This is a genomic window from Paraburkholderia guartelaensis, from assembly GCF_004353905.1.
Taxonomy (GTDB): Bacteria; Pseudomonadota; Gammaproteobacteria; order Burkholderiales; family Burkholderiaceae; genus Paraburkholderia; species Paraburkholderia guartelaensis.
In genome coordinates this window covers 1-44179 of sequence record NZ_SMOD01000055.1, presented here as the reverse complement: position 1 = coordinate 44179, position 44179 = coordinate 1, and the positions used below count along the sequence as shown (strand labels likewise).

Sequence of the window (44179 nt, the reverse complement as noted above, 5' to 3'; positions counted from 1 at the left end):
CTACCGGTGGCTCGCTCGACACCGGGCCGGCCGCACCGAACACGTCGGCCGCGCGCTCCTGCAACTGCCGCTTCCATTCCGTGATCTGGTTCGGATGCACATCGAACTGCTGCGCCAGTTCGGCGAGCGTGCGCTCGCCCTTGACTGCCGCCAGGGCCACTTTCGCTTTGAACGCCGCTGAGTGCGTGCGTCGGGTTCGTTTCGTCATTTTCTCGGTTCCTTTGCCTGCATTATCGCTGGCTCAGGCCCCGGTCGTTCCACTTATCCCGCTGTCCGATTTTGCGCGGCCACCTCTACCCTCCCGTATAGCCGCGTTCCTCGATCTCCCGCTTGAGCACCGTCGCCGGAATCCAGTCTGGCTTCGCCGCTTCCACGCGGCCCTGCAGATACGTCTTGAACGGCGCAAGTTTGCCCGGTACCGGCTGACGGGCCTTGCGTTGCGGCGGACCCGATTCCAGATACTTCCTGACTGTGTTGACTGCCATGCCGGTCTCGACTGCGATGTCCCGGAGGCTGTTTCCCTGGCGACGCAGAATCTCGATTTCCATGTACTCCTCGTAGCTGATCATGGGCCGCCCAAAATGGGCAACCCTACAACGAGGTGTATCAATTCCTAACTGCGTTGCTGTATCAATTTACAACTGCGCGCGACACTGATGTCGAGTTCTGCTGAGCCTGCGCCATTCGCTGCTGACGGTAACGAGTGATCCACTTGCGAAGCTGATTCGGATTTACGTCGTGCTCCATGGCAGTGCGCGCGATTGACACGCCGGGTCTTAGGCACATCCTGACCAGTTCGTCACGCGCACCTTCGTCGTACTCGCGTCGGCCGTCGCGTTTCTCGCCAATCACAAGACGGCTCTTAAGGTCTTTGTTCTCTGTCATCAGTGTCAGTGTGCAGGTGTCCACGTGGACACCTAGCTTCTGACCTTCTGCCCCTCTATGGAAGGGCGTCATTTATTGACCGCTTACGTGTGGTCGCGATAGCGCTGTTAGTACGCTGGCGTGTGAACTAGCCTTGGTTTATTGGAAATGAAGGCTCTGTCGTGTTCGGAATAGTGGCCGAATTTGCTTGTACAGATTGCGAAACAATTGGAGTCGTTCGAGAAAGATGGAATGGCGCTCAAGATCGGGGTGAAATTCGTCTCGGACGTAGTGTCTTCGCATGACCCCAGCGAGATCTCCATCTACCGCGAGCGATCCCAGCCGCGCAGCGCCAAGCGCAGCGACGGATTGTGAATTTCTCTGCCGCCGAAGATGAATGCACAGCACGTCAGCAATCAGCTGCGCCCAGTATGCACTGCGTGCGCCGCCTCCTATCAATGTCAAACTAGTTTCGCGCGTTCCATCCGCGCGCATTGCATCAAACCCATCACGGATTGAAAAAGCGACTCCCTCAAGTATCGAGTACGCCAACGTTGCGCGAGTATCGTCGTTGGCAAGTCCAAAGAATACACCTTGGGCGTACGGGTCATTATGTGGCGTTCGTTCCCCGCTCAGATAGGGGAGGAATAACGGAGCCTTCGCGCATTGATCAGGAGTCACCTTTGTGACCTCAGCCAACAAAGTTGATTCGTCGGTCGCGGAAAGCTGGCACAACCATCGTAAACAACTAGCTGCGGACAGTGTGACGCTTGTTCTATGCCATCTTTCTGGTACCGCGTGACATAGCGCATGGACGCCCATCTCAGGGCTTATGCGAGCCTGGCCGGTCACAACCGACAGTACTCCAGACGTACCGAGGGAAAGGAAACCATCTCCATCCTCGGCGGCGCCCAAGCCTATTGCACTTGTCGCTGTATCGCCGCCTCCAGCGGCGACGGTGACGCCACTCGAAAGTCCCAATTCGCTCGCGATCCGCGGACGAACAAAGCCAGTCGGGCTGCTCCCTTCTACAATTTTTGGCACCTGTGCGCAATTCAAATCGCACGCTTGAAGAAGTTCGCTAGACCATTCGCGTCGAGCCACATCAAGCCACAGTGTCCCCGATGCATCGGATGGGTCTGTGAGCCTTTCGCCCGTTAGACGCAGGCGGAGGTAGTCTTTGGGCAAAAGCACACATGCCAGCTTCTTAAAATTTTCGGGCTCATGTCGGGCTAGCCAAAGCAGCTTCGGCGCTGTAAAGCCAGGCATTGCCCAGTTTCCCGTAAGCGCGTGCAGCATCGGTGCGCGCCGCAGTAGTTCATCGCACTCGCTGACACAGCGCATGTCGTTCCACAGGATTGCTGGACGTAGCGGGCGATCATAAGCATCGAGTAGCACAGCGCCGTGCATCTGCCCGGAAAGACCAATCGCCCGGATCTGGGCGTATGCTATGGAATGACTATCGCGGAGCGTCGCGAGCGTCGTGCATGTGACACGCCACCATTCCTCCGGGTCTTGTTCTGCCCACCCCGGCCTAAGACGTGATATGGCCAACGGATGAGAAGCACTTGCGACGATGACTCCGTCATCAGAAAGCAGCACAGTTTTCAACTCAGATGTACCGAGATCGATGCCAAGAAACATTTTTCTCCATCCAGATTGTGGGCCGGCTGGTGAAAAACCAGTCGTGCCACACTTCAAGGTGTTGATTCGCTACAGGCCTCGGCCTAAAGGTCAAAATTGGTTGGCATCAAGACCACGTCGCGAATAGTTGTGCCTCGTTGTCTGGTCAACATATATAGCACTACATCCGCGACCTCGCTGGCCTCAATCAGGCTGCCCGATTGCTTGGCCTCAAGCAACTTTTCTTTCGGCCAGTCGGCGAGCAGCGCACTTATAACTGGTCCGGGCGAGACTGATCCCACGCGGATTCCGTGTTTGAAAACCTGACGGCGGACAGTCTGGACGAAGCAGTTGATCGCCCATTTCGAAGATGCATATACCGGCTCCCAGGGTGTCGGAAAATGTGCCGCGAGCGAACTCGTCACGATAATGTCGCCAGTTCGTCGCTCGATCATATGCGGCAGCACATCATGAATATTTTTCATCACAACGTTGACGTTGAGATTGAGCATCCGGTCTATGGCGGCCGTATCTGCGTCAATCAAATCGCCACCGACATAAAGCCCCGCATTGGCATGAAAAATATCGATATGGCCCGTGCGGGCTAGAGCTTGTTGTACGAGGGTCGAGCAGGCTTTGGAGTCGAGAAGATCGATTACCAGAGGAATTGCCGCCTCGCCCCGCTCACCGCAAACTGTCGTCAGTGCTACATCATCACGGTCGACAAGCACCACACGTGCGCCGGCAGCCAACAAGGCATCAGTGCTTGCCAGTCCAATGCCTGACGCAGCACCCGTCACGACAGCGACCTTGCCCTCCAGTTCTCGTGCCATCTTTCGCTCCTCTATAGCGGACGGTGCCCTGGCGTAGCCCAGAGCATCACCCTAACTGATCAATTGTTCATCCGATGTTCAAATGTTCAATCGATCGTCGATTCGTGTCAAGCTGACTGACTGATGGGGAAAACCCCATATCGGTTGCTCGTCAGCCCTTGGAGGATCGCCTAGCGCTCAGATCCCTGCCTTCTTGGCGCATGTGACGCGATCGTGGAAGGAGGCTAAAGGTTTGTGACCGTCTGTCGCTATCGCTTGCTAACTAGGGAGGAATCAAGTGGAGACAAGGATCGGGGGGCGTGCTGCCGTTATGTTTGAAATTGCGAATTGTCTGCCAATCGTCTCCCTGTGTATCTGAGAACCTTGAAGTGCTTCGCGAGGCCGCGATTTCTGGTGTGGTGCGAAGTGCGGCGCGATTGCACAGTGATCGCATTCCTGGCCATTTATCGCAGACTGAAAATGGCAGTTATCAGTCCAGCACCGTTGCGCGCTCGATCGTGTGCTCACGCGCAGAGACTGCGCTAAGTAGATCGATCCCACGGCATGATCGGCAGCGAACGCGGCGTCAAAGCGGACGTTGCACAGCAACGCCATCGAAGCTACGCGGCGTGTGATTCAATCGATTGGCATTGAGCTGTCGGTTGCCCATGTCAAGAGGGTGCGGTGCTACCAGAGATGTAGCGGCCACGACTCACAGCATGGGGGAATGAAGATTGTCCGGATGATCCAGCATGTCTGCTACCAGATGCAGCGATTCCTCCATCGCAAACGCGTCACCGGGACCACCCAGGCAGATGCGAACGGCATTCGGCGGATTGCCGTCTGTACTGAATGCCGCGCCGGAGACCACGCCGATTTGCTTCGTGCGCAAATGTGAGGCGAGCTCGGACGCGCTCCAGCCGGTTTCAGCGTGTACTGTTAGCCACAGATGAAAGCAATCTCTCGACGCCTCGATTTCACGCGAGGCGAAAATTCGCGCCGCAATATGCTGGCGCACCTCGCACTCGCCCCGAATTGCCTTGAGCATTTGCTGCGCCACGCCGCTCTCGATCCAGCGTGCCGCCAGATATGACATATACGGGCTTGCCATCACCGTGGTCGCGCGCAGCGCACCGGAGAGACGCTCGGCATGCCGAGCGCTCGGTGCGACGACGAAGGCCACACGCAACCCCGCACCAAAGCACTTCGACATCCCGGTGACGTAGTAGGTCAGCTCTGGTGCGAGCGTGGCGAGCGCCACGGGCGGTGTTTCAGAGAGCATGCCGTAGGCGTCGTCCTCAATGATCGGTACGTTGTAGCGCAGTGCGATATCGGCGATGTGTTCGCGGCGGTTCTGCGAGAGTGTGCGTGTGGTCGGATTCTGCAGCGTGGGATTGCAGTAGAGCACGCCCGGCTTGCGCGTCTTGCAAAGCACCTCGAACGCCGTGGCACTCAGGCCCTCATCATCGCGCGGCAGCGGCGCGAGCGGCATGCCAAGCTGATTCGCGATCACCTTCAAGCCCGGATACGCGAGGCAATCGGTGCAGATCGCTTCGCCGGGCTTGACGAGCCGAAGCAGCAGCGCAACGAGCGCGTTGTGTATGCCGGGGCACACCAATAACGCATCCGCGCGGTGCGAAGGCAGGGTGTGGCGCAGCCACTGGCTCGCCATGCTGCGCTCGAACTGCGAGCCGCCAAAATCCTGATAGCGCAACATCGACCACGGGTCGGCCGCGCCTATGATCTGTGCCGCCGACTCCGCGAGCAGCGCAGTCATTTCCGGCGGCTCGGGCGGCATGTTCATGGTCATTTCGAGCGAGGTGCCCGCACGCAACGGCACCGCGGGCGGCCTTCCGCGTACATACGAGCCGCTGCCTGCGCGCGAATCGATCAGGCCGCGCTTGCGCGCCTCCGCGTACCCTCGCGCGAGCGTCGTGTAATTGATCTTCAGCGCATCCGAAAGATCGCGCAGCGCGGGCAGGCGGTCGCGCGGGCGCAGACGGCCGCTAGCCACATCTTCTTCGATGAGGTCGGGAATGGTCTGATAAACGGGCTTGTCGCTTTCGGCTAGCCGTTTGAGCCAATGGGCAGTGACGTTCGTCATGGACGTGCGCGCAGGCGCCTCCAAAAATGGGCCCATTCATTCTAGTGAGAACGGACGCCGGAAAATAAACAATTGATTGCATGCGATTGCATTGAATGATCCGAATTGATGCATGCATGCACCTGAAGCGAATGCGCGTTGCCCCGAGCCAGGGCGTGTGCCAGATCACAACAACGCCAGGGCGCGGCGCGCATACGTGCCTGGCACGCGCTTCACGAAAAAAATCGCCTGGATCATTCGCGGCACACGGCATTGATTGTCAATTGATTGCATGAAGCATGCCGCTTGATGGCATACCCGTTGCGATAAGAGAGACGCCGGCCACCGGTCGGCCACAGTCCTCAATTATTGAACGGAGTCACGCAATGCCCGCCATCACCACGCCCGCCCACAAGACCGGCGACTTCCTCGTCGATTACGAAGAGAAGGTATTTGAGGACATCAAGGCAGAACCCGGCGAGAAAGCGCTCGTTACGTTCCACACGGTCGCATTCGAAGGTTCCATTGGTTTCGTCAACATGCTGCAAGCCACGCGGCTGCAACGCAAGGGCTTCGAAACCTCGATCCTGCTTTACGGTCCCGGTGTGATGCTGGGCGTACAGCGCGGCTTTCCCACGCTTGGCGCCGAAGCGTTTCCTGGCCATCTGAACTTCAACAACCAGTTGATGAAGTTCATGGCCGAAGGCGGCAAGGTCTATGCGTGCCGCTTTGCGCTGCAGGCGCTCTATGGCCACGGTGAGGCTGCGCTGATCGAAGGCGTGCGCCCCATCAATCCGCTCGATGTGCTCGACCTGAAACTGCTGCATCGCAAGTCGAACGCGTTCGTGATCGACACCTGGACCGTATAAACGCATACGGGTATCGCCATGTCGATCACATCCACGAAGCGCATTGTCCGCGCGGCGGCAGTGCAAATCGCGCCGGATCTCGAGTCGGGCGCGGGAACGCTCGAGCGCGTGGGCGAGGCCATCGTCGCCGCGGCACGCGAGGGCGTGCAACTCGCCGTGTTTCCCGAAACCTTTCTGCCGTACTACCCGTACTTCTCGTTCGTACTGCCACCCGTGCAATCAGGCGCCGAGCATCTGCGGCTGTACGAGGAGGCGGTGGCGATACCCGGGCCCGTCACGGACACGGTGGCCTCGCTCGCACGCCAGTACGGCATGGTGATCGTCCTCGGCGTGAACGAGCGCGATCACGGCAGCCTCTACAACACGCAGTTGATCTTCGACGCGGACGGCCAGATCAAGGTAAAGCGCCGCAAGATCACGCCCACCTTCCACGAACGCATGATCTGGGGGCAGGGCGACGCTGCAGGCCTAAAGGTCGCGGAAACGGCCGTGGGGCGCGTGGGTGCGCTCGCGTGCTGGGAGCATTACAACCCGCTCGCGCGCTACGCGCTGATGACGCAGCACGAAGAGATCCACTGCAGCCAGTTCCCGGGCTCGCTCGTCGGGCCGATCTTCTCCGAGCAGATCGAAGTAACGATTCGCCATCACGCGCTGGAGTCGGGCTGTTTCGTTGTGAACGCAACTGGATGGCTCAGCGACGCGCAGATCGAATCGATCACGACAGACCCCAAGCTGCAAAAAGCGCTGCGTGGAGGCTGCAATGCCGCGATCGTCTCGCCGGAGGGCCAGCATCTGGCCGCGCCGCTGCGCGAGGGCGAAGGCATGGTGATCGCCGATCTCGACATGGCGCTCATCACCAAGCGCAAACGCATGATGGACTCGGTCGGCCACTATGCGCGGCCCGAGCTGTTGAGTCTCGCGATCAACGAGCGGCCCGCCACGCCTGTGTTTTCACTCGACGAGGCGAGCGTCGCCCCGGTCGTCCCCACCTGGAGTGCCCACGATGAATGCCAGCGTCAACCTGCCGGATTCGAACCTGCAACTCTTGACTGAACTTCAGTCGAGCGGGCTGCGCCTGGCCGAGCCGGACTCGGCGGGCCTGTCGCGCCGCGGCGGCGCGGGACCGTCGGACCACAAGGCTGTCGTGATCGACGGCGTCGCGCTCATGGTGCCGGTCCATACGCACGGCGCACACCGGTCAGCATTCGTGGCGGATACGCCTAACGATGCCGGTGTGAGCGTGCTCAGACGCGGCAGCATTCCCGTTGCGCAGATTGCCTTTGCGAAGACACCGCGCTTCTACAAGCTGCAGACGCTCGATGGTGTGCCGTACTCGCATATCGCGACACTGCACGGCACCGATGTGCTTGCGACGACGGTGCTGCAAACCTGCATCCGTTACGAGAGCCGTAAGAAGGCCTGCAAGTTCTGCGCAATCGGACAGTCGCTCGCAGCGGGGCGCACGATTGCGCGCAAGACCCCGGAGCAACTCGCCGAAGTGGCGCGCGCGGCGGTGCTCCTCGACAACGTGAAGCACATGGTGCTCACGACGGGCACGCCAGCCACGCCCGACCGCGGCGCGGCCATCCTTTGCGACAGCGCACGCGCAATCAAGCGCGCGGTGAATCTGCCGATTCAGGCGCAATGCGAGCCGCCCGACGACGATGCCTGGTTCGGGCGCCTGCGCGAAGCGGGCGTCGACACGCTCGGCATGCACCTCGAAGTAATCGGCGAGGCCGAGCGCGAGCGCATCATGCCCGGCAAGGCGGCGGTGCCCGTGAGCCGCTACATGGAAGCGTTCGAAGCGGCCGTGCGGGTGTTCGGGCGCGGCCAGGTGAGCACGTACCTCCTCGCGGGTCTGGGCGACACACCGCAACGGATTCTCGACACCGCGCAGCAGCTCGTGCGTATCGGCGTCTATCCGTTCGTGGTGCCGTTCGTGCCCATTGCGGGCACGCCGCTCGAAGATCACGCGCCGCCTACGCCCGAATTCATGCGCTCGATTCTCGCGCCGCTCGGCGCGATGGTGCGCGAAGCGGGCCTGCGTGCCGACGACATCAAGGCGGGCTGCGGCAAGTGCGGCGCATGCTCGTCGCTCGCTTCGTTCGAAAAGGTGGCGGCATGAGTGCGTCGCACGATACCGACGAGGAGATCGTCGTGCGCTGGGCCAGCGAGCCGTGGGAGCGCGAAGAAGCATTGGCGATCCGCCGTGCCGTGTTTTGCGAGGAGCAGGGCATTTTCGAGGGAGATGATCGGGACGAAATCGACGACACTGCCCAACTGCTCGTTGCCGTGCAAGGCGCGGATGGAGCGGCGCCTTGCGTGGTGGGCACTGTGCGCATTCATCGCGATCTGGCCGACGCATCGGTCTGGTACGGATCGCGGCTTGCCGTGCGCGCGGATTTTCGCCGGCACGGGCGCATCGGCGCGACGCTGATCCGTCTCGCCGTGAGCAGCGCTCATGCGCTCGGCTGCACGACGTTTCTCGCGCGCGTGCAGGCGCAGAACGCGCCGCTCTTCCGTCGTCTGCACTGGTGCACGCTCGAAGAGGTGATCGTGTTCGGGCGCGCGCATCACGTCATGCGGGCCGATCTTGCGCACTATCCGCCGTGCGCAACGCCCTGTGCGGGATTCACCATTGACCAGCGGAGGGCCGCATGACGCTCGACGCAATCGTGGAGACGATCCGGGCGAGCCGCGGCCTTGCGCACAAGACCGACATCGCGCCGATGCTTGCCGCGCTCGACGCGGGCCACGACGCCTCCGTGGTGATGGCCGCGGGTGATGATTGCGCCGCGATTCCCGACGGCGACGGCTACCTGCTGTTTGCCGCAGAGGGCATGGTGAGCGACCTGATCGAGGCGATGCCGTGGTTCGCGGGCTATTGCTCGGTGCTCGTGAACGTGAGCGATGTCTGCGCGATGGGCGGGCGGCCGATTGCGGTCGTCGACGTGATCTGGAGCCAGGGCATCGCACCCGCTGCGCAGGTGCTCGAAGGCATGGCGGCGGCGTCCCGGCAGCTCGGCGTGCCTGTTGTGGGCGGCCACAGCAACGCGCGCAGCGACCGCACCCAACTCGCAGTCGCGATCCTTGGCCGCGCGAAGCGCCTGCTATCGAGCTTCGAGGCACGCTCGGACGACAGGCTGCTGATGGCGGTTGATTTGCGCGGCGCATTCGTCGAACCGTATCCCTACTGGAACGCGGCCACCGAAGCGCCGGCCGAACGTCTACGCGGCGATCTTGCGCTGCTCGCGCAGATCGCGGAGGACGGCCTGTGCGCGGCGGCGAAGGATATCAGTATGGCCGGTATCGTCGGCACCGCGATGATGCTGGCCGAGTGCTCCCGGGTGGGCGTCGTGATCGATCTCGCCCGCTTGCCGAAACCCGACGGCGTGCCGCTCTCGCGCTGGCTGCAGATCTTTCCGAGCTACGGCTACTTGCTGAGCGTGCGCGAAGAACATGTAGCCGAAGTGATCGCACGGTTCGAGGGGCGCGGCATTGCATGCGCCGGGATCGGCGAGATGCAGCCTGAGCCCTCGGTAGACGTACGCTGGCAAGGCGAAACGCGCACCGTCTGGCGGTTCGACGCGCAGCCCTTCATCGTACCCGCGGATCGACGCGCGACGCGCACATTCGCAAACCAGTCTTCGTAGCACCCGACCAGGATCCCACCATGCCCGTCACTCATTTCGTCGTGCGCTGGCCGGACGGCACCGAAGCGCGTTGCTATTCGCCCTCGACCGTTGTCCGGGACTTTCTGCAACCCGGCGACTATGCGCTCGACGCCTTTCTCGATGCGACGCACGACGCGTTGGCCGCGGCGTCCGAACGCGTGCGCCAGAAGTTCGGCTACGCGTGTTCGTCTGCGCTCGACCAGTGGGACGTGATCGAACGCACAGCACAGCCATTCCGTTCGCAACCGGCGGCGCTTGTCACTGTCGTGAGCGTCGATTGATTCACAGCGTCGCGGCGGCGTGACCGCCGCGAACGTTGCTTAAGGAGATTCTTATGTCCATTCAGGCACCTGCCACCGAAGCCCATGTCAGCGTCGCCATTGTCGGCGGCGGTCAAGCCGGCCTCTCGATGAGCTATTACCTCAAGCAGTCCGGCATCGATCATGTCGTCCTCGAAAAGCGCTCCGTCACGCACGCATGGCGCGCGCAGCGCTGGGATGCGTTCTGCCTCGTTACGCCGAACTGGCAGTGTGCATTGCCAGACTATCCCTATCGCGGCGACGATCCGCACGGCTTCATGAAGAAGGACGAGATCATCGCGTGGCTCGACGGCTTCGTGCGTCACGTCGATGCGCCCGTGCGCGAAGGCGTGGCCGTGACGCGCGTAGCACGCCGTCCGCAGGGCGGTTTTCTCGTGCAGACCTCGGACGGCGCACTGAGCGCCGACCAGGTCGTGGTGGCCTCGGGCGGCTACCACACACCGATTGTGCCGCGCATGGCCGAGCGGCTGCCCGCCCATGTCGTACAGATCCAGTCGTCGGAATATCGCACGCCGGAAGCTTTGCCCGAAGGTGCCGTGCTTGTGGTCGGCTCGGGGCAGTCGGGCGCGCAGATCGCCGAAGACCTGCATCTCGCTGGCCGCAAGGTCGTGCTCGCAGTGGGCGAGGCGCCGCGCTGCGCGCGCTTCTATCGCGGCCGAGACGTGGTCGACTGGCTTGCCGACATGAAGTACTACGACATGCCGGTCGAGGAACATCCGCTGCGTGAGGGCGTACGCGACAACACCAATCACTACGTGACGGGGCGCGACGGCGGACGCGACATCGACTTGCGCAAGTTCGCGCACGAAGGCATGGAGCTTTACGGTGTGCTCGAGGACTATGCCGACGGGAAGCTGCGATTCGCGCCGAACCTGCAAGAGAATCTCGACAGTGCCGACGCCACGTATAACCGCATCAATGCGTCGATCGACAGATTCATCGCGCAACAGGGCATCAGCGCGCCGCCGGGCAACTCTTATCAACCGCTCTGGGCGCCGCAAGCGGAGCGCGAGTGGCTCGATCTCGCGGCGAGCGGCATCGGCAGCATTGTCTGGTGCATCGGCTTTCGGCCAGACTTCAGCTGGATCGACCTGCCGGTGTTCAACGGGCGTGGCTATCCGGGGCATGTACGCGGTGTGACGGCGCAGAACGGCCTCTATTTTCTTGGCCTGCCGTGGCAGCATACGTGGGGTTCCGGGCGCTTCTCGGGCGTTGCGCGCGACGCCGCGTATCTCGCGGACCGGATTGCGGCGCAGGCGAGGCCTGATGCGCGCGCGGCCTGAGAAGGCGCGTGCACCTGCGCGCTCGCAAACACAGGGCGCGTCCCGCACGCAGTACGTCGCCGGCATGCCCGAGCTGGCCTTCGCGGGCCTCTCGGAGCAGTGGCTTCTGCGCACCTGCGGGCAATTGCACTGGAACGCGCTTGCGCAGCAGGCAGGTCTCGCCTCACCGGACTTCTACGACGACGAAGGGCAAAAGTCGTATGCCGCGTTCACGGCGATCCGCGTGCGCGAGGCGCGACTCGAAGAGGTCGGCGAGCATCAGCGCTTCGCGATCGAAGCCGACGTGCAACGCATCGCGCTCGCGCGGCATTTTGGCGTCTTTCGCGTGTTCACGCCGGAGAGTGCCATCGCAAGCGTGGAGATGATCTCCACGTTTGTTCGCCGCGAGCGCAGTGGCGACAACCGTTCGGTATGCAGAGCGATGTTCGGTGGCGCGCCACCGCGTGCAACACCGGCTGCGGCGGCAGACCTCGCCGGCCAGGCGAAGCGCTTTCGTACCGGCGAGTGGACGCGTCATGGCCGGCTCGACCGGGCGGAACACGCCGCGCAGCATATTGTCGAGTACCTGCCGTGCCCGTCGCTCGATTTCAACGGCGCGCATCTCCTTTATTTCGCGAGCTTTCAGTCGATGGTCGAGCGCGCCGAATGGCACTGGCGCTCGGCGTCGAATTCTGCGCCACCGTGTCTCGTCGAACGCGATATGGCCTTCTACGGCAACGCAAACTTGGGCGATCGCCTGATGCTTTCATTTGGAGCGCGTCACACCAGTCACGGCGGCCTTTCGCACTGGTGCTCGATAGCGCGCGCGGCGGACGGCGTGCGCATTGCCGATGTCGTTACGCACAAACGGTGGTCGCATGAATGACACGATGCCCTTGCCGCGCAAGCCGCTCTACACCGCGGCCGACCTCGAAGGCGTGCCGTGGCTCGACGCGCGGCCGGGCGAGTATCCGTATATACGTGGCGTGCACGCGACCATGTACACCGAGCGTCCGTGGACGATCCGGCAATACTCGGGTCGCGCTGACGCCGCCGTATCGAATCTCGCGTACCGGCGCGCGCTGGAGGCGGGCGCCGTGGGGCTTTCGGTCGCCTTCGACTTGCCGACTCATCGTGGCTATGACTCCGATCATGCAGATATTGCTGCGGACGTGGGCGTGGCCGGTGTCGCCATCGATTCCGTGGAAGACATGGCACGTCTGTTCGAAGGCGTTGCGCTCGACCGCGTTTCCGTTTCCATGACAATGAGCGGCGCGGTGCTGCCGGTGCTTGCGGCATACATCGTCGCGGCGCAGGAGGCTGGCGTCGACGCGGCGCAATTGCGGGGCACTATCCAGAACGACATCCTCAAGGAATTCATGGTGCGCAACACCTACATCTTTGCGCCCGAGCCTTCGATGCGGATCGCGACGGACGTCGTTCGTTACGTGCTGGAGCACATGCCGCATTTCAATGCGATGTCGATTTCCGGCTACCACATCCAGGAAGCCGGCGCGGACGGCGTGCTCGAACTTGCCCTCGCGCTCGCGAATGCGAGCGAGTATGTGCGGCGGCTGATCGGGTTCGGCGTCGATGTCGATCGCGTTTGCCGCCGGTTGAGCTTCTTCTTCGCAGCGGGGCGCGACTTCTTCGGCGAAATTGCCAAGCTGCGCGCCGCGCGCGTGCTGTGGGCCGAACTCGCACGCTCGTTCGGCGCGCGAGATCCGCGTGCCATGCAGTTGCGCATGCATTGCCAGACTGCCGGTTCGACGCTGACTGCGCGGCGCGCGCAGAACAACATCGTACGTACCACCGTCGAGGCGATGGCCGCGGTGTTCGGCGGCACGCAATCGCTGCATACGAACGCGTGGGACGAGGCGCTTTCGTTGCCTGGTGAGGACGCAGCGGCGCTTGCGCGCGACACGCAATTGATCCTGCAGCACGAGATGGGGCTGTGCGACGTAGTTGACCCCTGGGCAGGCTCGTATCTGATGGAAGTGCTCACGGCGCGCACCGTCGAGGCGGTGCGCGAGATGCTCGCGCAAATCGCCGCGCAAGGTGGCGTGATAGCGGCCATCGAGTCGGGCTGGGTCGAGGCGCGCGTGCACAAGGGTGCGGCGCGGATTCAGGCGCAGACTGATTCAGGTGAACGCGCGGTCATCGGTGTCAATCGCTTCCGGGTGCCGCACGACGACGAAAGCGAAAGCCTCGATGTCGATGCACGGAAGATGCGCTCGCTTCAGGCCGACAGGCTCCGGCGGCTGCGTGCGAGTCGCGATCCACAGCGAGTGCGCGCCACGCTCGAGCGGCTCGCGGAGGTCGCGAGAAGCGGCGAGGGCAATCTGCTCGCGGCGACAATCGACGCAATGCGAGCGCGCGCAACGGTCGGCGAATGCACATCGGCGCTCGAACAGGTTTGGCCGCGCTGGAGCGCGCCGGTACGAGCGGACCGGCGCGCCTGGGCGCGTGCTCGTGCAGGCGATGCCGCCTGGGAGGCAGCGAAGGACGGCGTAGCAAAGTGGCGGCGATCGCGCGGCCGCGCGCCTCGCATCGTCCTGCTCAAGCTCGGCCAGGACGGCCATGATCGTGGCGTGCGCGTGGTGGCCGCCGCGCTCGCCGACGCAGGCTTCGAGACGGAGATTGGTCCGCTCTTTGTGACACCCGGACAGGCCGCGCAATGGGCGACCTCGCGCTCGCCCGACATCGTCGGCGTCTCGACCCTCGCGGGCGCGCATCTGAGCCTCGTTCCAGCGCTGATCGACGCACTGCGCGCGATTCATATCGATGCGCCAGTCGTCGTGGGCGGGATTGTCCCGCGCGCGGATCATGCGCGGCTCGTTGCGCATGGCGTGGCCGCGCAATTCGGCCCGGACACGCCACTCGAGAGCATCGTGCGCAAGCTGTTAAGCGTAATGAGACACGAGACTAACGCGCCTGCTTGAGGCCGCCGAGCACGTCTCCTGTGGCATGCCCCTCGGCGCGAAAGCGGCGTTGAACATCCGAAGCGACGTGCATTAGTCCTGCATTGGCTGCGCACCGAAGCGGTGATAAAGGCTACGCGCCGCGTAGTCAATCGTAAAGCCCAGTGCACCGATGACGAGGACAACGGCTACGAGTTCCGGGTACGCGAGCCGGTCGCGCGTATCGAGGATCAGATAGCCGAGGCCCGAACTCACACCGAGCATTTCGGCGGGCACGAGTACGATCCACAGCACGCCGACCGCGAGTCGCACGCCGGTCAGGACGTGTGCGGCTATGCCCGGTACATAGACATGCCAGATCATTTCGGCGTGCGTTGCGGCGAGACTCTCGCCAAGCTGCACCCAGCGCGTATCGATATGCTGCACGCCCGCCGCGGTGCTCATGACGATGGGCCAGATGGCGGCGAACGCGAGCAAAAAGTAGACGGGCGGATCGCCGACGCCAAGCGACATGACAGCGATCGGCATCCACGAGAGCGGCGAGATCATCCGCAAGAATTGCAGCGCAGGCGAAAGCGCGGCTTCGATCGCCCTGATGCGCCCGATCACGAAGCCGAGCGGCACGCCGAGTGCGATCGCGCATGCGAGACCCACGCCGATGCGCCGCAGGCTCGCGCAGATGTGCACAGTCAACCGGTCTTCGCTGATCAGATCCGGAAGTGCTTGCCATGCGGCAAGTGGGCCGAATTGGGCGGCGAGCGCATTGTGGCGCGCGAGCGCGGCTACTGCTAGCCACCATAACGCCACAATTGCGGCGAGACCCAGCACGCCGAGCGCGGCGCGCGCGGGCATGCTGTTTCGCCCGCGCGATTGCTTGCTGGAAAGTTCCGTGCGGGCGGGCAGGCTAGACAATTATGCTCTCCGAGCGGGCGTAGGAGTCGGGCAAGCCGAACGCCTTCATGCCGCCTGCCGCTGCGATGCTCTTCTTCACGAAGCGGTCATCGACCAGGTCACGCGCGACGAAAGCTGGATCGAGCGCCGTGATGAACTGTGCGTTGCCTTCGACCTGCGTGGTCTTGAGGCGCCGAACGAGCTCCTCCGTAAAAGCCGGGTAGGGATAGGGCTGAAAGTCGATCCGCTTCTCATGCCAGTCGCCGTGCACGATGGCGCGGTCGGCAAGGTAGCGCGCCTCATCGGCAGGCGAGGGTGCGAGTACACTTTGCAGGATGCCGGCCGCATGCGGCGTGTAATGATTTGCACCGCTCTTCGAAAGCAATTGCGCGGCTTCCTGCGGATGCTCACGCGTCCAGACCTGTGCCTGCACGATCGAATCGACGACCTTCTGCGACCACGCGGGCCGCCCGTTCAGGTCGCGCTCGTGCATGAAGACCACGCAGCACGCGTGATCGCGCCAGACGTCCCCCGTGAAGCGCAGCACCTTGCCGACCTTGAGCGCCTCCGCCGCCGCATTGAACGGCTCGGCGACGATAAAGCCAGCGATCTGTTTCGCGGCCAGTGCGGGCGGCATGTCGGCGGGCGCCATCACGACGAGGCGCACCTCGTTGGGCTTGAGCGTGCCGTCCTTGCCGAGCACGGGCGTGAGGCCTTGCGCGCGCAGCATGTCCTGCACGACGACGTTGTGAATGGAATACCAGAATGGCACGGCGACCGACTTGCCGCCGAGGTCTGCGACCTTGCCGATCTCCGGGGCGACCGTGAGCGCGGAGCCGTTGACGTGATTCCATGCCACCACCTTCGCGGGCGCGCGGCTGCCATAGCGCGCCCAGATCGTCATGGGCGCGAGCAAATGCACGACGTTGACCTGCCCGGAGAGAAACGCTTCGACAAGCTGCGCCCAGCTGCGTAGCAGCGTGGGCTTCTCGACCGCGAGGCCCGCTTGCTCGAAGTACCCGTTGTTATGTGCGACCAGCAGTGGCGCCGCGTCGGTGATGGGCAGGTAGCCGATGCGCAGCGGCGCGTCCGCTTCGGTGGCCGCGCGCGCGTTCAGTGCGTCGAGCATCGGCGCGGCGCCCGCGACGGTAAAGAGCGATGCGAGCTTGAGCCACTCGCGGCGGGTCATCGGAAGCTGGCACATATGGCGGTCGTCCTCGTGTAATGAATTGTCGATTGCGAAGTGGGCGCGTCCGTCACGCGGCGGCCGCTGTCCTGTCCGCCACCGTCTCGCGCAGCGCGGTGACGAGGCGCACACGCAGGGCGCCTAGCGCCTCGACGTGCGCCTCGCGCGGCGTGGGAAGGCTGATGGGCAGATCGAGCGCGATGCCGCGCCGTCCCAGCACGGTCACGCGATTGGACACCAGCAGCGCTTCGTCGATGTCGTGGGTGACGAGCAGCGTGGCCGCTTGCGTGTCGTGCACGACGCGCACGAGCAAGCGCTGCATGTCGGCGCGCGTGAGTTCGTCAAGCGCGCCGAACGGCTCGTCGAGGAGCAGCGTGCGCGGCTCGCGCGCGAGCGCGCGAGCGAGGGCGGCGCGCTGCGCCATTCCGCCTGACAACTGGCGTGGCGCGAGCCGAGCCGCATGAGTGAGGCCGACGGCTCGCAGGGCGGCAGTCACGCGCGCTTCGCGCTCACTGCGTGCGAGCTGCGGCTGGCGCCGGAAGCCAAGACCGAACGCCACATTGCGTTCAACCGAGAGCCACGGCAAGAGGCAGGGGTCTTGAAACGCCAGAGCGACATCGGCGCGAGTGGTCGTCAGGGGGGAGCCGTCCACGCGCACGTCGCCCGCATGCGGCGCGATCAGTCCGGCAGCAATGCGCAGCAGCGTGGATTTGCCGGCGCCACTCGCGCCGAGGATCGAGACGATCTCACCCGCACGCACGGCGAGATCGACGCCGTCGAGGATGCAGCGTTCCTCGCGGCGCAACCCGATGCCGCGAAGCTCGATCCGCGGCGAGTGCCCGGCGTGCTCGGCCGGAAATGCGTCGGCGCCTCGAACGTGAACGACGGTGCTCATGCGGCCTCGCAGCGCCGGGCCTGCGCGAGCTGGTGCTTTAGTTGCACGATGCTCGGCGTGACGATCGGGACGAACGCGGCTTCACGAGTGCGGCGCGCGGTGCCGGACGTGCTGCTCGAGCGCAGGTAGCCACGCCCGCCGGCTGCCTGAACGTCGAGCCTCACGGCGGCATCGACGACGACCGCGAGCGCGATACGCAATTCGAACTGCGCAGCCGGTTGGGCGACAAACGCGCCGCTTGTGACGCCTTCGTAGAGACGCGCGCTCAACCCGTCAAGTTCATTGCGCAAGGCGTTTGCGTCATCGTCAAGCGCGGCGCGCACGGCAGGACTGCTGAGTGCCACGGCGTCGAGCGAACGGCGAGCGAGGCCGATGGACATGCCGCATTGCAGACCCAGAAAAGCTGGCCGTGCGCGGACGAGGAAAGCACGCGCATCGACATCGATCAGCGAGCCTGCGTCGAGTTCGGTGTCCGTGAGTGTGAGCGCCGCAGTGTTGCTGCCGCGCAGCGCGATCAGGTCGAGATCGTCGCTGCGTGTGACGCCGGGCGCGTTGTGCGGTATGGCGAAGATTGCGGGCGGCGCGCCGTCGTGACGATCGAACGCGGCTGCCACTACGAAGCCTTCGCGGCGCAAATTGGTGATCCAGGGCAACGCACCGTCGAGTGTGAAGCGCGTAGCTTGTGCGTCGCGGGCCGACGCACGCATCTGTAGCGGCTCGATGGCGGACAGGTACTTCATGGCATTCGAAAGGCCCGTCGCGCCTGCATGCTCGCCGGTGAGCAGCGCGGGCAGCCAGCGTGCACGCAATGCTTCGTTGTCGCTTTGCAGCAGATATTCGATGAACGTGCGCTGGCCCCAGAACACGAACGCGCTCGCGAGCGAGTGCTGCGCGACCACCGCGATCGCCTCGATGGCATCAACGGTGGTGCCGCCGCTGCCACCAAGCGAACTCGCCACGCCGACGCGAAAGAGACCCGCGCGCGAGAGACGCGGCACGATCTCGCTCGCGTGGGCGGCGCTCGTGTCAATGGCCTCGGCGTGCGCGTCGAGCCATGTCGCGAGTACGGATGGCAGAGCGTGGCGGCGCGCGAGCATCATGCCACGCGCGCGTGCGCTTCCCAGCGAAACGCGGACAGTTGCGGATTGAGTTCGTTTTGCGCGAGGTTGTTCGCGAAGTTGCAAAGTGTGGCGAGACTCACGCCTAGCACGACTTCGAGCGCGTTGGCGTCGCTGAAACCCGCCGCGCGGAACGCGGCGAGCGACGTGTCGGCGACTGCGCCGCGCGTGGCTATCACGTCGCGTGTGAGCTCGGCAACGGCATCGAGGCGTGCATCGCCGCTCGTCACGCCATCGCGCAGCGCATCGACGATGGTCGATGGCAATTGCGCTTTCTTGAGTGCGACGGCCGTATGGCCGGCGACACAGAAGCCGCAGCCGTGTATGGCGGCAGCCGTGATTTGCACGGTTTCACGTTCGGCGAGCGTGAGGCCGCTGCGGCCATTGATTTCGCCAACGGTCAGATAAGTTTCGAGCGCGACGGGCGCGTTTGCGAGCGAGGCGACAAGGTTCGGCAGAAAGCCGTTCGCGGCCTGCGAGCGCTCCAGAAACGGACGGCTTGCTTCAGGCGCGCTCTCGACGGTATGTAACGGCAGGCGGCTCATGGCGGTTCCTCACGGATTCGAAATAGTGAGTTCGATTGTGACGATGCGTGCCGCGGCGGACAATGCGCGCGCGTCTGCGAATCATGCGGATTTGTCTCGCACCGCTCAGTGTGGTGCTCAGTGCAGCGCGCCGCGCGCGCTCTCGCCAGCCGTGCGCCGCCATGCGCCCGGCTGCAGACCGGTCACGCGCTTGAACGCCTGCGCGAACGCCGACTCCGATTGATACCCCACCTGCTCGGCAGTATCGGGCGTACTCGCGCCGGTGCTCAGCATCGACGCCGCGAATTTCATGCGCACGAGCGTCACGAATTGCGCGGGCGGCTGTCCCGCGAGTTCGGCAAACTGCTTGCAAAAGCGCGCGCGCGACATGTGGACGAAATCGGCCATGCTCGCAGTGGTCCAGCGTTCACCGGGCGTCGCGACGATCGCCGCGACGAGCGGCACGAACGCCGGACGGCGCAGCAGCGCCCAGAAGCAAGGGGCGAGTTCGTCGTTGCTATCGAGCGCGCGTAGCGTGTAGACGAACAAGAGGCTGGTCAGGCGCGCGATCAGCGGCGATGGCGCATGCGCGTTGAGTTGCGCTTCGGCGCGGATCAGTTCGAAGATCTGGCGCGCGCCATGTTGAGTGGGCTGATCGTGGCGCGCGATGACGTGATCCGGCAGCAGACCAAGGACGAGATCGTCGAGCCCTGATTTGAACTCGAAGAAGCCGCAGGCGAGGCCGAGGCTGTCGGGCGTTTCGTGGCCTGGCGCATCGAGCGGTGTCATCTGGCCAGCGCGCGCACTCTCGCGTCCCGGCGCGGGCGGTTGCGGGTCGGGGGAGAGACAGTGAGGCTGGTCGTTTAGCAGGAAGACGGCGTCGCCGGCCGCGAGCGCCACGCTGCGCGCAGGACGCGTGGCTTGCGCGGGCAGATGTAGCCAGCAGCGGCCATGCAGCACGACGTGAAAACTGGCACGGCGATGGCCGCTCGTGGAAGCCTGCCAGGCGCCGCAATACTGGCCAACATGAAACAGCGTGCTGTGCAGTTCGAGATCTTCAAGCAGCCAGTCGGAAAAAGCATCGGCGTGTGACAGCATGAATTCCAGATCGCTGAGGCGTGAGCGTAGGTATCGAACAGTCCGTCCGCCAGCTTAACCGGTGTTGGTGTCTGCATAACGAATGAATTTTCACATGCTTATTCCTCGCCTTGCAGAGCGAGCTCGACGGTCACTGATCGTTTCCTGTGCACGCGACTTCGGTGCGTGCGTATTGCAGGAATGCCCGCACTGCACAGGAGCGCTCGTGCCGGCGATAAAGCAGCGCGATTTCCGAAGGAATGGGCTTGCCGCTCAGTGGCCGGTAGACAACGCCCGGCAACGTGACGCAAGCGCATAGCGAGCCAGGAACGATCGCCACCCTGTTGCCGAGCGATACGCTCGCGACCACCGCGACGAGCGGGCCCGGCCGCAGTTCGACCTGAGGCGAAAAGCGACCGCGTCGCCCCACGTCCTGCGTGCCGAATTCCTGCTCGGGCACCGCGAACCGTGCGTTGCGCAACTGATGCGGCGAGATGGATTCCTGTGCGGCCAGCGGGGAGTCGCTAGAGATCGACAACAACATCGCGGAGAACGCGCTGCGTTGTGTAGGCTTGGTCTGGAAAAACTTTTTATTCGCCGACTCAGACAGCGGCGGCGAACGGGCAGCCGCGATGTACGCGTTGATTGGCACTTGCTGACTGAATGACATCGATCCGCGTGCCCACCTCGACTATGTGCTAACCCATATCGCTGGTCACAAAATCAATCGCATCGACGAGCTCCTGCCTTGGCGTGTGGCCGACAAGTTGCACAAGCCAGGTAGTCCGGCAGGTCCCGCTACCTGACTGGCAGCCCTAGTTCACCATCATACTTTACGCGCACGCGAATGGACGAACGGTCCAACTGAGACGCTCACCGCCCAACTGGATTAAGGGCGTAAAAACCCGCGATAGATATCTGATCCGTGACTGAGTGTAGGGGAAAGAACGGCCGTCTTGGGCGGGCAGAAGATTGGGGGAGGCGGTGGGGCGGGCGCCTGGTGGACTCGCTCCTACCTGCTCGAACGAATAGGTGTGCGGGTCGTGGTATGAACTGGACGGCTAACTTCACACTGAGCAAGCACTGCTGATCGTAGGAGTGACTATTTCAAGACGTGCGCGGTACTCTGAGATTCAGGGGCTGCTCCACTCTTCATCTCACTGACATTGAGCCTCGACTTCAAGCTCTGAGACGATGCCGGAGCGGCTTCCAGCTTTTCAAGGCGATAGCCATAGCCGTAGATCGGAACGATGCAGTAGCCGTTCTCTGGCCGAAGTCCGAGCTTGACCCGTACGGTGGCAATGTGTGTATCGAGCGTGCGGCTGGGAATGTCTGTGAAGTGCTTCCAGATCGTCTCGAGGATGTGAGCTCGCGATAGTGGTCGTGCAAAGTTGCGAAAGAGAAGCAGCGCGAGCTTGAATTCCTTTTTGGTAACTGGCAAATGTGTACCTTCGCGATAAAGCCTACCCTTCCGAAGGTCGAACAGATACTCGCCAAACTGCAGCGATGTCGCCACCGTTTCGTGGCGGTCAGTCCGGTGCAAAAGCGAAGAGACGCGCGCGACAAGCTGAGGGGCGGCGATCGGTTTCGTGACGTAGTCATCAGCGCCAGCGTTCAGCGCGTAAACAACGTCTCGCTTGCGCGTGCTGCTTGTCACAAAAAGCACAGGCAGGTATAAGTCGCAGTTCTTGCGGATCCATGCGAGCACGGCGTCAGCCTGAACGTCAACAACGTTCCAGTCGAGTGTCACTAGGTCGAAGATTTCCCGCTGCATCCGGTGAATTAACGCGCGTCCCTCGGCAAACACATGGCAGTCGTGGCCGGCGGCGGTCAGCGCTTCGGAGACGAATTGCAACTGGCTCGGGTCATCATCGAGAACTGCGATACGCATAGTGAACAAATCCGGAGTCGTAGTGCGTAAGCCGCACCTATTTCGCGCAGCCGATCCGTACCTGACGTAGCGCCAGCGGATTCGCGCTGCACTTGCAACTGATGTATGTGTTATCGATTTTGCGGTCGTCGCAACTGCGAGGACATCCACGACTAAGGGGGCGTGCATCGGCGGGCGGTCACGCATTCGTCGCGCTTGCGGATTCGCCTCTGGTCCAGCGGGACGGGGCATCGATCCGCGACGTAGCCTCCTGGCTGCGGAGTGCGGCTCTGGCTTTTGGCCGATGTGCGCCCGTGCACCTGTTCTCCTGGCGCACGGCGCAACGACGGGAATGCAATGCGGTAGCGCCGGCTCGAACTTTTCACTATGGCGAGAATGTCAAAACGACAAAGAGGGGTTGTCTGGAATAAGCGTAGGGAAATCCTGAAAAGAAATGGAGTCGGCACGGTTGCACCTGATCGATACCACGTCGAAAGATGGACGACAAAACCACGAGATGTGAACGTTGACGCCACGACGTAGCGATCAGCGTTGGGTCCCGTACCTCCGACGGACGATCATTGATAGGAGACGGTATCTGACTTCTTGAGGATGCCGTCTGGTCCGAAAAGAAAACTGATCGTGGTCCTTCGGATATTCGTCGTTGCATACGGACCGAAATTCAACATCACTTTGTCCCAAAATGGTCGTTCTCCCGTAAAGGCGTAAACCAGAACGGTCGACCCATCTGGTAAAGTGGTTGTTGAAGACGGCGTTCCCAATTTCCAGATTACGTATTGCTGGGTTGTCGCGCCGAGTGTGAATTCCGACATACTCTCCGGTTTGATCCCGCTTTCCGTCGAAGCACACCCAGCCAGCATGCAGACAAACGCGATTGACAGAGTCAGACTGGCTCTCAAGCTTCTCATTCCCTAGCTCCATAATTTCCGAAGCGGCTTTCACACAGTCTGCGCGCCGGATTCGAAACGAATGTTCCGCTACCGATTTCGGTTAGCTAAATAAATCGTGTTTAGTCTCTTGCCTTGCGTCGAGAATCAGGTCCTTCACCAGACAAGCGTATCGAGCTTGTGTGTGTCTCGACGCTCGTCGTCGGCGAACTCGTCGAGCGTGTCGCGCGAGCGTCGCTTTCGGGGAGTGCTCCCAGTGCAAGAGCAAAATAAGAGATCCCCGCAATCAGGCCGGCAACCGCGCCCAGGAGAATCCTGAAGGATTCGGCCCGTCGCATGAGGCAGATAGAAGCCGCTATCAGCGATAGAAACGCGATGGCCAGCCCAAGAATCCAGATCGTCGGGTACGCACGCGATGAAAACAGATCGAGAACCGCGCCGACGTCTTGACCGCTGATGTATGCCATCTCTCCGTGCCTGTCTTGACGGTAGGAATCGGGCCAGACAGTCGTCGATAGCCCAGCCAGCTGCATTGAGATGTAACCTCAAGCGTTGCACATCGACGGGAATATTCTGAACACCTACGCATATCATGGTTGATATTCAGGTCGAGTCGGTGAAGCCTGATCCTTATGCGCGTCGATAGTGCTGGCCGACGGGAATTCTTTTGTGAGTCCCGGTACCTCGCGTGAAAATACCATCGTGGTAACGAGCACACTGAAGAGCGCTGTGAGAAGCGGGATCGCGCAGATCAGTAACCTTCGGGAGGTCGGCGTGGTCATGGGTTCCAGTTGGAAGGACGAGTTCATTTTGCGAATGGTCTGCACGGTTTTCGTCGTTGAAGTGATATGGACTACTTGCTTTCGCGTCGACTTTCCTTGCTGAATGAGGGGGCAGCTGGCGCGAGGTTGCCGCGATACTGGCCAATCACAGTTGGCCAACAATGACCTTGTATATGCGGATCACCATCCGCCATAGTTTCGCTGCTACCCAGGTGCTGCGGCAGCGCAGGATCTGCCATGTCATTCTTTGACTCGACTGTGCGGCGATCCCGTTTCCTCAGACATGGAAAGACTGGCAGTAAAAATGAGCGGGAGTCGGATATTCGCAGTTTGGATCATCGTTCCTGTCCCAGTTGCGCGACGGTCGGTTGACGTGTCGCGACATCGTGCGAACCAGGATAGAAGTCGATGATGAATACAATGTAAAGCAGTCCGGCGAATAATCCAGCCAGCGTCCCCCATACGTCGCGCGCTTCGGCACCGGCAAGAAAGTGAAGCGGAATGCCAACCAGCAGATAAGCGACAACGAAGACCAGTGCGACCATAACCGGCGGTCGGAGGGGCAATGCGAAGAGGGATGCGATTTCTGACATTGCACACTCCGTCACCCAACATGTGATTTTGCTTACCGGAGTTGGGCAACCAGTGCGTCGGCGCCCTTGTCGATCCCTGCTTTTGCCGCACCGAGTGAGCCAAAACTCGCGACCAGGTTCATGGCGTTTGGATACTGTCTGGTTACATAGGCATTCAACAGCTTGTTGTTCGACGCGTCGTAGATCTCAACTGCATACGCAACGGAGCCGCCAAACATTGCCTTACCGCCGCGAACTGCCTGCACCCCGTTGTAGACGTTCCCACCGATGTCGAAATGCGTGAACTGACCAAGCACGGGCGTCGTGGTCTCGGCGCCCGTGAGGATCAGCTTGACGCGCAGCGTGCCCGGACCGGGCTGCGCAGCCGACGCAAATCTCGTCTCGAGTTTCTGCGTGAAAGACTTCTGGAGGTAGGTGGCCAGCGTTGCCCTGTCGGCGTCGCTCATCTCGCCGAACTGGCTGTCCGCACCGTTATAGACCGTGGCCGGGTCGACCATTACCCGGGAGTAGGCTTGCCAGTTCACCGTCGTCGAGTAGTTATACGGAACGCGTCCGCTATCGTCGTGAGCATTCGCCTTCAGGTTCGAAGACGAGGGGATGCCGGAATAGGCGACGGGTTGAACCCCTGCACAACCTGCGAGCGAGAGAAACGACAGCGCGAACAGCAGGGGGCGAACATCCTTGGTGATTGTCATTTTAGGTTCCATGAGAGATACGCGACGGCAACGGAAATGGCGAGCAGTACAAAAAAAGCGTCCGGACGGTTTGAGCTACGGCGGCAGCCGGGAGTCCCAGCTGCCTCGGTAGATATATAAAAGCCGTCCAGACGGTTTTATTTGTGCGCAAAGAAGAAGCGCTGGAGCGAAGTCTAGCACGAGATACAAAGAAAGCAAAACGTCTGGACGGTTTTTTTAGGGGGCCGTATACTGTTGAGTCAGGATGCAGATATTGCGTAAGTGGGCTACTGGAAGCAAGGCACGTTCGACCGCGCCATTTCAGCCCTCCATAACTTTGGGGACAGACTTTGGCCAGGCAGGAGCGTTCAGAACAGACCCGCAATGCAATTATCGAGGCGGCGTTGACCGTCCTAGCCCGGGATGGGACGGCGAGGCTGACATTCGAGGCTGTTGCCCGGGAGTCAGGCCTGAGCAAGGGGGCCGTCACGCATCACTTTCGCTCGAAGGCTGATCTGTTCAAGGGCGTACTGGCATATCGCAACGACAGTTTCGAGCAGTTCCGGCGCAACTATCTGGAGTCGCGTCCGAAAGATGCTCCACAGCAAATGCTCTCAGTCGAGATTGCGGCATTGCGCCAGATGGTGGACGAGAACCGCTCACCTGCGCGGGCAGTGCTTTCGATCCTTGTGGACGACCCGAGCCCTATGGCGTTTATCCGGGAACGATTCGCCGGGCATGTCCGGCAGATCAGGGAAGAGGCCGCCGACCCTGAACTCGCGCTACTACGTTGGGAAGCGGCCTGGGGCCTCGCACTGTATGCGCTGTTCGGACTTTCCCCCTTGTCGGACAAGGAGCGCAGTCACCTGTTTGACCGACTGCTTGACGATGGCGCATGGACGCGGTTCATCAAGATACCGGATGGCGGTTGATACCCCGATAGCAGGCGAGGTCCCGACCGGGAAGCTGCAACTGACACCTGAAATTCCAATGAGCCTCCAATAATGGATAACGCGACCCGCTCGGAACGGTCCCGAAACACGGCCCTCAAGGCCGCTCTGACCATCCTCTCACGGGATGGCCTTAACGCACTTACCTTCGATGCACTCGCCCGGGAGAGCGGTATCAGTAAGGGGGGGCTTCTTCATCAGTTCGGCACGAAGGACGGAATCCTGCTGGCATTGCTGGAGTTCCAGAGGCGGTACCTTGAAGAGTTTGCGGTGGGATATCTGAATTCCTGCGATGCCTCGGTAAAGGAGCCGCTCCTGCTCGCGCAGATTGCCGTGATGCGTGAAACTGCCAGCCAACCAGAATCTGCCAATCGCGCCGTACTGGCTGCATTGGTCCAGGCACCGGAACTCCTGGAAACCATTCGGGGCGCTCACGCTGCTGATCTTGCCGAGGTCCGCAAGGAATCCCCCGATGGCGATATCGCCGTGCTGCGCTGGGCCGCTGCGGCTGGCATGGCGTTTACGGGCTTGATGGGGCTGTCGCCACTGTCGTCGGAAGAGCGCGAACGGCTTTTCGAGCGGCTGCTCGACGAGCCGTCGTGGACGAGCCGGGGTGCACCGGGGTCGCCGGCTGCCTAGAGCAGTGCACTGTGCCGGTTCCGGCGATTGTCGCCATTGGCATCGGACCCGCACGTGCAAAATGCGGGGCAGTCACGAACCAGCTGGGCCATTTGTGCCGTTCCCGTCACGGTCTTGCGGGCCGGCGTGAGTGTCCCAGATCAACCGTGGATCGAACTGCATCGTAGCTGTCATCGTCAGTAGGACCACGGCCGCAAAAGCGACGGCGCCCCAACCCGACGTCGCAGACGCGACTGACCTGAAATTGACGAGCGCGATCGTGAGCGCAATCACAAAAATATCGAGCATTGACCATCGCCCGAGGCGCTCGATGATCCGGAACAGTTTTGTACCCACCAACGGGTGGCAGCGCGAGGTACCACCCGATGTCCAGGCGAGGAACGCGAGCGCGACGAGCTTGAGCAGCGGGAAAGCGACGCTCGCGATGAAGATAACCGTGGCAATTGGCCAGTCCCCGCTGCGCCAGAAATGGACAACGCCACTGATGATGCTGTCGTCCTTCGAGCCAAGAATTGTCACGGTATGAAGAACCGGCAGCAGGTTCGCGGGTAGATACAGGATTGCCGCTGCGACCAGTAATGCCTGGGTACGCATGAGACTGTCCGGCTTCCTGGGATGCATCCTGGCTCCGCAACGGGAGCATTGCTGCGCAGCCGCGCGCGCTCGCGGAGCGGGCTGGGCGCCATGACCGGATTCAGTGAACTCACGGTGGGCAACGCCATCGCAGCTCCTGCATGCAACAAGCCCCACGTCCTTGGCAGACGAGAAGGGTACGGCGGGCAAGGTCGTGAGTGACCCCGGCAAGTTGTCCCGTTCACGCCCATCCAGTGTCTCGCGGATGTGCCACAGGGCACGCGGCTCGAATGCCATGACGACTGCGAGCATGAACGGCAGCGTGCAAAGCGCGAAGAGGGCGGTCTCCGGGATAACGTATGCACGGCTGGCAAGCTTGGTTGCGGTAACAACGACCCCGAGGAACAGGACTTCAATCATGACCCACGGCCGCACGAACTGCAGCACGCGCAGTACCACTGCAAACGCGGGAGGAACCACGCCAAGGCGCATAGGAGCGGTGACGTAGAGCACCGCGGCAAGATCGAGAAACGGAAACACGATGGTCAGGCAGGCGACCAGGACAGCGAGTGGCCACATACCTTGAGCCCAGAGTGCGCAGACAGTCCCTGTCAGGGTGGTGGCCGATGTGACTCCCCCCATCTCCAGTTCTACAACTGGATACGCCTGCGCGACGAAGAAGGTAATCATCGCGGCGAGCGCCAGTGCCACGACGCGATCGAGCTGCGCCATGTCTGTGCTGGCGATGCTCGCCCCGCAACGTGGGCAGTGCATTTCCGCCTTCCGGGTCCGAAGTGGTCGAGAAAGCAGAAGATCGCAATCTGGACAGGCAATGAGATTCCGGATTTCCATGGTTTTCAGGTCTCTTGCCTCGTCAGGCTTCAGACGCGTCCGTCGCATTGCTCAAGCCTGTCCGCATGGACGCGAGTTCCACTTCCAGTGCAGCGATCTCGTTCCACTGCCTGAGCACAGTCTCCCGCAGGAGCGCGAGTTCGTGATGGACGGCGGCAAGTGTGAAGCGTCCACACGGTTGCAGGCACGATTCGCATGCGGCGTCAGAGGGGCTGTTGCGACAGATCCTGCTGCGTGCTGGTTTGTCAGTGAGTCGGGTTGTCGCAAGGAACACGTTGACCTCTTCTGCTTGATTGCCACTTCAATATGAACACAGCGTTGTGAGCCGACGAGCAGGAGGGGGCTGCTCCGGACAAGGCTCGCTACTTCGCCTGTATGCCAGCTGTCGCTGTCCGCATCGCTCCACGAACGCATTTCGACGGTGCGGGCGACTCCTGCTGTACGGCAAGGATCGCGGCCGCTATTTCATCCGACAGCTGGGACACTGCCTGCTGATGCCCCTTCACGAGCTCGCCAAAGCCATTGCCCACGGGCACCGAATAAATCGAATGGCAGGTCAGCATGGTCGCTCCTGTTCGTGGTCTCACCGTCCACACCGCGTCGAGTAATGCGTGCGATGCGTACCATGACTCGAATCGCTGCACCACAACGCTAACCCGATAGACCGGTTGATCTGCCGGGAAGGGAACGCTCGCGACTTCGAATGTGCCAAGCGCCTCCGAAAGGCTCGCTGACAAACTCTGGCGAATCTCATCGGCCGGGGCGGTGCTCCAGCGCTCCTGCTCCATGACCTGAACGCGCACGGAGTCCTTCTGCAACACGAGTTGCCGTCTCGCTATCTGTGCTGGCACGACGACAGGCGCCACATCGATCAGAAACGCTGGGCGTGAGCTTTCGTCGACCGACGCATTTTCGCGTAACGCGGGCCGCGGGGCCGTGCCCAGAGTGTAGGTTTGCACTTCCGGTATAGAGGTGCACGCGGCTACAAGCGCAGCAATGCTACATAGAGCGAGAAGCAATTTCAGGCATCCGGCCTGGCTACTTCGCATGATTGTTTTCAGTCTCATGGCTTTTCATCCCGGGGCTTGCCGCGCAGCAGTGACTCCGGATGTTCCTGGAGGTAGACAGCCAGATCGGTCAGCGATTGCAGCGTGCGATTGAGCTGCGAAACGGCTTGCCGCATATCCGACTGAAGCGGCGAGTCCTGCTGTAACGCAGCCTGCGCTGTACGGAACGTTTCCTGGGCGGTCGCGAGGGTATCGCGGGCCTGAGGCCCGAGTTCGGTGTTCAGTTGTGTGAATGCACGATTGGCACTCTGGAGCGTTTGATCCAGGTTGGTCCCGATCCTGTCGAAGGGCACGCGATCCAGCTTTTTCGCAATATCAGCGATGACCACCTGAAGCTCCTCCAGCGAGTTCGGCACAGTCGGCAGTTCCAGCGGTACCTTCGTCATGTCTATCGTGGCCCGTGGGGCGTTCGGAAAGATGTCCAGCGCAATGTAGCGTTGGTTCGTGATCAGACTCCCTGTCCGTAGCTGAGCACGCAAACCCCGGGCGACGAGTTTTTGCAGCAGTGCCTTTCCGGCGTCGTTGTTGCCTTCGCCCAGCGACTCCCGGAAGCTTCTTCCAAGACGATTGGGAAAGAGGTTCACCGTCACGGGCATCGTGAATTCTGATCGTTTCGGATCGTATTCCACGTCGATCGCAGTGACGTACCCAAGCTCGATTCCGCGAAAATCGACCACCGCGCCGACAGACAGTCCGCGCAGTGACTGGTTGAACTTCATGACAACGCTTGCAGCGGGACTGTCCGGCGCGCGCATTGCCTCCGCCTGACTGTCGGAGAGCGGGAAGACGGTGCCGTTGGGCGCCTCACTTCCCGACTCGTGGTCGGGACGGGACTGGAACGCGAGCCCCCCCATGACGACCGTCGCAAGTGACTGGGTGTTCAGCTTCATACCACCCGAATCTAGCCGCAGGTCGACACCACTTGCGTGCCACCAGCATGAATCTGCCCTGACGAATTTGTCATAGGGCGCATCAATGAAGACCTGGATGGTGACCCCCTTGCCGTCATCGTTAAGGGAGCGTGCTACAACACGTCCGACCTGAAAGCGGCGGTAATAGACTGGCGAGCCAATATCAACGGAGCCGAGGGAATCGCCTTCAAGAACATAGCGACGCCCATTCTGGTCACTGGTCACGGTGGGAGGCGTCTCAAGTCCGATGAATTTTTCACGGGGCTGGTTGGAGCGACCGGGATCCATGCCGATATAGGCGCCGGAGAGAACGGTACCAAGACCAGAAACACCACTCATACCGATCCTGGGGCGCACCACCCAGAAGCGGGCGTCGTCGACCGCGAGATTTCGTGAGGATTCGGTGATCTGTACATCCACAAGGACACGGGAATGGTCATTCGAGAGGCGGATGGCCTTGACCTCGCCAATCTCCACGTTCCGGTATCGCACCTTTGTTCGCCCGGCCTCCAGGCCTTCGGCAGTGAGAAAGCTGATGGTGACAGTTGGCCCTTGTATGGCGACTGATCGCACAAGTAGCGCGATGCCGATCAGCGCTGCCGCGAGCGGTACGAGCCAGATGGTGAGCGGAAGAAATCGTCTGAGGGACATTGGACAGTGCTGCGAGATTGGATTACCTGAATTGGGCGAGAAGTTCGTCTGCGCCCCGTTCAATGCCGGTTCTGGGGGCGTCTGGCGAACTCAACCTGGCAGAAGGCCTGCCATCCGGATACCTTTCGATAAAGGCTTCAACTAGCTGATTTGAAGAGGAATCCAAAATTTCTACTGCGTAGATGACATATCCGGGTAACGCCGTGCCTGCACCGGTAAGCGTCAGTCGAACGCGAAGCGTATCGGCTCCGGGTTCATTCACCAGATCGAAGCGTGTGGCCAGCCTTTCTGCGAACGTAGCCTGCATGAATTGAGCGAGTTTCGAGCACTCTGCAGCGTTGACGTGGTGAAACTCAGCGTCCGGTCCGCCGTAAATCTGGACCGGTTCAAGGATGAGCTTCCTGTACCGAGACCAGTCCTGTGGCAATGCATAGCGATAGGGCATATGCGTTCCGTCCCTGTCGTCGGGATTGACGCGCAGGTACGGCGACGAGGCGAGGCTGGAATACTTGACGGGCCTGACTGCCGAGCACGCCGAGAGCGCAAGAACGAGCGTTGCGAAAAGCGCAAGACAGACCGTTGCGAGCATCACGGCTTTTGGGGCCTGCTTCAGCAGTAACTCCATCGCAGGGGATATTAGTTTCAGTGTATTCATTTAAAACCGTCTAGCCGGTTTGTACATAGCGCGCTTCCTAAGGCTGAGGTCTGCGAAAACGTCGTCGTAGCGAAGCTCAATCCAGCATCACGCGCCGATGCTCACGGCGCCATACTACCGGAGCCCCGTCGCTATGTAAACCGTCTAGCCGGTTTGTATTTGTGCGAGAGCTTGGCTGGCTAGCTCCTTTGAAGCCCGCGTCGCTTTCCTCAGGGGCCCCGCGCAGGGACGCTTTTTCGGGAGCACGTGGAGGATTGAACTGCGGACGATGCCATTCGTTCTCGGTGAAGCCGGCGAAAATTGCGTGCTTGAGGCTAGTCAGGCCGCGAAAGAGGGTGACGAAGAGTCCATCGAGGCAACTGGCACAAACTTATCGTCCGGATTCCTGTTTAGCGCGTATGCCGCCATTTCGAATGGCGGATGTGCGACGGCTATCAATTTGAGCCCGTGGTCAGCCTTCATCAAATAGCGCGCGTAAAGACGCTATTGGGCATTGAGGTATAACTGTATCTCCAATTCGAAGGTGCTCATCATCGACTCGCACCTGGTCGGAATGAGTGCTTCCAAACAGCGATTCCGATGCGTATATGCCTTGGTGATGTATTGGGGGCAGGCGACGATGTCTGTTTCTGGGTATATCCCTCGCGGGGAACGGATTGGCCGGTTGAATCGATCGGCGAGTCACTGCTCGTCGGCACTTTAGGGAATACAGCATCGTCTTGGGTCGACATGATCCCGTTCCTGGGTCGGGTCGGTGCTCATCCCGCGTCGCCTCGCCTGCTCCTTGTTCTCAGATTCCGGCAGGATCACTCGCGCTCGGTGTCTGCGGGAAGAGACGCCGCGCGATCGTCATCACGTCGCGCTCATTTTCCAGCTGGCAAGACGTATCTTCGACGAAGCTGGCAGCATTACAACGCACGGGTGTCAAGTACCAACTCCTCTTCCCACACCGAAGTCTCATCCGCGCGGGGCGACCAGGAAAAGCACGCTTGCTGGCGGCCCTGTGGATCGACATAGACGTACCACTTCACCGGACTGCCAGGTTGCCGGTGGCTTCTTAGTGCCTTGACTTCCGTTAGCGCCGGCTGCCCGTCAGGACGACCATTGGCAAGACCCAGATGAAACACGCGGCAGCGGCTGGAATCGACTTCCGTCACGATTTCAACGAGCTCCTCAGGGGACGACACCAGCACGCTTCGAATGGCCTGATCGGGATCGTCGGGTCCCCAGAGCAGGTCGACGAAAAAGACTGGTGATTCGGCGGAAATGCCAACACACCGCCACGAGCGGTGGGGTGCGGATAGTTTCTGTTTCGCCGGGTTTGACTCGGCCCACTGGGCATGGGTCAACAACATCTCTAACTCACAAAAATTCGGTTTGTAGATTATATCCCGTGGACCAGGAGTCTCGGCATAGTCACGCTTCGTTATATGAAGCAACGCGACTATGAGACGCTACGACAGCATCTCGCGATCAACATTAAAGCGCTCCGGCGAGAGCATGAGCTCTCCCAGGAACGTCTGAGCCTTGAGGCTGACGTAGATCGCAGCTACGTGAGTCAGATCGAGCGGTCGCTTGGCAATCCGTCGCTGCTGGTGCTTGCCGCACTTGCCAATGTTCTTGGGAGGGACGTCGGCGAGCTGCTGTCTCCTCCGTCACCACGACGACGCGGGAAGTGAACGGCATGCCCGCGACCCATGCCCGCTTTTCACCGTGAAAAATGCCCGGCCGGCGCTTGCCCCCGCGAAGGTGTGAGCGATTGCTCTGGCTGCGGAGCATCCTCTGAGGATCGCACTGGGAAACTCTCCTCCATGATTGCTCGCAGCTCGGAAAGATCGGTTTGGGAATACCCCGCGGTTGTCACCACGGACCCGTGGCCGAGCAGGGCCGCCGCCATCGGCAGCGGGACCTTACGATCGATCACCAGTGTTTTGCCCACGAGATGTCTGAGCCAGTGAGGCGAGGCGCTTTCGAGCACCAGCCGGGCCGTATTACTCTCTGGCATTGCGGCCGCGATCTCCTGGAATGCCGACTTGACAACACGATATAGCCCGGAGGGACCGAGACCGCCACCGCGCTCCCCGCGGATCAGCGGCGCGACTTCCGCGGGCGAGGGTGTCGCGGGAAGTCCGCATGCGATTCGATAGCGCTTGAGGAAAAGCGTGCAGCTGTCCGGGAGGGGAATGGACCGTTTCTTCTGTCCTTTGCCCATGACCGTCAGTGTCCATCCGTCGGCGTCAACGCTCAGGCGCGGAAAGCCCTCACGGGTCGCCAGTTCATCCAGCCGGACGCCAGCGAAACGGAAGACTGCCAAAGCCGCTGCGCGCCGCGCAACATGCGGCCGTTGGCCCATGCTGTGGGCCTGCTCGCGTAGCCATCTGTCGATGGCTTCGACCGCGGCAGGCGGCAGGATACGTTCCGGCCGGAATCCGGCGCGGGCAGCGGCGGTGCTGCCCAGCCTGGCGCACGGATTCGACATCAGATAGCCCGTGGATGACAGAAAGCCAAAAAGGCTTCGCAGGACGGCCATCGTGCGCTGCTGGGCGGCTTCACTACGTTCGCCCCCCTCATACTCTGCTGGTGTTGCGCCGCGCCTGCCGTCCCGGTAGTCGAGCAAGGTAGCTCGCGTCAATGCTGACAGGGGGCCGGTCACGCCGTGCGCTTGGCACCAGCGGATCAGGCGGCGAATTTCCGCGGTATAGGCACGATGCGTATGACGCGACCCACTTGCCCGCTCCTGGAGGAATCGATGGACTGCGGCACCGTCATCACAGACGCCCAACGTGTTGGTCGACAAATCACTGTTGTATAACCGGCCGGTGCCCGCGAGCCAGGTTTCCTCGCTGACCGGTCGTCGCGCCGGATGCAGGTCGGGGCGAACGGCAGCCGCTCCAGGCCGATTCGGGCCGGACGTCAGCGACGTCGGTGGATGAGCCGGGCGAAAGCGCACCCTGAGGGTACGCAGGAGCCGCCCGACCACGGCCTCGGCGCCAGGGGCTTGCGCCGCACTGACTGTTCGGCTTTGGCCCAGATCCCAAAACCGGACCACGGTTCCACCGCCCAGCAGGAGGGCAAACACTTCTGGCTGGGCAACTTTCGCGGCCGACATGGAGCCGTGTTCTTCGAGCAGCCGGGCCGGTGTCCAGGTCTGGTAGACGGGCGTCCCCAGAACCGCCGTGAGATAGGCGATCGCGCTGTCGAGGTCGGAAGGCAGTGGCCGCGCCGGCTCAGCCGCGAGGTCGACGTAATTCGAGGGATCTAGCACGGTACGTCGTCCGTCTGGCGGGCGGCCTAGCGGGCAGCAGGGTTCTGCTGGTCCGCAGGCGCAGTGGGGCGCGCGCTTGCATCGGTTTCTGCGTCGGCGCGAAGCGGTTTCTGATACGGCTCGCTGACCTGGGCGAGGCGAAGGCGCAAGGCGTTCATTTCTGGCTGGACGGCAGGCTGTGCCACTGCCCGCGACTGGCGAAGCCCGTCGGTCATAGCAAACAGCTGCTTTGACAGGCCGGCATACCGCTCCCGGACCGCCGCGAGTTCCCCGTCGTGCTGGCGCCGGGCTTCATCGCTGGCGCGGAGCGCCTGGTCAAGTGCCGCTTCGGCACGAAGCGCACGGTCCGTTTCCCCTGCGAGCCGCTGCTGGAGCTGGACCAATTCCGCCTGCTGCTGTGCGACCCGCACGTCCTGCTCGCGCGCCTGCTTTTGCCGGTCATCGAGTTCGGTGCGCATCATCTCAACCAAAGCGCTCGCGTTGTCGCGCTCTGCCGCAGCGGCGGCGACCGACACCGAGGCGTCTGCCTGTGCCGCGGCGAATTCACCGCGAGCGGCTTCCAGGGCCCTCAGCCACAGCGAGCGCATGGCGTCGGCGACCGGGTCGGGCAGCCCGCTCGCCGTATAGCGGGCACTGGACTCGCTGATGACCTCGGCTTCGACCAGCCGAACCTGCCGGCCCACCCAGGCGGGGTCGCCCCCTCCAAGCTCCGCGCGCACCCGACGGGCGGTGACGATACGGCGGAACAGCGCAGGCGTGACGGGCGCAGCCACGCCGGCCGCGTCCAGCATGCGCTGGACGGTCTGGCGAACGGATTCCGGAGAGTTGAGCGGTGTGCGGCCCATTTCGCGATTATGGCGGGAAATCCGTGAGTTGACGGGATTTCCCGATTTCATGGCGCACTTTGCAGTATTTAAGGGAAAAGCGTCAGGGAAAAGATCGGGACTGCTGGATAAGTTTCATTATCAGGCGAATCGCGGCACCAAATCGCGTCTGACGCGTCGGCGCTTGAGCCTGTCCGCTATCGGGGGCGGATTTGCCATGGACCACAGCAAGCCGCGTGACGGAGATGCAAACCCCGGGAATAGAATTTCTTAATCTTGGGGAGCGGGTAGGGGTCGACCATGTCGCCGGCTTTACGACGACGTCAATTAGACAAAGAAGTCATATCAGGAAAACTTAACGACTCGCGAACGGAATGATCTGATTATTACAGTGTTGTGTGATGACATCTCGATTCTTCTAGTATCCGTTCCGACTCATATTCAACATTATTCGATATCCTTATCAATGTTTGGTTTGGCAATGACCAGCGATGAGATGAGGAAACCAGATGGCAACCAGGCTGCTTCCCGATGATGCTCGCAGCGCGACGGATATTTATAAGGGCCTGTTATTTACGATGCATTCGCGACCGCTGAACGCCCTGGGAGTGTGTCTGCGGGACAGCTTGACCCGTAACTGACATGAGCTACAGTTAGCTGAAAAAGGTTGCCGGGTCGCCCCGTCAAATCACTGAGACCCGCGCCAAGCGCGTCTGTCAAGTCGTCGCACTCGGTCTGGAATACCATGTCTGATCTCACGACACGCCAGAAGCGCCTTGTGAAAATTCGCCAGAAGGGACTTGGGACCGGAACTGGGCAGGCCTACGTTCCAGGCAAGACAGTGTGGGGCGACAGGTGGGCGAAGCGTGTCCATCGGATACCGTTTATGGGACGGGAAGCCCATATTGCGAATGACAGCCGGTACGCCGAATTTCTTTGGGAAACCTACCAGGACGACACGGTTGATATTCGCGAATCCTATGTATGTGACCCTGAGCTGACGCTTCGCATAGCGGGCGCGATGCATATACCGCATCCGCGATACGACGATGGCAGTGAGGCAATCCTCTACACCGATTTTCTCGTCTCAAAGCGCCTGGAGGGAAAACTGTGTTTCGTGGCGAAATCGGTCAGACGTCGACGCGACGAACCCCCTGCCATGACCAACGAACTCAGGATCGTCGAACAATACTGGATCAGACAGGGCATCCCCTGGTCACTCGTACTGAACGACGGAATGAATGAAAACTGGGCGCTCAATCTTGACCGTCTGTACCTGATCGCATTGCGGCCCGATCGTGCGGGCGAAGGGGCGATGGATCCGAATATTCAACAAACAATTCTTGACGCTTTGAGCTGGGACACCGATGCAACGGTAAGTGAGGTGTGTGCTCACGTGATGCGTCGGCGACAGCAACCTTTTCACTTTGGACTTAATGCTTACCACCTCCTGCTTGCTGCCAGGCATATCCGCTTTAACCTCGACTGTGGAAACTTCGATCATGAGCCGGTATCCTCGCTTCGGATTGTTGACTCACAAGTCGTTCCACTTCAGGCGCCCCGATGATCGAAACCCGGCTACGCTTCGTCTGTCGATGCAGGCCGATGAAGAATGACCTGGGAGCGACGCGTGAGACTGAGTCATATCATTGCTCCATAAGCGAATACTGGACGCGGACATGCCGTCGAAAGTGAGAGCACTGGTTCAGGTCTATAACAATCAGGTGTACCTGAACCTTAAAGAAGATCGACTGTATCGCGTTGTAATGACGGGGTACAGTCAGCCGAAGACCTACCTCGCGCGGACAGATGGATCGAGAATATGCATCGTCTCTTACCAGACTGAGGAGTTCGCCCGTCTGGCTGGAGCGAATGCGACCGCGACAGGTGGCTATCAGCTGGTGGAAGATCCATGGCTTCAAAAAAATAGGGAGAAGCGGTCAACCCCGGGCCATGTGAAAAAATCGGAAGGAACCGCAAAACTTCTTGCGCCACTGGTGAGAAGAAAGACGCCGGAGGATATAGAACGATTCATCGCATATCTTGAAGGCGGTTCATCGCGTTCTTCGGGCTTCGCTGCCAGAGCCAAGGAAGAGCACGTTGGACGGAAGGCGGTTTATGACGCTTTCCGCCGGTGGCTGCAGCGCGGCATGTCGGACGCAGCAGTCTCCAGCGACTATCCAAGAAGTGGTCGTCTTACCACGCGTCGGGAACGTGTGTACAAAAAGGTCCCGGGCCGTCGCTCCAGAGACCCCCGTCCGAAAACCATTCCGCCATCCCTGCGACGTGACCGGCTCATGCGGCGGATGATGGACTGGTTGGAGACAAACAATGAGGCGCTTTGGGACAAAAATCTGCCTAAAGACCTCGGATCGCTTGATACCAGCAAACCGCCGGCGAGCAGGAAAAATCGGAGCAGCGACAAACGGGGGCAATCTGGCCGAAAGGGAGGACGGAGCAAGCGGGGAGCAAGGAGAAAACGCTCGAGGCCGACTTTACGGGACGTCGTTCTCAGAGCCAATTATCTACTCCGTTGCGAAAAAGTAATACGAAATGAACGCGGTGAAGTGATCAACGTCGAGTGTCGGCAGGACGACGCGATCACCGACGACCAGTTTAAGCATTTTTTGGCCGCAGAGCGCAGGCGTCAAGCCTTCGACCCCGGATGCGGACAGGCCACAAGTGGGAAGCGTCGGCGTAAGACGGGACATGCTGTGCAGCATTGCGCGGGACCTGGGCATGTATTCATGGTGGATGCAACCGTTGCCGACGTCTATTTGCTGTCGACATTGTCCCGGATGCTGGTCGCTGGCCGCCCCACCGTTTATTTTGTCATCGATGTCTGGTCGAGGATGATCGTTGGAATCCATGTCAGTTTCCGGCCACCGTCGTTCGAAGGAGCCGCACTCGCGCTGATCAACATGGCCAGTCCGAAAGCGGAGTTCTGCGCCAAGTACGGATTTACGATAACGACGGAGGACTGGCCCTGCCGGCATATGCCAGGTCGCTTTCACGTTGATCGCGGTTGCGAGTATAGACAATCCGTTCCTTGGAGAAGGATAGGGGCACGATTTGGGGTTGGCGTTGACAATAGCGCACCCCTGGAGCCGTTCTGGCGAGGGATCATCGAACGTCGTTTTGGTCTGATACCTGTCATCGCTCAGCGGAACGGATACGGCATTGTCGAAAAAGAGAAGCAGCGTGGTTACGACCCTGCGAAGGACGCATTGTGGACCCGGGCGGAATTCATGCTTGAACTGCTGCGCGCAATACATCTGTATCACCGCACTCCGATCGGAAACGATCTTGATGCGCCAGCAGATATGGTCGGAGTGGGCGACGCCAATACGCCGCTCAATCTTTGGAACTGGGGTGTCAGTCACGGAAATGCGGTGCTTGCCGCATGCGAGGTCGACGATGTTGAGCACACTGTTCTCCCGGATGTAGAGGCTACGCCGGTAACAGGGGGAACGTTGACCATTCGAAAACTGACCTACATAGCCCAACGTCCACTCGGTTCTGGTGGAGGGCGTGTGCCAGGTGGAAACCAGGACATCATCGTCCGCTGCAACCCTGACGATCTGTCGAGAATTACCTTGTCCGGAGCCGATGATAACCCGGTGTATGCACACCCCGGGAAATCCCCTCTCGCACATGCATATGAGGCGTCGCTTCCCGAGATTGAGCAATATCAAAGGCTAAAGCGGGCGAACGGAAGAACCGAGATGCAAAAAAACGAGGGGTTGAGGATGGCTCAAGCGCTTAATTCCCACGAAAGCATGCACGCATCAGCCGAGAGACGGGAGGCCGCGCTTGCAGCAGCGGGGAAGGTCGCACCCGATACCAAACACATGCGAGCTACGAGGCGGGACGAGCAGGAAATTGAACGCTCCGCTCGGGACTCAGCCGGAACAACGAAGACCTCGTCTACCCCTTCGCTTTCCAATGGACAACGATCTGAAACATCGGCCTTTGCGGATGCAACGAAGGCGGCTCGGAGCAGCGTAGTGGCGGATTTGCTGATGCGTGCTCCAACTGGCCGCGTCAATAAGCGGAGAATCTGACATGGGATCACCACGCTCTAAAAAACAGTTAGACCTACAAGAAATTCCATTGAATGTTCCGGGCGATCCGATCCTCGGACGGTGTGATATGGCGATCGAGGCAATCTATCGTCCGTCCAATACCGAACTTCAAGAATACGCGGACAACCCACTCATCCTGGCGTTACCGGAATTCAGGCGTCAAGAAATTCTGGATAGCATGACCAAAGGATTCAAACTCGGCTTCACTGCGCAATCTCGCTCATGGAGAAAGGAGATGCGCTTGCTGGCGCTTGCGCGAATCGACCGGGTCTGGGTGCTGCTCCCCATCCATATTCAACTCGTTGACTGGTTTCATATCGCACTACGTTCCCGATACGTTCATTTTCAGACGACAGAGACCATTAAACGGATAATGCAGTCTACCTACGCGAGTATCCAGAGGGGTAGGTACAAGGTATTTTCTGCACCACGCAGTTCCCATTCGGAATGCATGCCGGTTCTCGCGATTTCAGGCGTGGGGAAGACCACTGCAGTCAAGATGGTCTTGAGCACGTTGCCAATGATCATAACGCACAAGAGTTATAAGGGCGAATGGTTAGGCGTTCAGCAGGCTGTTTGGGTATTTGTTACCTGCCCGCACAATGGTAGTGTCAGGAGTTTGTTGCTCGGCATATTGGGTTGGTTCGATTTGTATATTGGGACAAGGTACGTAGCAGAAGTCGGGGATCAAGCCGTTTCCTCTATGCTTGTAGAGAAAGTAATTATGGTGTTGAGCATTCATTACACAGGAATTCTAGTGATTGATGAAATACATAATTCCTTGAAAAGTGCAAATCGCACAGATTTGATTGATTTCCTGACAAATATTTTTAACGCGAGTTGTTGCAACTTCGTTGTTATTGGTTCCCCGGAGGTCGAAAAGGAGCTGAAGCGATTCCAGACGCGACGTCGGGTGGGTAGTGCAGGCGTGGCGAAGCTGGCTCCGCTCAGGGATGGGCCTGACTGGAAGAGTGTGTCTGATGCAATCATGGAGCAAGATTTCCAGCGCCGTGCGTGTAAGGATAAGGAGGGTGTCAGAAAGCAGTTACTACGGCGCTCTGCGGGAATGCCGGCGATCGCCAAACTCGTCTGGAAGCTGACTCAATACGAAGGAATTTTCATCGAAGATGCCAAGGGCGTAGAAGGGATTGCACTTGGAGAAGTGACTGTCGAACTCCTTGATACGGCAGCAGACAGGGGACTTGGGCTGGTTGAAGGGATGCTTGAGGCTATTGCGAAATCAGACTACAGGAAGATCGCAGAACTTACAGGCGCAGCAGAAGACGCTGTTGGCGCTTACTTGGAATCGATGCCTGTCGATAGTGAGCAACGTCGCGCAATCGAAGAATCCCAGATTCGCGTAGAGAAGTTCATTGGCACGGTCACATATCTGATTGACCTCGGGGTAAGACGAATTGATGCCGAGCGTCTGGCCGAGACGGTAATCGCTGAGAATCCAAATCTGGACGCGAACGCTACCGTACGGCGTGCGATTTTTTTGATGGAGAAGGGAGTTGACGAAGCGCTGCGGACGCAGCCCGACGATGAGCACCAGAAGTCATCGTCGGGTGCGCGTCCGAACCCATCGCGGCGCTCGGACGCGCAATCAGATGGTGCTCGCGGGCGCAAGAAGCCACGCCAGAAATCCGGTCGCTGAAATGAGCGTATTCCTCGATAGCGCAGAAGCCGATGAGCCTTTGTTTGGTGTTGTGGCACGCTATGGAAAACAGATGTTCGTGCACGACTGGCGTTCGTTTATCAGCGGCCTTTTTGGCTACCTCGCGCCACTAAATACTGGCCTAGCGTATAACCTCGACGAAGTGGCCCATCAGACGTCGACGTCGTTTGGATTGACCGGCTCGCAGATTGCCGAAAAGCTCACTCTGTTCCCTTATTATGCGAGCTTTTGTGCCCCAGACTTGCGTTATCGACTGCAAGCGGAAGTACTGAGGCGTTCTAGCAGGATTTTGCGTGGCGACCTCCTGAAGTTGATTCAACGCCCTCGTGTGATCCGTATGTGCAGAGACTGTCTTGAAACCGATAAGGGATGCGGGTTACCATTGACATGGCGACGTGTGCATCAACTTCCTGGCGTGGTAATTTGTCCGACGCACGGCGGGTATCTTCGGGAGTTCCCCCAAATCGCTTGCCCAAGTCGGGCGTGGCCGATACCAGAAGATTTTTCGAATGGCGTCGCAACGTCGTTCGTTTCATCTCGGACGCACCGCCCCGGTATAGTTGCCGTCGCAACGATATCGCAGCGCATTCTTCAAGACTCGGCCCTGTCTTTTAGGAATCTTCCCTATCAATCGTGGCTTGAGGGCGCGCGCCTTGCCGGTTACCAAAGGGGGAGAAACACCCTTGAGTCAGCTAAGGTCGCCAAGGATCTCGTCGACTTCTACGGTGCCGAATACCTGTCCCATTGCGAGTTGTTACCAGTGAGTAGGCAAAACTGGATTGTCGGACGCGTGACAGGTGCACAAACATCGGCGATGGCCTTGCCACAAGTGTTGCTATACGTTTTTTTTGAAAACAAAATTCAGAACGTGTCCGAGTCTTGGCCCACCTGTCCAAGCAGGTTTGCAGCGCACGGTCCCGGACACCGTGTAGAGGTCCGAATTCGGAGTGGCGGGAAATATTTTTGCCAGTGCCAATGCGGTATGGCTTTTGTTGGCACGCGAGGTGAGGCGCCGACCAGAACCACAGTTTCGGTGTATGGGGAGCCATACGCTTGCGAGGCGCAGACGTTGCACTGGCAAGGCTTATCGACAGCGGATATCGCCGGGAGGCTGGGCGTATCGGAGACGACCGCCCGTAGATTCGTCCATAAAGACCAGGCTTACGTTCAAAGAACGCTCAGCGATTTCGCCAGAAATGTTGCGCTAGACTGGCGGACCCACGTGTCCATTTTAGGTTCGGTCAGCACCGTACAGAAACAGTGTGACGGACTCTATCGGCGAACCCGTCGGTACGTGCCGGAAGAAATAGAAAAATCACGTATACGACGCAATCTCAAGCGATGATGGCACAACGATGACAATTTTTCTTCCCGATCAGCTTGATGAGGAGCCTCTTTTCGGGATTGTGGCTCGCTATCTGAAGACACCTAGAACACTATTGCCAGCCGTATTGGAGCATGTTTTCGGGTACCAAATGCCCTACGGAAAAATGCCATTCAATCTTAATCGTGTGGAAGAGGCGACTCGCGTTTGCTGGGGATTGACAGCAAAAGACATCGCCGAACGTATGACGGGGTATCCATATTTTGCTGCTTTGGCAGTCGACAAAACACCAATGCAAATTCTGGAGGCGATTTCGTCTCGGCGACAACCTACCGACGCAAGCTACCTGGGTCGTGTCCGATTTGGACCAAATTCTAGTCAACGAAGGTTTTGCAATTCGTGTTTCCAGTTGGACCGACGAAATGATCTCCCAATTCATTGGCGGAGAGTTCATCAATTGCCGGGTGTGTGCATTTGTCCGTGGCATCACGAACTGTTGTACGCTGTTTTGACGGGGACGGCGTACAAACGTGGATTCATCGACGCAGCGGATTTCAGATCATTTGACGCTGAACGTATCGGGTTGAAGCTGTCGAGCTCGAATTTCGAAGCTTGCCTCAAAGTGTCGTTGTTGTCTCAATGGCTTTTATCGAATCGTGTTGTGATCAATCCTGAGCTATTCAAACATCAACTTTTTAGTTTTATCAAAGATAAGTCTCTGGGCAGGATCCTTTTGTCGAGTAACCGGGCATTCATCAGCGCAATTGTGTCCCATTATGGGACTAGCTATCTCCGATGGGTGACATCTCGGCGTGAAGGGAGGGCAGTCAAGTCGGGAGAGTTTGCGTTACTAGAACAATCTTTGATTAGGGGGCAGATGAGTTCGCTACGTATGGTGTTGTATGCGTCTGCGTGCAATGCAATGTCGGTTTTTAGTCTGGACTCAGGCTCTACGGTGATCGACCTCCCGATGGGCGTGCGCCCTTCGGTCGATTGCATATATAGTGCGGAGGCGACCCGCACCAACCATTCGGTAGTCGTTGGTAGGAAAAGCTACGGTCGTTACGAGGCAACGTGCGCGTGTGGGGTTCGCTTTACGTTCTCTCGTTGGGAGAACCGAAAGCCAGCTGACGTCAAGTTGACCAGCCGGTTGAACGGCCGGTCTGAAGAGTGGATAAAGCGCATTTTCGAACTTCACAGCAATGGTATGTCATACCGTCAGATTGGTGCAATGTTTGGGATTGGCGAATCGGCAGTAGGCCACGTGTTACATAAGGCGCGAACGCGGAGCCGGGATCTTGAGACTCAGACTGTCCCTAAATAAAGACTGCCAGCAAGTCCCGGGCAGGGCGGCAAGTCTAGACTTTCGCTCGAGAATGCACCGAGATTGGCCAGTTACGACTTCAAGTCCGAACTTGTCGTGAGCGGCGGGGAGCGGAAATCGATGCGAATCCGGCCACGGGGGAAGTGTCTGAATTTTTGTGTGCAAGGCAGATAAAAACCTGCCGTCTGGCAGGTCATCAATTGCATTCTACAAATGATTCCTGGTGAAGCGATCCTCGTAGAGGATCGCGAACTGGTTCATCGCGGCTTTCCAGTCATGTGCGGCACGGCTCCAGTCAGCCGTGATATTGCGCAAGGCCAGCCACAGCAGTTTGGTCGCGGCCTCGTCCGTGGGGAAGTGCCCACGCGTCTTGACGATCTTGCGTAGCTGGGCGTTCACGCTTTCAATGGCGTTGGTCGTGTAGATCACTTTGCG

Annotated in this window: 41 protein-coding genes and 2 pseudogenes; 18 read left to right on the top strand and 25 right to left on the bottom strand. The window is 60.3% G+C overall.

Going from position 1 to position 44179, the window contains the following annotated elements; translation table 11 throughout:
- The 6 genes and pseudogenes from E1N52_RS38600 to E1N52_RS38575 form a co-directional block, all read right to left on the bottom strand.
- On the bottom strand, nucleotides 1-208 hold a 208-nt coding region (locus E1N52_RS38600), incomplete at its 3' end, for a transposase (RefSeq protein ID WP_133189477.1).
- Between the two features lie 91 nt (nucleotides 209-299).
- Nucleotides 300-569, bottom strand: a pseudogene (locus E1N52_RS38595) (IS21 family transposase); the annotation flags it as partial.
- A gap of 61 nt (nucleotides 570-630) precedes the next feature.
- Nucleotides 631-885, bottom strand: a complete 255-nt coding sequence (locus tag E1N52_RS45390; RefSeq protein WP_133189848.1) for a transposase — start codon at nucleotides 883-885, stop codon at nucleotides 631-633.
- A gap of 138 nt (nucleotides 886-1023) precedes the next feature.
- Nucleotides 1024-2508, bottom strand: coding sequence for a xylulokinase (gene xylB / locus E1N52_RS38585; protein ID WP_133189840.1), 1485 nt, complete (start codon nucleotides 2506-2508; stop codon nucleotides 1024-1026).
- 83 nt (nucleotides 2509-2591) lie between these two features.
- Nucleotides 2592-3320, bottom strand: coding sequence for an SDR family oxidoreductase (locus tag E1N52_RS38580; RefSeq protein ID WP_133189838.1), 729 nt, complete (start codon nucleotides 3318-3320; stop codon nucleotides 2592-2594).
- Nucleotides 3321-4011: 691 nt separating this feature from the next.
- A complete protein-coding gene (locus E1N52_RS38575) occupies nucleotides 4012-5403 on the bottom strand; it encodes an aminotransferase-like domain-containing protein (protein ID WP_133189836.1) in 1392 nt (463 codons plus the stop codon).
- Nucleotides 5404-5768: 365 nt separating this feature from the next.
- Here E1N52_RS38575 and E1N52_RS38570 point away from each other — a divergent pair, with 365 nt between their 5' ends.
- The 9 genes from E1N52_RS38570 to scpA are packed head-to-tail and all read left to right on the top strand — an operon-like array spanning nucleotide 5769 to nucleotide 14449.
- Nucleotides 5769-6251: an MSMEG_0572/Sll0783 family nitrogen starvation response protein gene (locus E1N52_RS38570; protein WP_133189834.1), complete on the top strand. Its 483-nt coding sequence runs from the start codon at nucleotides 5769-5771 to the stop codon at nucleotides 6249-6251.
- A gap of 18 nt (nucleotides 6252-6269) precedes the next feature.
- Nucleotides 6270-7304, top strand: coding sequence for a Nit6803 family nitrilase (locus tag E1N52_RS38565; protein ID WP_133189832.1), 1035 nt, complete (start codon nucleotides 6270-6272; stop codon nucleotides 7302-7304).
- Entirely contained in the window at nucleotides 7255-8376 is a 1122-nt protein-coding gene (locus E1N52_RS38560) for an MSMEG_0568 family radical SAM protein (RefSeq protein ID WP_133189830.1), read from the top strand. The genes E1N52_RS38565 and E1N52_RS38560 overlap by 50 nt, the downstream gene beginning before the upstream one ends.
- The gene (locus tag E1N52_RS38555; RefSeq protein ID WP_133189828.1) at nucleotides 8373-8912 is read left to right on the top strand and encodes an MSMEG_0567/Sll0786 family nitrogen starvation N-acetyltransferase; all 540 of its coding nucleotides are present in this window, start codon (nucleotides 8373-8375) and stop codon (nucleotides 8910-8912) included. The genes E1N52_RS38560 and E1N52_RS38555 overlap by 4 nt, the downstream gene beginning before the upstream one ends.
- A complete protein-coding gene (locus E1N52_RS38550; protein ID WP_133189826.1) occupies nucleotides 8909-9904 on the top strand; it encodes a sll0787 family AIR synthase-like protein in 996 nt (331 codons plus the stop codon). Before E1N52_RS38555 ends, E1N52_RS38550 begins: the two co-directional genes overlap by 4 nt.
- 20 nt (nucleotides 9905-9924) lie before the next feature.
- Nucleotides 9925-10206 (top strand): MSMEG_0570 family nitrogen starvation response protein, encoded by a 282-nt coding sequence (locus E1N52_RS38545; RefSeq protein WP_133189824.1) that lies wholly within the window; start codon nucleotides 9925-9927, stop codon nucleotides 10204-10206.
- A 53-nt stretch (nucleotides 10207-10259) separates the two neighbouring features.
- Nucleotides 10260-11528 (top strand): MSMEG_0569 family flavin-dependent oxidoreductase, encoded by a 1269-nt coding sequence (locus tag E1N52_RS38540; RefSeq protein ID WP_133189822.1) that lies wholly within the window; start codon nucleotides 10260-10262, stop codon nucleotides 11526-11528.
- Nucleotides 11512-12393 carry a Pnap_2097 family protein gene (locus E1N52_RS38535; RefSeq protein ID WP_246089403.1) on the top strand — a complete coding sequence of 294 codons (882 nt, stop codon included), beginning with the start codon at nucleotides 11512-11514 and terminating at the stop codon, nucleotides 12391-12393. The genes E1N52_RS38540 and E1N52_RS38535 overlap by 17 nt, the downstream gene beginning before the upstream one ends.
- Nucleotides 12386-14449 carry a methylmalonyl-CoA mutase gene (gene scpA, locus E1N52_RS38530; protein WP_205965739.1) on the top strand — a complete coding sequence of 688 codons (2064 nt, stop codon included), beginning with the start codon at nucleotides 12386-12388 and terminating at the stop codon, nucleotides 14447-14449. Before E1N52_RS38535 ends, scpA begins: the two co-directional genes overlap by 8 nt.
- Before the next feature lie 72 nt (nucleotides 14450-14521).
- Here the strand turns inward: scpA and E1N52_RS38525 are convergent, their stop codons facing one another.
- From E1N52_RS38525 to E1N52_RS38495, 7 genes are all read right to left on the bottom strand, one after another.
- A complete protein-coding gene (locus E1N52_RS38525) occupies nucleotides 14522-15280 on the bottom strand; it encodes an ABC transporter permease (protein ID WP_133189844.1) in 759 nt (252 codons plus the stop codon).
- A 52-nt stretch (nucleotides 15281-15332) separates the two neighbouring features.
- Nucleotides 15333-16523 carry an ABC transporter substrate-binding protein gene (locus E1N52_RS38520; RefSeq protein WP_133189818.1) on the bottom strand — a complete coding sequence of 397 codons (1191 nt, stop codon included), beginning with the start codon at nucleotides 16521-16523 and terminating at the stop codon, nucleotides 15333-15335.
- 52 nt (nucleotides 16524-16575) lie between these two features.
- Nucleotides 16576-17400: an ABC transporter ATP-binding protein gene (locus E1N52_RS38515; RefSeq protein ID WP_133189816.1), complete on the bottom strand. Its 825-nt coding sequence runs from the start codon at nucleotides 17398-17400 to the stop codon at nucleotides 16576-16578.
- A complete protein-coding gene (locus E1N52_RS38510) occupies nucleotides 17397-18500 on the bottom strand; it encodes an acyl-CoA dehydrogenase family protein (protein ID WP_133189814.1) in 1104 nt (367 codons plus the stop codon). The genes E1N52_RS38515 and E1N52_RS38510 overlap by 4 nt, the downstream gene beginning before the upstream one ends.
- Nucleotides 18497-19063, bottom strand: a complete 567-nt coding sequence (locus E1N52_RS38505; RefSeq protein WP_133189812.1) for a carboxymuconolactone decarboxylase family protein — start codon at nucleotides 19061-19063, stop codon at nucleotides 18497-18499. The genes E1N52_RS38510 and E1N52_RS38505 overlap by 4 nt, the downstream gene beginning before the upstream one ends.
- A gap of 117 nt (nucleotides 19064-19180) precedes the next feature.
- Complete coding sequence (locus E1N52_RS38500) at nucleotides 19181-20140, bottom strand: AraC family transcriptional regulator (RefSeq protein WP_133189810.1); 960 nt, start codon at nucleotides 20138-20140, stop codon at nucleotides 19181-19183.
- Nucleotides 20141-20270: 130 nt separating this feature from the next.
- On the bottom strand, nucleotides 20271-20663 hold the full coding sequence (locus E1N52_RS38495) for a LysR substrate-binding domain-containing protein (RefSeq protein WP_133189808.1): 393 nt from the start codon (nucleotides 20661-20663) through the stop codon (nucleotides 20271-20273).
- On the opposite strand from E1N52_RS38495, the pseudogene E1N52_RS38490 reads away from it, so the two are divergent.
- Nucleotides 20647-20925, top strand: a pseudogene (locus E1N52_RS38490) (transposase domain-containing protein); the annotation flags it as partial. The gene E1N52_RS38495 and the pseudogene E1N52_RS38490 overlap by 17 nt on opposite strands.
- 296 nt (nucleotides 20926-21221) lie before the next feature.
- On the opposite strand, the gene E1N52_RS38485 reads toward E1N52_RS38490, so the two are convergent.
- From E1N52_RS38485 to E1N52_RS38470, 4 genes are all read right to left on the bottom strand, one after another.
- Nucleotides 21222-22010: a response regulator transcription factor gene (locus E1N52_RS38485; protein WP_133189806.1), complete on the bottom strand. Its 789-nt coding sequence runs from the start codon at nucleotides 22008-22010 to the stop codon at nucleotides 21222-21224.
- A gap of 1009 nt (nucleotides 22011-23019) precedes the next feature.
- Nucleotides 23020-23364 (bottom strand): hypothetical protein, encoded by a 345-nt coding sequence (locus E1N52_RS38480; protein WP_133189804.1) that lies wholly within the window; start codon nucleotides 23362-23364, stop codon nucleotides 23020-23022.
- 650 nt (nucleotides 23365-24014) lie between these two features.
- Nucleotides 24015-24272 carry a hypothetical protein gene (locus E1N52_RS38475; RefSeq protein WP_205965738.1) on the bottom strand — a complete coding sequence of 86 codons (258 nt, stop codon included), beginning with the start codon at nucleotides 24270-24272 and terminating at the stop codon, nucleotides 24015-24017.
- Between the two features lie 32 nt (nucleotides 24273-24304).
- The gene (locus E1N52_RS38470) at nucleotides 24305-24967 is read right to left on the bottom strand and encodes a DUF3313 domain-containing protein (protein WP_133189802.1); all 663 of its coding nucleotides are present in this window, start codon (nucleotides 24965-24967) and stop codon (nucleotides 24305-24307) included.
- A gap of 329 nt (nucleotides 24968-25296) precedes the next feature.
- Between E1N52_RS38470 and E1N52_RS38465 the strand changes: the two genes are divergently transcribed.
- Complete coding sequence (locus E1N52_RS38465) at nucleotides 25297-25878, top strand: TetR/AcrR family transcriptional regulator (RefSeq protein ID WP_133189800.1); 582 nt, start codon at nucleotides 25297-25299, stop codon at nucleotides 25876-25878.
- A gap of 72 nt (nucleotides 25879-25950) precedes the next feature.
- Nucleotides 25951-26535 (top strand): TetR/AcrR family transcriptional regulator, encoded by a 585-nt coding sequence (locus E1N52_RS38460; protein WP_133189798.1) that lies wholly within the window; start codon nucleotides 25951-25953, stop codon nucleotides 26533-26535.
- A gap of 72 nt (nucleotides 26536-26607) precedes the next feature.
- Here E1N52_RS38460 and E1N52_RS38455 read toward each other — a convergent pair whose 3' ends face one another.
- The 5 genes from E1N52_RS38455 to E1N52_RS38435 all read right to left on the bottom strand — a co-directional run bounded on the left by E1N52_RS38455 (nucleotide 26608) and on the right by E1N52_RS38435 (nucleotide 32599).
- Complete coding sequence (locus E1N52_RS38455) at nucleotides 26608-27960, bottom strand: paraquat-inducible protein A (protein WP_133189796.1); 1353 nt, start codon at nucleotides 27958-27960, stop codon at nucleotides 26608-26610.
- A 362-nt stretch (nucleotides 27961-28322) separates the two neighbouring features.
- The gene (locus E1N52_RS38450) at nucleotides 28323-29027 is read right to left on the bottom strand and encodes a PqiC family protein (RefSeq protein ID WP_133189794.1); all 705 of its coding nucleotides are present in this window, start codon (nucleotides 29025-29027) and stop codon (nucleotides 28323-28325) included.
- A complete protein-coding gene (locus E1N52_RS38445) occupies nucleotides 29024-30589 on the bottom strand; it encodes a PqiB family protein (protein WP_133189792.1) in 1566 nt (521 codons plus the stop codon). Before E1N52_RS38445 ends, E1N52_RS38450 begins: the two co-directional genes overlap by 4 nt.
- A 22-nt stretch (nucleotides 30590-30611) precedes the next feature.
- Entirely contained in the window at nucleotides 30612-31244 is a 633-nt protein-coding gene (locus E1N52_RS38440; RefSeq protein WP_246089402.1) for a DUF3313 domain-containing protein, read from the bottom strand.
- Between the two features lie 908 nt (nucleotides 31245-32152).
- Nucleotides 32153-32599 (bottom strand): hypothetical protein, encoded by a 447-nt coding sequence (locus tag E1N52_RS38435; RefSeq protein ID WP_133189790.1) that lies wholly within the window; start codon nucleotides 32597-32599, stop codon nucleotides 32153-32155.
- Nucleotides 32600-32674: 75 nt separating this feature from the next.
- On the opposite strand from E1N52_RS38435, the gene E1N52_RS38430 reads away from it, so the two are divergent.
- Entirely contained in the window at nucleotides 32675-32923 is a 249-nt protein-coding gene (locus tag E1N52_RS38430; RefSeq protein WP_133189788.1) for a helix-turn-helix domain-containing protein, read from the top strand.
- A gap of 29 nt (nucleotides 32924-32952) precedes the next feature.
- On the opposite strand, the gene E1N52_RS38425 is transcribed toward E1N52_RS38430, so the two are convergent.
- Together E1N52_RS38425 and E1N52_RS38420 are read right to left on the bottom strand one after the other, a co-directional pair.
- Nucleotides 32953-34509 carry a tyrosine-type recombinase/integrase gene (locus E1N52_RS38425; RefSeq protein ID WP_133189786.1) on the bottom strand — a complete coding sequence of 519 codons (1557 nt, stop codon included), beginning with the start codon at nucleotides 34507-34509 and terminating at the stop codon, nucleotides 32953-32955.
- Between the two features lie 26 nt (nucleotides 34510-34535).
- On the bottom strand, nucleotides 34536-35405 hold the full coding sequence (locus E1N52_RS38420) for a DNA-binding protein (protein ID WP_133189784.1): 870 nt from the start codon (nucleotides 35403-35405) through the stop codon (nucleotides 34536-34538).
- 673 nt (nucleotides 35406-36078) lie between these two features.
- Between E1N52_RS38420 and E1N52_RS38415 the strand changes: the two genes are divergently transcribed.
- The 5 genes from E1N52_RS38415 to E1N52_RS45635 all read left to right on the top strand — a co-directional run bounded on the left by E1N52_RS38415 (nucleotide 36079) and on the right by E1N52_RS45635 (nucleotide 43744).
- Nucleotides 36079-36900, top strand: coding sequence for a PDDEXK family nuclease (locus tag E1N52_RS38415; protein WP_133189782.1), 822 nt, complete (start codon nucleotides 36079-36081; stop codon nucleotides 36898-36900).
- Between the two features lie 112 nt (nucleotides 36901-37012).
- Complete coding sequence (locus E1N52_RS38410; RefSeq protein WP_133189780.1) at nucleotides 37013-39397, top strand: DDE-type integrase/transposase/recombinase; 2385 nt, start codon at nucleotides 37013-37015, stop codon at nucleotides 39395-39397.
- Between the two features lies 1 nt (nucleotide 39398).
- Nucleotides 39399-41075, top strand: coding sequence for an ATP-binding protein (locus E1N52_RS38405; RefSeq protein WP_133189778.1), 1677 nt, complete (start codon nucleotides 39399-39401; stop codon nucleotides 41073-41075).
- Nucleotides 41029-42441: a TnsD family Tn7-like transposition protein gene (locus tag E1N52_RS38400; RefSeq protein WP_165979546.1), complete on the top strand. Its 1413-nt coding sequence runs from the start codon at nucleotides 41029-41031 to the stop codon at nucleotides 42439-42441. The genes E1N52_RS38405 and E1N52_RS38400 overlap by 47 nt, the downstream gene beginning before the upstream one ends.
- Before the next feature lie 10 nt (nucleotides 42442-42451).
- Nucleotides 42452-43744, top strand: a complete 1293-nt coding sequence (locus E1N52_RS45635; RefSeq protein ID WP_133189774.1) for a TniQ family protein — start codon at nucleotides 42452-42454, stop codon at nucleotides 43742-43744.
- Between the two features lie 207 nt (nucleotides 43745-43951).
- Here E1N52_RS45635 and E1N52_RS38390 read toward each other — a convergent pair.
- The coding region (locus E1N52_RS38390) for a transposase (RefSeq protein ID WP_133184843.1) at nucleotides 43952-44179 on the bottom strand (228 nt) is incomplete at its 5' end.

Excerpts from the sequence above, each read along its gene's own strand:
- E1N52_RS45390 (WP_133189848.1), bottom strand. The coding sequence starts at position 885 with ATGACAGAGAACAAAGACCTTAAGAGCCGTCTTGTGATTGGCGAGAAA.
- xylB (WP_133189840.1), bottom strand. The coding sequence starts at position 2,508 with ATGTTTCTTGGCATCGATCTCGGTACATCTGAGTTGAAAACTGTGCTG.
- E1N52_RS38580 (WP_133189838.1), bottom strand. The coding sequence starts at position 3,320 with ATGGCACGAGAACTGGAGGGCAAGGTCGCTGTCGTGACGGGTGCTGCG.
- E1N52_RS38575 (WP_133189836.1), bottom strand. The coding sequence starts at position 5,403 with ATGACGAACGTCACTGCCCATTGGCTCAAACGGCTAGCCGAAAGCGAC.
- E1N52_RS38570 (WP_133189834.1), top strand. The coding sequence starts at position 5,769 with ATGCCCGCCATCACCACGCCCGCCCACAAGACCGGCGACTTCCTCGTC.
- E1N52_RS38565 (WP_133189832.1), top strand. The coding sequence starts at position 6,270 with ATGTCGATCACATCCACGAAGCGCATTGTCCGCGCGGCGGCAGTGCAA.
- E1N52_RS38560 (WP_133189830.1), top strand. The coding sequence starts at position 7,255 with ATGAATGCCAGCGTCAACCTGCCGGATTCGAACCTGCAACTCTTGACT.
- E1N52_RS38555 (WP_133189828.1), top strand. The coding sequence starts at position 8,373 with ATGAGTGCGTCGCACGATACCGACGAGGAGATCGTCGTGCGCTGGGCC.
- E1N52_RS38550 (WP_133189826.1), top strand. The coding sequence starts at position 8,909 with ATGACGCTCGACGCAATCGTGGAGACGATCCGGGCGAGCCGCGGCCTT.
- E1N52_RS38545 (WP_133189824.1), top strand. The coding sequence starts at position 9,925 with ATGCCCGTCACTCATTTCGTCGTGCGCTGGCCGGACGGCACCGAAGCG.
- E1N52_RS38540 (WP_133189822.1), top strand. The coding sequence starts at position 10,260 with ATGTCCATTCAGGCACCTGCCACCGAAGCCCATGTCAGCGTCGCCATT.
- E1N52_RS38535 (WP_246089403.1), top strand. The coding sequence starts at position 11,512 with ATGCGCGCGCGGCCTGAGAAGGCGCGTGCACCTGCGCGCTCGCAAACA.
- scpA (WP_205965739.1), top strand. The coding sequence starts at position 12,386 with ATGAATGACACGATGCCCTTGCCGCGCAAGCCGCTCTACACCGCGGCC.
- E1N52_RS38525 (WP_133189844.1), bottom strand. The coding sequence starts at position 15,280 with ATGCCCGCGCGCGCCGCGCTCGGCGTGCTGGGTCTCGCCGCAATTGTG.
- E1N52_RS38520 (WP_133189818.1), bottom strand. The coding sequence starts at position 16,523 with ATGTGCCAGCTTCCGATGACCCGCCGCGAGTGGCTCAAGCTCGCATCG.
- E1N52_RS38515 (WP_133189816.1), bottom strand. The coding sequence starts at position 17,400 with ATGAGCACCGTCGTTCACGTTCGAGGCGCCGACGCATTTCCGGCCGAG.
- E1N52_RS38510 (WP_133189814.1), bottom strand. The coding sequence starts at position 18,500 with ATGATGCTCGCGCGCCGCCACGCTCTGCCATCCGTACTCGCGACATGG.
- E1N52_RS38505 (WP_133189812.1), bottom strand. The coding sequence starts at position 19,063 with ATGAGCCGCCTGCCGTTACATACCGTCGAGAGCGCGCCTGAAGCAAGC.
- E1N52_RS38500 (WP_133189810.1), bottom strand. The coding sequence starts at position 20,140 with ATGCTGTCACACGCCGATGCTTTTTCCGACTGGCTGCTTGAAGATCTC.
- E1N52_RS38495 (WP_133189808.1), bottom strand. The coding sequence starts at position 20,663 with ATGTTGTTGTCGATCTCTAGCGACTCCCCGCTGGCCGCACAGGAATCC.
- E1N52_RS38485 (WP_133189806.1), bottom strand. The coding sequence starts at position 22,010 with ATGCGTATCGCAGTTCTCGATGATGACCCGAGCCAGTTGCAATTCGTC.
- E1N52_RS38480 (WP_133189804.1), bottom strand. The coding sequence starts at position 23,364 with ATGGCATACATCAGCGGTCAAGACGTCGGCGCGGTTCTCGATCTGTTT.
- E1N52_RS38475 (WP_205965738.1), bottom strand. The coding sequence starts at position 24,272 with ATGTCAGAAATCGCATCCCTCTTCGCATTGCCCCTCCGACCGCCGGTT.
- E1N52_RS38470 (WP_133189802.1), bottom strand. The coding sequence starts at position 24,967 with ATGACAATCACCAAGGATGTTCGCCCCCTGCTGTTCGCGCTGTCGTTT.
- E1N52_RS38460 (WP_133189798.1), top strand. The coding sequence starts at position 25,951 with ATGGATAACGCGACCCGCTCGGAACGGTCCCGAAACACGGCCCTCAAG.
- E1N52_RS38455 (WP_133189796.1), bottom strand. The coding sequence starts at position 27,960 with ATGGAAATCCGGAATCTCATTGCCTGTCCAGATTGCGATCTTCTGCTT.
- E1N52_RS38450 (WP_133189794.1), bottom strand. The coding sequence starts at position 29,027 with ATGAGACTGAAAACAATCATGCGAAGTAGCCAGGCCGGATGCCTGAAA.
- E1N52_RS38445 (WP_133189792.1), bottom strand. The coding sequence starts at position 30,589 with ATGTCCCTCAGACGATTTCTTCCGCTCACCATCTGGCTCGTACCGCTC.
- E1N52_RS38440 (WP_246089402.1), bottom strand. The coding sequence starts at position 31,244 with ATGAATACACTGAAACTAATATCCCCTGCGATGGAGTTACTGCTGAAG.
- E1N52_RS38435 (WP_133189790.1), bottom strand. The coding sequence starts at position 32,599 with ATGTTGTTGACCCATGCCCAGTGGGCCGAGTCAAACCCGGCGAAACAG.
- E1N52_RS38430 (WP_133189788.1), top strand. The coding sequence starts at position 32,675 with ATGAAGCAACGCGACTATGAGACGCTACGACAGCATCTCGCGATCAAC.
- E1N52_RS38420 (WP_133189784.1), bottom strand. The coding sequence starts at position 35,405 with ATGAAATCGGGAAATCCCGTCAACTCACGGATTTCCCGCCATAATCGC.
- E1N52_RS38415 (WP_133189782.1), top strand. The coding sequence starts at position 36,079 with ATGTCTGATCTCACGACACGCCAGAAGCGCCTTGTGAAAATTCGCCAG.
- E1N52_RS38410 (WP_133189780.1), top strand. The coding sequence starts at position 37,013 with ATGCCGTCGAAAGTGAGAGCACTGGTTCAGGTCTATAACAATCAGGTG.
- E1N52_RS38405 (WP_133189778.1), top strand. The coding sequence starts at position 39,399 with ATGGGATCACCACGCTCTAAAAAACAGTTAGACCTACAAGAAATTCCA.
- E1N52_RS38400 (WP_165979546.1), top strand. The coding sequence starts at position 41,029 with ATGGTGCTCGCGGGCGCAAGAAGCCACGCCAGAAATCCGGTCGCTGAA.
- E1N52_RS45635 (WP_133189774.1), top strand. The coding sequence starts at position 42,452 with ATGACAATTTTTCTTCCCGATCAGCTTGATGAGGAGCCTCTTTTCGGG.